The sequence below is a fragment of the uncultured Fibrobacter sp. genome (assembly GCF_947305105.1).
Classification (GTDB): Bacteria; Fibrobacterota; Fibrobacteria; order Fibrobacterales; family Fibrobacteraceae; genus Fibrobacter.
The window spans coordinates 1-57,671 of sequence record NZ_CAMZCS010000017.1; the positions used below are offsets into that span (position 1 = coordinate 1).

At 51.5% G+C, this 57,671-nt stretch carries 37 protein-coding genes (1 of these 37 running past the window's edge); 33 read left to right on the forward strand and 4 right to left on the reverse strand.

Annotated features, from left to right (window positions below):
* The 8 genes from Q0Y46_RS09070 to Q0Y46_RS09105 form a co-directional block, all read left to right on the forward strand.
* Nucleotides 1-1,368 (forward strand): carbohydrate-binding protein (locus Q0Y46_RS09070; protein ID WP_297946795.1); only part of this gene is annotated, 1,368 nt, incomplete at its 5' end.
* A gap of 107 nt (nt 1,369-1,475) precedes the next feature.
* Nucleotides 1,476-2,870 (forward strand): cellulase family glycosylhydrolase, encoded by a 1,395-nt coding sequence (locus tag Q0Y46_RS09075; protein WP_297946797.1) that lies wholly within the window; start codon nt 1,476-1,478, stop codon nt 2,868-2,870.
* A 138-nt stretch (nt 2,871-3,008) separates the two neighbouring features.
* Nucleotides 3,009-5,111, forward strand: a complete 2,103-nt coding sequence (locus tag Q0Y46_RS09080; RefSeq protein ID WP_297946799.1) for a family 43 glycosylhydrolase — start codon at nt 3,009-3,011, stop codon at nt 5,109-5,111.
* 178 nt (nt 5,112-5,289) lie between these two features.
* A complete protein-coding gene (locus Q0Y46_RS09085) occupies nt 5,290-7,917 on the forward strand; it encodes a carbohydrate-binding protein (protein ID WP_297946801.1) in 2,628 nt (875 codons plus the stop codon).
* A 205-nt stretch (nt 7,918-8,122) separates the two neighbouring features.
* Nucleotides 8,123-8,356 (forward strand): hypothetical protein, encoded by a 234-nt coding sequence (locus tag Q0Y46_RS09090; RefSeq protein ID WP_290959521.1) that lies wholly within the window; start codon nt 8,123-8,125, stop codon nt 8,354-8,356.
* On the forward strand, nt 8,356-8,634 hold the full coding sequence (locus Q0Y46_RS09095; protein ID WP_290959523.1) for a type II toxin-antitoxin system YafQ family toxin: 279 nt from the start codon (nt 8,356-8,358) through the stop codon (nt 8,632-8,634). Before Q0Y46_RS09090 ends, Q0Y46_RS09095 begins: the two co-directional genes overlap by 1 nt.
* 126 nt (nt 8,635-8,760) lie before the next feature.
* A complete protein-coding gene (locus Q0Y46_RS09100) occupies nt 8,761-12,291 on the forward strand; it encodes a glycoside hydrolase family 2 TIM barrel-domain containing protein (RefSeq protein WP_297946803.1) in 3,531 nt (1,176 codons plus the stop codon).
* Nucleotides 12,292-12,508: 217 nt separating this feature from the next.
* Nucleotides 12,509-15,490, forward strand: a complete 2,982-nt coding sequence (locus Q0Y46_RS09105; protein ID WP_297946805.1) for a glycoside hydrolase N-terminal domain-containing protein — start codon at nt 12,509-12,511, stop codon at nt 15,488-15,490.
* 164 nt (nt 15,491-15,654) lie between these two features.
* On the opposite strand, the gene Q0Y46_RS09110 is transcribed toward Q0Y46_RS09105, so the two are convergent.
* A complete protein-coding gene (locus Q0Y46_RS09110; protein ID WP_295678485.1) occupies nt 15,655-17,205 on the reverse strand; it encodes a prolyl oligopeptidase family serine peptidase in 1,551 nt (516 codons plus the stop codon).
* Nucleotides 17,206-17,579: 374 nt separating this feature from the next.
* Here Q0Y46_RS09110 and Q0Y46_RS09115 point away from each other — a divergent pair, with 374 nt between their 5' ends.
* Nucleotides 17,580-19,895 (forward strand): family 43 glycosylhydrolase, encoded by a 2,316-nt coding sequence (locus tag Q0Y46_RS09115; protein ID WP_297946807.1) that lies wholly within the window; start codon nt 17,580-17,582, stop codon nt 19,893-19,895.
* Between the two features lie 183 nt (nt 19,896-20,078).
* Nucleotides 20,079-21,926, forward strand: coding sequence for an endo-1,4-beta-xylanase (locus Q0Y46_RS09120; protein WP_297946810.1), 1,848 nt, complete (start codon nt 20,079-20,081; stop codon nt 21,924-21,926).
* A gap of 81 nt (nt 21,927-22,007) precedes the next feature.
* Here Q0Y46_RS09120 and Q0Y46_RS09125 read toward each other — a convergent pair whose 3' ends face one another.
* Both Q0Y46_RS09125 and Q0Y46_RS09130 read right to left on the reverse strand, forming a co-directional pair.
* A complete protein-coding gene (locus Q0Y46_RS09125) occupies nt 22,008-22,364 on the reverse strand; it encodes an Hpt domain-containing protein (RefSeq protein WP_297946812.1) in 357 nt (118 codons plus the stop codon).
* A 24-nt stretch (nt 22,365-22,388) separates the two neighbouring features.
* Nucleotides 22,389-24,446: an ATP-binding protein gene (locus Q0Y46_RS09130; protein WP_297946814.1), complete on the reverse strand. Its 2,058-nt coding sequence runs from the start codon at nt 24,444-24,446 to the stop codon at nt 22,389-22,391.
* A gap of 167 nt (nt 24,447-24,613) precedes the next feature.
* Here Q0Y46_RS09130 and Q0Y46_RS09135 point away from each other — a divergent pair, with 167 nt between their 5' ends.
* The 3 genes from Q0Y46_RS09135 to Q0Y46_RS09145 all read left to right on the forward strand — a co-directional run bounded on the left by Q0Y46_RS09135 (nt 24,614) and on the right by Q0Y46_RS09145 (nt 29,511).
* The gene (locus tag Q0Y46_RS09135) at nt 24,614-25,783 is read left to right on the forward strand and encodes an acyltransferase family protein (RefSeq protein WP_295678493.1); all 1,170 of its coding nucleotides are present in this window, start codon (nt 24,614-24,616) and stop codon (nt 25,781-25,783) included.
* 251 nt (nt 25,784-26,034) lie between these two features.
* A complete protein-coding gene (locus Q0Y46_RS09140) occupies nt 26,035-28,311 on the forward strand; it encodes a glycosyl hydrolase family 8 (RefSeq protein ID WP_297946816.1) in 2,277 nt (758 codons plus the stop codon).
* Between the two features lie 105 nt (nt 28,312-28,416).
* Nucleotides 28,417-29,511 carry a VWA domain-containing protein gene (locus tag Q0Y46_RS09145; protein ID WP_295678497.1) on the forward strand — a complete coding sequence of 365 codons (1,095 nt, stop codon included), beginning with the start codon at nt 28,417-28,419 and terminating at the stop codon, nt 29,509-29,511.
* On the opposite strand, the gene Q0Y46_RS09150 is transcribed toward Q0Y46_RS09145, so the two are convergent.
* Nucleotides 29,512-30,663 carry a diguanylate cyclase gene (locus Q0Y46_RS09150; protein WP_295678499.1) on the reverse strand — a complete coding sequence of 384 codons (1,152 nt, stop codon included), beginning with the start codon at nt 30,661-30,663 and terminating at the stop codon, nt 29,512-29,514.
* A gap of 324 nt (nt 30,664-30,987) precedes the next feature.
* Between Q0Y46_RS09150 and Q0Y46_RS09155 the strand changes: the two genes are divergently transcribed.
* The 20 genes from Q0Y46_RS09155 to Q0Y46_RS09250 all read left to right on the forward strand — a co-directional run.
* Nucleotides 30,988-32,016, forward strand: a complete 1,029-nt coding sequence (locus tag Q0Y46_RS09155) for a VWA domain-containing protein (protein WP_297946819.1) — start codon at nt 30,988-30,990, stop codon at nt 32,014-32,016.
* A gap of 262 nt (nt 32,017-32,278) precedes the next feature.
* Nucleotides 32,279-33,793 (forward strand): pitrilysin family protein, encoded by a 1,515-nt coding sequence (locus Q0Y46_RS09160; RefSeq protein ID WP_297946821.1) that lies wholly within the window; start codon nt 32,279-32,281, stop codon nt 33,791-33,793.
* 3 nt (nt 33,794-33,796) lie between these two features.
* On the forward strand, nt 33,797-34,882 hold the full coding sequence (locus Q0Y46_RS09165; RefSeq protein ID WP_297946823.1) for a hypothetical protein: 1,086 nt from the start codon (nt 33,797-33,799) through the stop codon (nt 34,880-34,882).
* A gap of 2 nt (nt 34,883-34,884) precedes the next feature.
* A complete protein-coding gene (locus Q0Y46_RS09170; protein WP_295678504.1) occupies nt 34,885-35,532 on the forward strand; it encodes an RNA methyltransferase in 648 nt (215 codons plus the stop codon).
* A gap of 83 nt (nt 35,533-35,615) precedes the next feature.
* The gene (locus tag Q0Y46_RS09175; protein ID WP_295678506.1) at nt 35,616-36,536 is read left to right on the forward strand and encodes an MlaD family protein; all 921 of its coding nucleotides are present in this window, start codon (nt 35,616-35,618) and stop codon (nt 36,534-36,536) included.
* A gap of 8 nt (nt 36,537-36,544) precedes the next feature.
* Nucleotides 36,545-36,817, forward strand: a complete 273-nt coding sequence (locus Q0Y46_RS09180; RefSeq protein ID WP_295678508.1) for an HPr family phosphocarrier protein — start codon at nt 36,545-36,547, stop codon at nt 36,815-36,817.
* Complete coding sequence (gene ptsP / locus Q0Y46_RS09185) at nt 36,789-38,633, forward strand: phosphoenolpyruvate--protein phosphotransferase (RefSeq protein ID WP_295678509.1); 1,845 nt, start codon at nt 36,789-36,791, stop codon at nt 38,631-38,633. Before Q0Y46_RS09180 ends, ptsP begins: the two co-directional genes overlap by 29 nt.
* A gap of 54 nt (nt 38,634-38,687) precedes the next feature.
* Complete coding sequence (locus tag Q0Y46_RS09190; RefSeq protein WP_297946826.1) at nt 38,688-41,012, forward strand: lytic transglycosylase domain-containing protein; 2,325 nt, start codon at nt 38,688-38,690, stop codon at nt 41,010-41,012.
* A 59-nt stretch (nt 41,013-41,071) separates the two neighbouring features.
* Nucleotides 41,072-41,908, forward strand: a complete 837-nt coding sequence (locus Q0Y46_RS09195) for an EamA family transporter (protein WP_295678512.1) — start codon at nt 41,072-41,074, stop codon at nt 41,906-41,908.
* 45 nt (nt 41,909-41,953) lie between these two features.
* Nucleotides 41,954-44,737 (forward strand): CotH kinase family protein, encoded by a 2,784-nt coding sequence (locus Q0Y46_RS09200; RefSeq protein ID WP_297946828.1) that lies wholly within the window; start codon nt 41,954-41,956, stop codon nt 44,735-44,737.
* Between the two features lie 150 nt (nt 44,738-44,887).
* Nucleotides 44,888-47,917, forward strand: a complete 3,030-nt coding sequence (locus Q0Y46_RS09205) for a CotH kinase family protein (RefSeq protein ID WP_297946831.1) — start codon at nt 44,888-44,890, stop codon at nt 47,915-47,917.
* Nucleotides 47,918-47,994: 77 nt separating this feature from the next.
* Entirely contained in the window at nt 47,995-49,365 is a 1,371-nt protein-coding gene (locus Q0Y46_RS09210) for a nucleotide sugar dehydrogenase (protein WP_295678517.1), read from the forward strand.
* A 3-nt stretch (nt 49,366-49,368) separates the two neighbouring features.
* Nucleotides 49,369-50,430, forward strand: coding sequence for a glycosyltransferase family 4 protein (locus Q0Y46_RS09215; protein WP_295678518.1), 1,062 nt, complete (start codon nt 49,369-49,371; stop codon nt 50,428-50,430).
* Nucleotides 50,405-51,454, forward strand: a complete 1,050-nt coding sequence (locus Q0Y46_RS09220) for a glycosyltransferase (RefSeq protein ID WP_297946834.1) — start codon at nt 50,405-50,407, stop codon at nt 51,452-51,454. Before Q0Y46_RS09215 ends, Q0Y46_RS09220 begins: the two co-directional genes overlap by 26 nt.
* A 94-nt stretch (nt 51,455-51,548) precedes the next feature.
* Entirely contained in the window at nt 51,549-52,610 is a 1,062-nt protein-coding gene (locus Q0Y46_RS09225) for a glycosyltransferase (RefSeq protein ID WP_295678521.1), read from the forward strand.
* Entirely contained in the window at nt 52,598-53,719 is a 1,122-nt protein-coding gene (locus tag Q0Y46_RS09230) for a CapA family protein (protein ID WP_297946837.1), read from the forward strand. The genes Q0Y46_RS09225 and Q0Y46_RS09230 overlap by 13 nt, the downstream gene beginning before the upstream one ends.
* Nucleotides 53,716-54,621: an ATP-grasp fold amidoligase family protein gene (locus Q0Y46_RS09235; protein ID WP_297946839.1), complete on the forward strand. Its 906-nt coding sequence runs from the start codon at nt 53,716-53,718 to the stop codon at nt 54,619-54,621. Before Q0Y46_RS09230 ends, Q0Y46_RS09235 begins: the two co-directional genes overlap by 4 nt.
* 168 nt (nt 54,622-54,789) lie before the next feature.
* Nucleotides 54,790-55,782, forward strand: coding sequence for a glycosyltransferase (locus Q0Y46_RS09240; RefSeq protein ID WP_295678526.1), 993 nt, complete (start codon nt 54,790-54,792; stop codon nt 55,780-55,782).
* Nucleotides 55,783-57,057, forward strand: coding sequence for an O-antigen ligase family protein (locus Q0Y46_RS09245; protein ID WP_297946842.1), 1,275 nt, complete (start codon nt 55,783-55,785; stop codon nt 57,055-57,057).
* Nucleotides 57,057-57,671 carry the 5' portion of a Coenzyme F420 hydrogenase/dehydrogenase, beta subunit C-terminal domain gene (locus Q0Y46_RS09250; protein ID WP_297946844.1) on the forward strand. The gene runs 585 nt beyond the window's last position, so 615 of the gene's 1,200 nt are visible here — the first part of the coding sequence; it begins with the start codon at nt 57,057-57,059; its stop codon lies off the right edge, out of view. Before Q0Y46_RS09245 ends, Q0Y46_RS09250 begins: the two co-directional genes overlap by 1 nt.

A 57,671-nucleotide genomic window follows, 5' to 3' on the forward strand; every position in this document is an offset into this window, starting at 1 on the left:
ATTTGCATGTGGGAATACAAGGATTGGATGCCTAAAATCGCGAACCTCTGGCGCACCACTTTTGATATTGGTCCCGAATGGATTTCCACATCCTGGTACCGCGGCGTTTACGAAATTATCGATGCCAATAACAAGTACTGGCAAATTGCAAAGCCCGGCCACTGGAACGACCCGGACATGCTCGAGGTAGGCAACAGGGGCCTCTCTTACGAAGAACAACGCTCCCAGATGACGATGTGGTCCATCATGGCTGCCCCCATCATGATCAGTTCCGACGTGCGCAGTATGAGCAATGAGACCAAGGAACTCTACCTGAACAAGGACATGATTGCCATTAACCAGGATTCCCTGGGCGTTCAGGGCCATCGCATTTCTGACAAGAACGGCAAGCAGGTATGGACAAAGCCATTGAAGAATGGCGACATCGCCGTGGCGCTCCTCAACAATAACAACTCTACCCAGACCGTTGAATGCGATTTTAAGGACATCGGCGTAGACGGTGAAGTGGAAGTTCGCGATGCTTGGAAAAAGAAGGACTTGGGTCCGGTTTCCCACGTTTCTATCGAACTCCCGGCTCACGGTTCTGCACTGCTCCGCTTGGTTCTCAAGCCGGTTCCGCGCGCACCGTTCAAGGGTGAAGCTCTCGCTATTCCGGGCAAGATTGAAATGGAAGATTTCGACGTGAACGGCGTGGGTCAGGGTAACACCACCTACAATGAAACCGATGCCGAAAACCGTGGCGACAGTGACTACCGCAAGGAAACGGGCGTTGACCTTTACAAGAAGGCTACGGGCGTCATTGTGGGTTACAACCAGGCTGGCGAATGGCTCGAATACACCGTGAAGGTCGCCTCTACCGGCACTTATGTCATGAATGCCGCGGTTGCTTCTGCCAACAATACCTCGAGTTTCCAGCTCTCCGTGGACGGCAAGAACATCACCGAAGAAATTGCTGTGCCTGCCGCTACTACGGGCGAAGACAACTACGACGAATACAACGTGGTCACGGCCGACGTGGAACTGACCGAGGGCGAACATATCCTGCGCTTTACGGTAACCGGCGACTGGATGGACATCGACTACATCAACTTCATTGATAAGGAAAAGGGCGAAGAGGCTTCGACACCTGAGCCCGGAACGGAAACGGAACCCGAACCCGGACTCCGTCTCGGTAAGGTGAATTTTGTACGTAGTTCTGCCGAATCGCTCAAGGTGTTCAGTATGACGGGCAAGTTCCTGGGCCGTTTGGAAATGCAGGGTGTGCAATCGGCTCGCGAAATGTCCGAGAGTTTGCGCCGTGCAGGATTTGCTCAGGGTGTGTACCTTGTACGTAGCGGCAACGTTGCCCACCGCGTCCAGGTGAAATAAAAACGAATATTCCCTATTGATAACTTATCAATAGAACTCCCTTCGCGGGGGTTCTTTTTTTTGTGTGCCGTAGGTATTTTTGTATTGGTGTAAAAAAAGAGGATGTTATGAAGGGTTCAAAATTCATTGCGGCCACGATTGTCGCATTTTCTTGCATCGCTTTTTCGGCGGTGAGTTCCTTTGCAATCACGAGCCAGTTTCGTGGCGTCAACTGGGCCGACAAACGCGATAACTTCGTCTCCGATGTGTTGGTACTTTCGGGGCTGAGCCAGTCGTACGACTACGAGTCGGCTTCTGTGGTGGCGGAACGCGTCATCGGGCAGTTCCAGGAAGTGCTGGGCACGAACAGCGTGAGAATCCCGGTGAACGAGCCGACGGTGCTTAGGCACCTTGCCGCCTATTCGGGCGTTCTGGACGTAGCGCTGAAGCGTGGCCGCCTGTTGATGGCTTACTGGGGCCCTGCGCAGCCGGCTCCTCCTAAAGACATGAACGACTGGTGGAAAATGTGGGCGACGCTTGTCGAGAAGTACGGCAAGCACCCGAATGCTTATTTTGAAATTTTCAACGAACCGCACATGTACAGCAAGGAGGAACTTCGCGAAATATATGCGACGTGGCTCGAAAAGTTCCCGGACGTGCCGCGCGACCATATTTTGCTCGACGGCTCGGGCCTTGCCTGGAACGTGCCCGACATTGCCGACGACCCGCGCTTCGAGGGCTGCCTGTTCGCGGTTCACGAATACACCTTCTGGAATATGAGTATCACCACCGAAGAAGGCTGGAAAGGAAGCTTCAAGGGGAAGGTGGGCAAGTATGTCGACCGTACGGTCTGTACGGAATGGGGCGGCGCGATGGGCCCCGGCGAAAAGAATGGCGTGCATTACGACTACATGGATTACAACCAGCCGCCGAACAACTATTTCACGGCCTACATCCGCGGCATGAGCGACCAGCTGCATGATTGGGAAATGGGCAGTTTCTACTGGCCGGGTCTCCGTGACGGTGACTGGTACAGCATGACCAAGCGCGTCGGCGAAGGGGCAAATATCAAGCTCGAAGTTGTGAACCAGTCGGGCGTGGACCGCATGCAGCGTGCCTGGGCGGACACCGTGGCGGTTGAACAACCCAAGGATACCACCGTTACCGATACGACATCGACGGGTACGGTTGTTGCGGATACGAGTGTGAAGGATACGGCTTCTCATGCCGCCGACTCGATTGCTCCGGTTTCGCCTAAGGATTCTACGGTCGCTCCTGTCGCTTCCACGGATTCGTCTGCGGAGGCGGATAGCTCGGCGGCTCTCCATGGGAATGTCCGGTGGCAGCGCATGTCTCCGGAGCCTCTCCAGGTGTTCAGCATGACGGGACGCTTCCTCGGCCGCGTGGCCTTGCGCGTCGGTGCCGGTGTGGATGTTTCGGCGTTGCTTAAGAATGCCGGCTACGCTGGTGGTGTCTATTTGGTGCGAGGTGGTGGCTTGAATGCTCAAATTCGCGTAAAATGATGGATTTCTGCGTATTCTAATTATTGATAACTTGTCCATGCGAAATGCCTTTTGAATGAAAAAAAGCCCCCTTTTTGGGGGTATTTTTACAGGGTGGGTTATGAAAACCGCCGCTTAAATGGCGAAAGGGATGTTACAATGAGTTTTGTAAAATGTGCAAAATGGGCTGTTGCCCTTGTTGGATTTGGCCTCTGTTCGCAGGCAATGGCTGAAAACCCGATTATCCAGACATATTATTCTCCAGACCCGGCTCCTGTCGTCTTTGGCGACACGGTCTGCGTGTATACCGGTAACGACGAAGGGGGCCACTTCTTCACGATGCACGGCTGGCGCGTTTCTTGCACCACCGATATGGTGAACTGGACCGACAAGGGGACGCTTATCCTCTCCAACGAAAGCTTTGGTGGCAATGCCAAGAAGAACGGTGACTGGGCCGCTCAAGTCGTGCGCCGCAACGGTAAGTATTACTACTACGTGACCGTGGAATCGACCCGCGGTGGCCGCGCTATCAACGTCGCTGTGGCCGACAAGCCCGAAGGTCCGTTCAAGGATGCCCGCAACGGTCAGCACCTCGCCGGCCCGAACTGGGACTACATCGATCCGACCGTATGGATTGACGATGACGGCCAGGCATGGCTCTACTGGGGTAACCCGAAGCTCTATTACGCCAAGCTCAAGGAAAACATGATTGAGTTCGACGGCGAAATCAAGGTGTTCGACATGAGCCGCGGCTTCTCTCCGAATGGCAACTCCGTGTACACCGAAGGCCCGTGGATCCACAAGCGCGACGGTAAGTACTACATGCTCTACGCATCGCATGGCACTGGCAACGGCGGCGAGAGAATCTCGTATTCCACGAGCGACTCCCCGACGGGTCCGTGGACTTGGGGCGGCCTCATCATGGAACCGGGTAACGGTGCTGCGTTCACCAACCACTGCGGTATCATCGACTTCAAGGGCCGTAGCTTCTTCTTCTACCACAACCAGAAAAATGTGAGCGGTGGCGGTTACAGCCGTTCAACTGCGATTGAAGAATTTACCTGGAATGCCGACGGCACGATTCCGACCATCAAGCCGACCGATAATGGCGTGGTCAAGCCCATCAAGAACCTCGACCCGTTCGAGCGTGTGGAAGCCGAGACCAAGTCTTGGGTGGGCGGCATCAGCGTTGATAAACCGCGTGACCCCGAAGGTGGAAACTACACCATCATCAACCATGTGGCATCGGAAAATGGTGCAGTTTACCTCACCAATATGGGTAGCAATTTCTATACGAAGGTCCGTTCTGTGGACATGGGCGATGGTGCCGACAGTATCACCATTTGCACAAAGGGTGATGCAGGCAAACTCGAACTCCATGCGGGTTCCGAAAAGGGTGCGCTCCTTGCCTCTATCGATGTCCCGTCCAGTTCCAAGTGGGAAGAACATACTTTTGCCTTGACAGATGCGGCTGGTGTCGATGACTTGTTCTTTGTCGTGAAACAGGGCGGTTTTGATTTTGACTACTGGTACATGGTCAGCAACGCTTCTGCTGTTCCGCAGACTCCTTACAATGATGTCGCTGCCGCGGTGCCGGGCAAGATTGAAGCCGAGAACTACGACGTGGGCGGCCACAACAAGGCCTTCTACGACAACGACCGCGAAAATCAGGGTGGAGCTTACCGCGAAGACGAAGTCGACATTGTGGCGATTGACGATTCCAAGTGTGGCGAGGCAGCCTGCACAGGCTTTGCCATTGGCTACACCAACGAAGGCGAATGGGTAGAGTACACCATCAATGTCGCTGCCGATGCGACGTACAAAATTACCGCAAATGTGGCGACCGCATCGGATGCTTCTGCGATGCAGTTGCTCGTAGACGACAAGGCAATCACGGAATCAGTGGCTATCGAAAAAATAGACTCGGTGTGGACAACATACAAGATCGTCGATGTCGGCTCTGTGGAACTCAAGAAGGGCGAACATGTGCTCAAGTTGCTCATTACGGGCGGTTATCTGAATGTGGACTGGTTGCAATTTACCGACCCGAATGCAGAACCGGCTCTTGCCATTAAAACTCCGGTTGTGAATGCTGCAAAGTCGCAGCGCTACGAGGTTTTCTCCGTGTCTGGCAAGCGCTTGGGCCGTGTGAATGTTACCGGCGGGACCATTGCGGAATCCTTGAAGATGGCGGGCTACAGGCCTGGAATCTACATGGTGCGTAACGCTTCCGGCGTGCATGTGGTGAACACGGCCAAGTAAAAAAGAATTCCTATATACACATCCCAAAAGTCAGGCGTTCCGGATAATCGGAGCGTCTGATTTCTTATTTTACGCTTTCCTCTTTTGGATAAAGTGTCCACGATAACTTGAGCCTGTTCGGTGAAAAAACACATTGTTAAAGGTATCTTATAGAAGGGTCCAAAAAGAGGATGAAACAATGTGTAGAATGTTTGGTTTTGTTGCTTTTGCAACGTTTTGCTTAGTGGGTAGTTTGGGCTTTGCTCAGGAACAGGCGACTTTCTATGTTGCACCCAGTGGCAGTGATGCCAATCCGGGAACGGAAGCGGCACCCTTCAAGACAATAACCAAGGCGCAGAAGGCCGTTCGCGAAATCAACGGCACCATGACGGGCGATATCGTCGTGTACTTGCGCGAGGGAACCTACCAGCTGAACAGCACGGTGAACTTTGACGAACGCGACGGCGGCAAGGACGGCCATTACGTGCGCTACAAGGCCTACAATGGCGAAAATCCGCTAATCACGGGCGGCATGCCAATTACTGGCTGGGCCATCCATGATGAGGCGAATGGTATCTGGAAGGCCGAAGGCGTCGAAGGCAATTTCCGCCAGTTGTACGTGAATGGCAAGAAGGCCGTTCGCGCTTGCTTCCCCAACGCAATTGCAGCAAATGACAAGGGCGCAGGCTCTTTTGATCACGATTTTGTACGCCTTACGAAGGTGGACTCTTCGGGCCGCGCCTTTGATGTTTCTGCGGACTACGTCAAGAATATCAAGAACATCGAGGATGTTGAAATCCATCTGATGATCGCCTGGGCCGAAAGCATCTTGCGATTGGAAAAAGTTCAGGTGAACGGCGGTACTGCAAAACTCATCCCCAAGGATCCTGAACGTACCAAGTTGTTCCATCGCGCATACCCGATGCTCGGTACGGCCTTCACGAGCAATCCGCCCAAGCAGCAGGTTTTCTATCTGGAAAACTCCTACGATTTGCTTGATGCTGCGGGTGAATGGTACCTGGATGAAAAGGAACATGTGCTTTACTACAAGCCCCGTTCCGGAGAAAGCATGGCTACGGCCAATGTGGTTGCTCCCCGTTTCAATACTTTGTTCAACGTTTTAGGTAAGGATACCAAGAACAAGGTGGGCTATATGAGTTTCGAAGGCCTAAACTTTGCTCATTCCAACTATACCCGCCCCAGCGAAGAAGGTTTCCTGGATTTGCAGGCGGCAAACTTCAATGTGGATGTCCTTCCGGATCCTGGTCGCGGGAATTGGGAAAGGTTGAACAGCAACAAGTTCTTGCTGTGGCGTCCGGATGCCGGCTTCCGTGTCGAAAATGCTCACCATTTCCTGGTCAAGAACTGCACCTTTACGCAAATGGCAGCGACCGGTCTTGACTTTGTATCGGGCACGAACGACGACGTAATCGAAGGCAACGTGTTCTACGAAATTGGCGCTGCAGGCATTATGCTTGGCAAGTTCTATCAGGACTCCACGACCGAAATTCATATCGCCTACAATCCGAGCGACAAGGAAGAAATCAGTACACGCGACACCATTCGCAATAACCTCGTGACCAACGTGACAAACGAACACCAGGGTGCTGTGGGTATCGGTGCAGGTTACCCGCGCTATGTGGTGATTGAAAATAACGAAATTTCCTACACTTACTATTCAGGAATTTCCCTTGGGTTTGGCTGGACCAAAGACCAAACGGCCATGACCAACAACCATGTCAACAAGAACAATATTCACCACATTTCTCGCCTGCTTTGCGATTCCGGACCGATTTACACTTTGAGCAACCAGGGCACTGGTAGCGAAATCAAGGAAAACTACCTCCACGATTATAGTGCCTCCAAGTGGTCCGATTACTGGGTCTTGCCAATTTACCTCGATGAAGGCTCCAGCGGCTTTACGGTCGAAAATAACTCGTACAAGAATTCTCCGAGTGGTGTCGGCCAAAACCAGCCGGGACAATTTACTCAAAGGAACAATGGCGGTTATATTGAGTCTGTTGCTGCCGCTGCGGGCCTTCAGGGTGAATTCAAGAATCTTGCAGACAAGATTTCGAACATCCCGCTGGCTGATTTCTCAAATCCGATTCCGCAGGCTCCGTTCAAGAACGCCTTCGTGTTCCCGGCTTTGGTGCAGGCAGAAGATTACGACGAAGGCGGCCAAGGTGTTTCTTACAGCGACAAGGATATTGCCAACCAGGGAAATGCCTACCGTGAAGATGGCGTGGATGTTGTCGGGCTGGAATGCACCGATTCCGCTGCGACCCAAGGCTGCAAGGGCTATGCCGTTGGCTATACGCAGGCTGGCGAATGGATGGAATACTCCGTGAACGTGCCCGCCGACGCCAAGTACTTTGTCAAGGCGAATGTGGCTACGGCCTCCGAAACGTCTAGCTTCATGTTGCTGGTGGACAATAATGCTGTTACAGATACCGTTGCGGTCCCGAAAACCGATTCGACTTGGGACGTGTATAAGGAAATCGATGTGGGCACTGTTGAACTCAAGCAGGGCGAGCATGTGATCCGGCTGCTTATTACGGGTGACTACCTGAACATTGACTGGATCCAGTTCGCGGATTCGGCAAACCAGACTTTGCCGCCAACGCAATGGGTTGAAAAGGTGCGGCTTGAGGTGAGCCCGGAAACTGCTTACGACGTATTTGGACTTACAGGCAAATATTTAGGCCGCGTGGAATTGCGCGGAGAATCCGTCCGCAATGCGCTCGTACGCGAAGGCTTTGCCCAGGGTATTTACCTTGTTCGTGGATCTAGACATGCCAAAGCCTTGCGCGTGCAGGTGAGATAAAAAAATAGACAGTAAACAGTAGGTAGTAGGAAGGAATCTCCTACTGCCTGTTTTTGTTTACTTTTGCCGCATTATGTCTCTGCAAAAAACGGCAAAATATAGCCTCTAAAATAGCTTGAATATGCCATCTTGAGAAATTCCGGAGTTGGCTTTTTGATTTAAAAAGAGTATATTTATAAAAGAATGTCCTTTGAATGGGGTTTTTATGTCCTTGGAACTTCTAGAAAGAAAACTACGAACACTGCCTGAAGACAGCTTTGATGAGGTCGATGAGTTTTTCGATTTCATTTTGTTCCGTTCTGAACGGGAATGTTCGCAGAATGATTTTAACGAGGATACAAAAGCCGCTCTTCGCGAAGTTGAAGAAATGAAGGCTGACCCGTCGAAAGGCAAGTCTTATACAGATGTCGATACGATGATGCGGGAGTTGCTCGCATAATGTATTCTGTAAAGCCGACTAATCAGTTTAAGCGAGATCTTAAACTAGTTCAAAAACGTGGATACGACATACAGAAAATGACAGATGTCATCAAAAAACTTGCTGCGGGTGAAACTTTGCCAGAAGCGAATCGTGACCATGCTCTATCTGGAAATTTCAAGGGATGTCGGGAATGTCATATTGAGCCCGATTGGCTGTTGATTTATGAAATAGAGAAAGATAACTTGATACTGTATTTGACTAGGACAGGGACTCATTCAGACTTGTTTAAAAAATGATAGGAAAAGAACAGTTAGAGAAGCCTTTTCCCTTTTGACAAAAAATCCACACTAGTTGCATAATCGTTGTAAAAATCCTCCTTAAATGGGGTATTTTTCTAGAGGGTGTAAAACAAAGAGGATGTTATGAATGGTTTTTCGCTTTCGACTTTTATGTCGTGTGCGGCATTCTGTGCCGTGATGGTTTCAACTGCAAATTCCCAGCCTAATGACGAATGGAACGGCAAGCCGCGTATTTTCGGCGTGAATACACTTACGCCGCACGTGACCTCGATGCCGTACTCTACTGTAGAAGAGGCTATCAAGGGGGATCGCCACGCTTCGGAATGGTACCAGACGCTTTCGGGTACGTGGAAATTCTTCCATGTCGAAAAGCCTAGCCAGCGCAATAACGACTTCTACAAGGACAATTACGATGTGTCGGGATGGGACAATCTTCCGGTGCCGTCTTCCTGGCAGCTGCACGGCTATGACCACCCGATTTATACCAACGTTGTTTATCCGTGGGCGCAGAACAACAGGGTCTCCGCTCCGGGCGCTCCGACCGAGTTCAACCCGGTGGGCCATTACCGCCGCACCTTCACTGTTCCCGAAAAGTGGGATGGCAAGCGTATCCGCGTCCACTTTGAAGGAGTGGAATCTGCCTACTATGTATGGGTGAACGGCAATTACGTGGGCTATAGCGAAGACACTTTTACGGGGCACGAATTCGATATCAACAAGTACCTGCGCAAGGGTGAGAACAACATTTCTGTGCAGGTGTTCCGCTGGTGCGACGGTAGTTGGCTCGAAGACCAGGACTTCATTCGTCTTTCGGGCATCATGCGCGACGTGTACATTTATGCGGTGCCGCCTGTGCATATCCAGGATTTCCAGATTGACGCGACACTCACCAACAACTACCAGGATGGTTTGCTGAAGACGACGGCGTGGATTTACAACTCCTCCGGAACCGAGTCCGACGAATTTACCGTGGAACTTTCCCTCTACGACGCATCCGGTGCCGAGGTGATCTCCCCCAGTTCACAGAAGGTGTCGGGCATTGGCCCGAACGGAGCCGAAAAGAGCGTACACTTTGAACTCCCGCTCAGCAAGCCGAACCGTTGGTCTGCGGAAACGCCGTACCTTTATTCTGCGGTGCTCGCCATCAAGGACAAGTCCGGCAAGATTATCCAAGTCGAAAGTAACAAGATCGGTTTCCGCAAGGTGGAAATCAAGAAGGACAACGGGGCACCGCGCTTGTTCGTGAACGGCATGCCCGTGAAGTTCCACGGCGTGAACCGCCACGAACTCGATCCGGATAACGGCCGTGCGGTGACTTACGAACGCATGGAAAAAGACATCATCTTGATGAAACGCTTCAACATCAATGCGCTCCGCATGTCGCATTACCCGAACAATCCGATGATGTTTGACCTTTGCGACAAGTACGGTATTTACGTGATTGACGAGGCGAACGTGGAAAGCCACGGCGCTAACGGTGACCTGCCCAAGAGTAGCGATGATTGGCGCGCTCCGGTGGTGGACCGCCTGAACAGCATGGTGCAGCGCGACAAGAACCATCCCTGCATTATTCTGTGGTCGCTGGGTAACGAGGCGGGTAACGGAAACGTGTTCGCTTCTGAACGCCAGCGTGCCCACGAGATTGACTCCACACGCTACGTGCATTACGAAGGCGACAACAACAATGCCGATGTGATGAGCCAGATGTACTGGGGTTACGATTACATCAACGGTTACAACGATGGAAACAAGCCCGTGATGCTTTGCGAATACGAACACGCCATGGGCAACTCCGTGGGTGATTTGCAGGAATACATGGACGCTTTTTACAGGAATCCGCGCGCCTTTGGCGGCTTTATCTGGGACTTTATCGACCAGGGCTTGCACCACAAGGGCACTCCGTACTGGGAATTTGGCGGCATGTGGGGCGACTGGCAGAACGACGACAACTTCTGCGCGAACGGTCTCGTGTTCCCCGATCGCAAGATTCAGCCCGAAATGTGGGAAGTCAAGTATCAGTACAGCCAGATTCGCGTGAGGAACGTGGACGCTTCGCAGGGCAAGCTCAGCGTCGAAAGCCGTTACCTCTTCTTGAACCTGGGTGATTTCCTCGATGGTTACTGGCAAATCAAGGAAGACGGCAAGGTCATCAAAGAAGGGAAAATTGACGTTTCCCAGCTGAATATCGCTCCGAACCAGAAAAAGGACATTTCTATCAAGATGCCGGAAGTCGAATTCAAGAACGGCTCGGAATACCATCTCGACATAGACTTCCGCCTGAAGAAGAACCAGCTTTGGGCAAAGACTGGTTTCAGCATCGCTCATGAGCAGTTTGCGATTAACGTGGGCCAGGCCAAGTCGGCTCAAATTGACATCAGCTCTTTGCCCGGCCACCGCGTGACCCGCGGCACCGACGAATTCACTGTTGAAGGCGACGATTTCAAGATCCGCATCGACCAGAAGAGCGCAACGATTGCAAGCTACGTGCTTGATGGCGATACGATTATCCGGGACGGCGGTATCCCGAACTTCTGGCGTGCCCCGACCGACAACGACAAGGGTTTCAACATGGAACGCGGTCACGGCGAATGGCGCCATGCGGGGGCGAAGCGCTCCGTGAGAGGTGCCGAGGTGAAGGAAGTCTCCGCCCAGGAAACCCAGGTGACATTCCAGTTGGCATTCCCGGATGTGGGTTCTTCGCGCATGAGCCTGACTTACACCATCTACGGTAGCGGCGATGTTATCGTGGAATACAAGTTTACCCCCGACGGCAGCAAGAGCTACATCCCGAATGTCGGTACACTCTTTACGGTGCCGGGCGGCTACGAAAGAGTGCGTTACTTTGGACGTGGCCCGGACGAAAACTACATCGGACGTAACCGCGGAAGCTTCATGGGCATGTACGGTACCTATGCCGACTCCATGACCGTGATGTACATGGAAATTGGCGAAACGGGCCAGCGCACCGACGTGAAGTGGGCCGCCCTCACCAACGACGAGGGCAAGGGCCTGTTGATTGTGGGTTCCCCGCGCATGGAATTCAGCGCCCAGCATTATTCTCCGGAACAACTCACCGACGTGAAGCTCCCGTGGGAACTCAAGCGCAACAAGGATATCGTCCTCCGCGTGGATCTGCACCAGATGGGCCTCGGCGGCATCAACAGCTGGGGTGCGGAACCGCTCGATGCTTACCGCCTGTTCTCGAAGAACGAGTATAGCCACAAGTTCCGCCTCGCTCCGATTCGCAAAAAACTGAACGATCCGAGTGCATATGCGAATCTCGGTTTCAAGAATCTGGAAACGAGCCTTGTTGATGCGCAGTATCCAACGGACATCTACACGAATGATGCGAAGGAAGATCCGACTGAAAAGGTCGTGGATACCGAGCAGACGGGCTCCGATCCCGATACGACAGGTACTGAACCGGATACGACGACAAAGACTCCGGATGTTGCGACGCACAATGTGCAATGGCAAGCCGAATCCAGGGATTATATCGTCTTCAATATGCAGGGCCAGCTGGTGTCCAAGTTCACGACTCGCGGTGTCGAGGATTTGCATGCGAAGACTGTCGGTGCGGTCCAGCGTTCCGGTGTCTACCTGGTCAAGGCGAAGAAGGGCGGGCAGACGTATAGGATTTCTGTAAGAAAGTAGAACCTCCTACACACCATACCCGAGGGCATCTGCGGAAAATATTCGCAGGTGCCCTTTTTTACAAATTAACTGAATTTTTGCGCCACCCTGTTGGGTCTACCGATTATCGCTTATTGATAATTCGTCCAAAAAGAATTGTTTCGCCGCATTCTAGATGGCGGAATAATAAGATATCTTAGGGATATCCGAAAAAGGGTTCCTTAAATGAGGAGGATGTATGGGTTTTGTCAAGCGCTTTGCCGCCGAATTTTTCTGTTTGTCTAGCTTTGTGCTTGGGACCGTTGTTCCGGTACAGGCTGAAAATCCCCTGACACTTTGGTACAATACCGATGCTGGTACTGAGTTTACGAATGCGCTTCCCATTGGCAATGGCTACATGGGCGGCCTTATCTATGGTGGCGTCACGAAGGACTATATTGGCCTGAACGAAAGTACGGTTTGGTCCGGCGGCCCCGGCGACAACAACAAGCAGGGTGCTGCAAACTACTTGAAAGATGCGCGTGATGCGCTGTTCCGCGGCGATTACCGTGCGGCGGAATCCATCGTGAACGACCGCATGATTGGCCCGGGTCCGGCGAGTTTCCAGCCGGTGGGCGACCTCGTGATTACCACGTCTCATAACGGGGCGGGGGACTACCGCCGCGAACTCGACCTCCGTACGGCTATCGCGAAGACGACGTATTCGGTGGGCGGCGTGAAGCATACGCGCGAGTATTTCGCGAGCTATCCGGACCATGTCATCGTGGTGCATCTCTCGGCCGACAAGGACGGCTCCGTGAATTTCGGCGCGACTATGACGACTCCGCACCGCAGCAACAGCATGTCTTCGGAAGGCAATACGCTCATTTACGACGTGACTGTCAATTCCATCAAGTTCCAGAACCGCTTGAACGTGTTTGCCGACGGTGGCAAGGTATCGGTGTCGGGCGGCAACATTTCCGTGGAAGGCGCGAACAGCGCAACGCTTGTGCTCACGACCGCAACGAACTTCAAGGCGTTCAACGATGTTTCCGGCAATCCGGGCTCCATCGCCGCAGACATCATGAGCAAGGTCAAGGGCAAATCCTACGACGAACTCAAGGCTACGCATTTGGCCGATTACCAGGCAATTTTCAACCGCGTGAGCCTTAATCTGGGTGAACCCGACAAGAGCGCGGGTGACATCACCAGCACCCGCGTGAAAAACTTCAACTCGACAAACGACCCCTCCCTTGTTGAACTCCATTACCAGTATGGCCGTTACTTGCTCATCGCAAGTTCCCGCAAGGGCGGGCAACCGGCCAATTTGCAGGGCATCTGGAACAAGGACACGAACCCGATTTGGGGCAGCAAGTACACTACGAACATCAACCTCGAAATGAACTATTGGCCGGTTGAAACGGCCAACCTCGGCGAATGCGTGTGGCCGCTCATCGACAAGATCAAGAGCATGGTGCCGCAGGGCGAAAAGACCGCCAAGGTGCATTGGGGCGTGGACGAAGGCTGGGTGGAACACCACAATACCGACCTCTGGAACCGTACCGCCCCGATTGACGGTGCCTGGGGCCTTTGGCCGAGCGGTGCCGGCTGGCTCAGCACGCACCTCTGGGAACATTTCCTCTTTAACCCGACCGACAAGGCGTACCTGCAGGATGTCTACTCGACCATGAAGGGGGCTGCGCTCTTCTTTGTGAACAGCCTCGTGGAAGAACCGGAAACGGGCAACAAGTACCTGGTCACGGCCCCGAGCGATTCCCCGGAAAACGACCACGGCGGCTACAACGTGTGCTTTGGCCCGACGATGGACAACCAGATTATCCGCGACGTGCTGAACTATACGATTGAAGCGTCCAAGATTTTGGGCGTCGACGAGGATGTGCGTACCAAGATGGAAGCGACAGTCAAGAGACTCCCGCCCACCAAGACGGGCAAGTACGGGCAGATTACGGAATGGCTCCAGGACTGGGACGATCCGAACAACAAGAACCGTCACATTTCGCACCTGTACGGCCTTTTCCCGAGCGCGCAGATTACCCCGGAAGAAACTCCCGACTTGATCAAGGGTGCCGCCGTCACGCTGGAGCAGCGAGGCGACGATGCGACCGGCTGGTCTCTCGCCTGGAAAATCAACTTCTGGGCCCGCATGCACGATGGCGACCATGCCTACAAGATGATCCGCATGCTCCTTACCCCGAGCAAGACGTACAACAACCTGTTTGACGCGCATCCGCCGTTCCAGATTGATGGTAACTTCGGTGCGGTCTCCGGCGTGAACGAGATGCTTTTGCAGAGCCACAACAACAGGCTTAACTTGCTCCCGGCACTCCCCTCGCAGTGGAAGGACGGCTCTGTCAAGGGTATCCGCGCCCGTGGCGGTTTCGAAATCGATTCGATGGCTTGGAAGGGCGGCAAGCTGGCCTACATTTCTATCAAGTCGCTTGTAGGGCAGACCCTCAATGTCGTGAATGGCTCGAATACGTTCTCTACATCGACAGTCCCCGGCGCAGTCTATGAATTCGATGGCAACCTGAAACTCACCAACCAGCCGTATGAACCGGTCAAAATCCCCGGCAAGATTCAGGCCGAAAGCTATATCGCCATGGACGGCGTGCAGATTGAACCCGACGAAGAAGGCGAGCCCAACTTGGGCTGGATTAACGATGGCGACTGGTCCAGCTATCTGGTGAATGTGCCTACCGCTGGAACGTACAAGGTCCGTGCCCGTGTCGCATCCGGAGCCGAAGAAAAGTCCACGGTCGTGATTGCTGATTCTGCGGGGAAAGCGCTAGGTTCGTTGACCGTTGACCCTGCCAAGACGACTGGATGGAACGACTGGTACGAAAGCGAAACGGAAATTGAGCTCCCGGTGGGCGAGCAGACGCTTGTGTTGCAGTATTCCGGTGGGGAATCGTACCTCTTGAACATCGACTGGTTTGAGCTGGAAGCGACTTCTTCGACTACGGTGATTCAGGAACGTGTGCCGACAACGCTGTCCGTGCACGAAGTGAAAATGTCCCGTGCAACACTCGCGCTGATGGTGAATGTCCCTGGGAACAATGCCTACACGGCGATGCTCTACGATGCTAACGGGCATCTCGTTTCGAGGAAGGCGGGCAGCGGTACAGGTGCTGTGCAATTCACCTCGCTGAAGTCGGGTGTTTATGTGGCGGTGGTCCGCTGCGGTTCTGCAACCAAGACCTTGAAAATGAATCTCCTGTAGAGCGCATTTGAAAAAGTACTCCACACCCAACGCGTAAAAACGCGGCGCCCCGGGGAGACCCGGGGCGTTTCTGTCGTTTGCCTTGTGGCTCCTTAATACATCGCTACCATATAAAAAGGCGCCCCGGAGACGGGCGCCTGAGGAGAGAATATGAAGAATAAATATTACTTCACGAAGCTGGCGGGCAATGTGAACTGCTTGAGGAACGGCCAGCCGATGCTTGCGTCACCGTAGTCGTGACCACCGCCCTGCTTGGTGCAGAGCACGACCTTCGTGCCGTCCTTGCAGTTGGAGTACTCGTCACAACCGTTGGAGTTCTTGGTCGGGGAGCCCTGGCATTCGTTCTTTTCGGCCCAGAACCTGAAGGTGCCTTCGGCGCCGAGGAAGTTCAGACCGTCGTTGAATCCGCTATCGCCACCCTGATATCTGCAGACCGGGTCGTTTGTGCCGCGGAAGTTGATGACGGAGATAGGACGAGACATCTTGCAAGCGGCGCTGTTGGTCTTGTTCAAGTCCATAGCTGCCGGAGCAACTGCTGCAAAGACATCGGACATCATGCAAGCCACGTGGTTACTCATACCGCCACCCATCGAGAAACCGGTTGCGTAGATGCGCTGCGGGTCGATGCAGGCGATTTCTTTGAGCTTATCAATCATTGCGTAAGAGAACTTGACGTCGTCGTCGTTGGAGCAGCAGGGGCCGACGTTCCAGCCGTTACCCATTCCACCCGGTTTGCCAGTGCCGTCCGGGTAAAGCGTGATTACGCCTTCGGGGTCAGTCTTGGCCTTGTACGGAGAGCTGCCAAATTCGCCATTACCAGAACCGCCAATCGGATGGTAGTCAATAACGAGCGGTACGGGCTTGTCGCCCTTGTAGGCATTCGGAATGTGCATGATGAAAGTACGCTTCTTGCCATCGACGGTCACGTCCATGTTTTGCTTGTCTCCGACCTTTGCTGTCTTGCCGGAGCAGTCAACAGTCACTGTCGTGGGGCCATCGCTGGATGCGGGAGCTACGCTAGAAGAGCTCTGCTGGCTGGGGCCCGGATTGCTGCTCGATGTGATGGAGGAACTGCTGGCGGCTTTTTCCGAGGAACTGCTGCCATTAGTTCCGCTGGAGCTGCTTACTGCGGTAGCGGCCTTCATGACAATCCTGACACCGGCTTCGTTTTCGGCTTGCATCTGGTAGTTGAGGCTTTGGAAGCCAGCTTTTGCGAACATGAGCATGGGCAGCAAATCGCCTTCCTTAAGCAAAGCGCCCTTGGCAGTGAGCATGTAGGTGCTGTTCGAGCCATTGGTCGTGATGCGGAGGAACGATGTACGCTGTCCCGTGACCTTGTTCAGGTCGAGAGTCAGGGAACCATAAATTTCGCGGAATTCTTTGTCGTAGACGACTTTGCCGAGGGCGTCCATCACGGCAACCTTCAGGGTCTGCGCCTTGAGGCCTTCCATCGTCAAAACTTTGCCCGTATAGTGCACGGAAACCTGGCGAGAGAGATCCTGCGTCAGAGCGGAAGCACCGTCGCTGGAAAGGGCGAAGTTGCCTAAGGCATCACTCTGCGTTCCAAAGCCGCCAAAATTGAAAGTGTTGATGTCTACTTGGGGAATCCCTTCGCCTGCTTCTGTCACCACCGTGCCAGAAATGGACCATGCGAAGGTCATTGTGCTCAGCAATGCAACCCCACTTGCAATTGCCTTGACGTGTGAACCGATCATGTGTACTCCTTTTTGGTTCGTTCTAATTTAACCACCGATCATGTGGATGACCGTTGAGCATACTCCTAGCTTAATATAGGAGTATGGGAGGAAACACTGTATTTTCCAGAATAAATCAAAAGAATAAGTGTTGTGAATATTGAGAAAAAAGGGAGGAAATTGTAAAAAGTCAACACTTTTTGTATGGGAATGTTTACAAAAAGTGCCGAAAAACGTTCAAATGTCAATAAATTACGGACGAGATTTGTCTTGATAAAAAATCCATAAAAACGGTTTTGGAACAAATAATAAGTCCTGTTTTCAAGGGTATTTTATAGTCGTGGTTTTGTTGTGCAGCGCCCTCCCGCGAAGGGTGGTGTTGCCAAGGAGTAAGTATGGGAACGTTTAAGCGCCTTTCTAGGCTTGTTGTGGCCGTTTTGGCTGTTTTTGCCGTTTTTGATACCGCAAATGCGGATACGGTCAATAACCCGATTCTCTATGTCGATAGCCCGGACCCCTCCATTGTCCGCGTAGACGACGCCTATTACATGGTGACGACGACCATGCATTTTGCGCCGGGCGTGCCTGTTTTCAAGAGTACCGACCTTGCGCAGTGGCGCACGGTGGGGTATGCCTACCAGACACTCATCAACAACAATAATATGAACCTGAACGGCCAGGACGCCTACGGCAAGGGCTCCTGGGCTTCGAGCATCCGCTACCGTGACGGCTTTTTCTATGTATTGACACCGTCATACACCAGCAATAAGACGCACCTCTACAAAACGGCAGATGTGGAAAATGGCCCCTGGACCGAGGTGCAGTTGCCCTTCTATCACGACCCGTCCTTGTTCTTCGATGACGACGGCACCGCATGGGTGTTCTACGGCAGCGGAGACCAGATCAGCTACGTGCAGCTCAACGACGATGCCTCGGGCGTCAAGCAGGGCGGCAAGAGCGGCAAGCTCGGTGGCGTGAGTATCAACCGGGTGACAGGTTCCAGCAACTATTACGTGCAGCAAGAAGGCTCGCACATGGAAAAGATTAACGGGGAGTATTACCTGTTTACGATTTCTTGGCCTGCCGGCGCCTGCCGTACGGAAGTTGTCTATCGTTCCAAGAGCCTCTTGGACGGTTTTTCCGGCCGCATTTTCTTGCAGGATAACGGTGTCGCCCAGGGTGGCATTTTCGACACTCCGGATGGCAAGTGGTATGCGCTTTTGTTCCGTGATTCTGGCCCCGTGGGCCGCATGTCGCACCTTGTTCCGATGGTCTGGAAAGATGGCTGGCCGGAACCCGAAGGAGGCAACAAGAAGGCCCCTGCGACACTTGAATTGCCTAATTCCCCGTTGCCGGGCTATGGCATGGTCACAAGTGATGATTTCGATTCTGACGTGCTTCCGCTCGAATGGCAGTGGAACCACAATCCCGACGACAAGAACTGGAGCTTGACGGCGAATCCCGGGTATTTCCGCATTACCACGAGCCGCACCGATTCTAGAATTGTGACCGCGAAGAATACGCTCACCCAGCGTACGTTCGGCCCCAAGTGCTCCGGCAGGACGCTCGTGGATGGCTCGGGCATGAAGGACGGCGATATTGCGGGCCTTGTCGCCCTGCAAGACGACAAGGGTTTTGTCGCGCTAGCCAAGAGCGGCGATAGCTACAAGGTCGTGATGTACAGCGGAAGCGAAAAGGGCGAAGCCGAAAAGGCGAGTGAACCGCTTTCCGATTCCAAGGTTTATCTGCGTGTTGATTTTGACTTGCCGATTGATCGCGGTACGGCCTCGTTCTACTACAGCACCGATGGTTCGGAATGGAAAAAGATTGGGGACAACGTAAGCCTCAGTTATTCGCTCCACATGTTCGTAGGCTACCGCTTTGGCCTGTTCAATTACGCGACCAAGACGGCGGGCGGCTATGCCGACTTTGACTGGTTCAAGATTGGTACCGACTACAAGGACGAAATCTACCTAGATGCCATTGAGCAGGATACCACTCCTCCGGCTCCGTACAAGGGAGTTCGCGCCGCAATTCCGGGCAAGATCGAAGCCGAGAACTATGATGAGGGCAAGGCGAACCGCGCCTACCGCGATAGTGACAGCGAAAACGAGGGCGGGGTCTACCGCGAAGATGGCGTGGACATTGTGCAGCTGGATTCTGCTGATGCTTCCAAGGGCTATGCGATCGGCTATACTGCCGACGGCGAATGGCTCCGCTATTCTGTCGACGTGAAGACTGCCGGTGATTACACCGTCTATGTGAGCATGGCGACCAATGCCGACGATGTGGGCGTCCAGCTGTTCGTCGATGATGTTGCGGTCACGGATACGCTTGTTGCAACCAAAGGCGAAGACTGGTCTTCCTACGCGACTGTATCGGCGAACATTGCCGGGTTGACGGCGGGCGAGCATGTGCTCAAGGTGCTGATTGTCGGCAACTACGTGAATATTGACTACATCAATTTCGTCAGTGGCAAGGATGCTCCGGAAACTGATTCGACGACGGGTATGTACAAGGCTCTTCGTCACGAAATTGTGGGCCCGCGTACTTATGGAATTTACGATTTGGGAGGCCGTTTTGTAGGCAAGGTGATCATGGATCGCACCGCTGCCGCGACAACGCTCCGGGCGAAGGGTTTGAGGCCTGCCGTCTATATTGTCCGCGAGGTTCGTGGTCGTGAATCGTTTATGGTCAATGTCGCGAAATAAGCCTTGTTTTTTTAGTCAAAAAAAAACTGTTTTCCATCGCCAAAATGTCAACGTCATCATTGACAAAATGGCAATGGCGCATGGACTATTTATCCATAGATTTTAAGCCTCGGAAAAGGCTCTATGGATGGTGTCGGGATAGATTATAAATAGTATGGAATTAACCAAAACAAGGATGTGGATATGCTTAGCTTTAAATCTATAATTACCTCAGCCGTGCTTCTTGCATCAGCGTATTCGTTCGCTGGCCCTGGGTTGGCTGACGGTGCCGCCAAGTTTGTCGGTAACATTACGACACGTGGCCAGGTGCGTTCCGACTTTGGAACCTACTGGAACCAGATTACCGCCGAAAACGAATGTAAGTGGCAGTCTATCGAAGGCACTCGTGGCAATCGCAACTTCAGTGGCTGTAAGGCTGCCTATAACTGGGCCAAGCAGAATGGTGGCCACTTCAAGTTCCACGCTCTCGTGTGGGGCTCGCAGTACCCGAACTGGCTTGGCAACCTCAGCGCCGACGACACCAAAAAGGCTATTACGGACTGGTTTGACGCTGTCAAGAAGGAATTCCCCGACCTCGAAATGATTGACGTGGTGAACGAAGCCATCCGTACCGGAAACAACCAGTACCACTCCGGCTATCCCAACACCAAGATTATCCAGGCCCTCGGTGGCGACAACAACGGTGACTATACCTTCGTGACCACGGCATTCAAGATGGCTCGTGAACGTTGGCCGGATGCAATCCTTATTTACAATGATTACAATACCGTTCAGTGGCAAAAGAACGAAGGTATTCAACTTATCCAGACCATCAAGAAAAATGGCGCTCCTGTCGATGCCTATGGCCTCCAGGCCCACGACATGATGACCCAGGGCGGCGGCGCCGGTGGTACCGGTGGCGGCGGCGGATGCTTGAGCCTCAATACCTTGAAGAGCGTCCTTGATGAAATCTGGCAGAAAACGCAAACGCCGATGTTCATTTCCGAATATGATATCGGTACGGAAAATGACCAGACCCAGAAGCAGTGCTATCAGGAACAGATTTCCTTGTTCATGGAAAATGAGCATATTGCCGGTATCACTATTTGGGGTTATATCTATGGAGCAACGTGGACTACGAACGGAAACTCCGGTATCATCAAGGATGGAAAAGACCGTCCGGCCATGACATGGCTCAAGGATTACCTCTCCAAGAACAAGGGTGTAAATACCACGGGGCTCGTGGGTGGCGAACCTGTTGAGCCGGAACCGCAACTCCCGTTCAAGGGTGCCGCCTTCGCTATTCCGGGCAAGATCGAGGCCGAAGACTTCGACGTTCCGGGCAAGGGCAAGAACGATGACGGTACGAGCAACGAATCCTATAGCGACGATTCCGAAAATCATGGCGATTCCGATTACCGCTCGGATACCGGTGTTGACCTCTACAAGAAGGCTACCGGCGTCGTGGTGGGCTACAACAGCGAAGGCGACTGGCTTGAATACACGATCAACGTGGCCGAAGCCGGCGAATATACCTTCTTTGCTGCCGTTGCTGCCGCGGGTTCTACCTCCAGCTTCCAGATGTCTCTTGACGGCAATCCCCTTACTGAAAAAATCAGTGTTCCTGCCGCCTCGTCTGGCGAGAATAACTACGAAGACTACAACAAGGTCTCTGCCAACGTGACTCTCCCGGCTGGCCAGCATGTCCTCCGCATGGACGTGACGGGCTCCTGGTTCGACGTGGACTACTTCACCTTTGTGAAGGGTGCCAATGCGACCGACCCGGAACCGATTGCAACCAATCCTACCAATCCTACCGACCCTGGCGACCCGCTGGCTATCGTGGCTGACCCCAAGTTGGACGAAAGCAATACTTTGCAGCACTACTATGTGTTCGATATGCAGGGTATGCGCTTGGGCATCATTAGCGGATATGGTTTCAAGGCGACCGCGGAATTGCTCAAGTCTTCTAGCGATATCAAGACTTCGGGTGTTTACTTCCTGCGTAACCGTGCGACAGGCAAGATGCAGGCTGTGCGAGTGGTCCGCTAATAACGCGTAGATTCTCTCATAAAACCAAATCCTAATCCATGCACCATCGGTCCCGGTTTCTCCAACGCTGGGATCGATTTTTTATGCTTTCAGGAGGGTACGGATATTCTCGATGACGCTGCTGTACAGGTCCAGTACGTTGCTGAACAGCGTCACCGACGATTCGGTGAACGCCCCGGGGCGGAGGTCTTCGGTCAAGGCGCTGCTTGCTTCGTAGAGCTTCTGGAATCCGAGATTGGCGGCCACGCCCTTGAGCGTGTGCGCTGCACGGAACGCCTTTTCGGCATCCTTCTCTCCGAAGGCCTTTTCGAGGTCGTTGAAACTCGGATCTTGCAAGAACAGCCCGAGGTACTTGGTGATGCGTTCTTCCTTGTGGAGGCGGTTCAAGACATTTTCCAGGGATTCGTCAACGCTAGTGTAGAATTCTTGTAGGGTCATGGGATACCTCTTGGTTTGAACGTCCTAGGCCTTGATAAAGAATTGGGCCAAGTAGTCGGAAAGTTTTTGCGGGTCGACCGGTTTGGCGACATGCCCGTTCATTCCGACCTGGAAGGCCTTTTGGCGGTCTTCTTCGAAGGCGTTCGCGGTCATGGCGACAATCGGGACCTGAGAATAGCCGGAATTGCCCAGTTTGCGGATTTCACAGGCGGCTTCGTAGCCGTCCATGACGGGCATCTGTATATCCATCAGCACAAGGTCGTAGAGGCCGGGCTTGTTGCTCTTGATTCTTTGGAGAGCGTCGGCGCCGTTTTCGGCTTCGTCCACGATGAATCCGAGTTCCTTCAGGTGGTCTAGCGCAATTTCGCGGTTCAGTTCGTTGTCCTCGACGAGCAGGACCCTTTTCCCTTCGAACAAGCCGCTCTGGATTTCCTTGGGCTTGGCGTTGCTGTCCTTCTTGTAGGTGTAGAATTTTTCCTGGATATTGAAGGTGAGGTGGCAGGTCACGGTCGTGCCCTTGCCCTGCTCGCTTTCGATTTCCATTGTTCCGCCCATCATCTCGACGAGGTTCTTGGTGATAGAAAGCCCGAGCCCGGTCCCGTTCACCCCGCTTGCGGTGGAGCTTTGTTCACGGGAGAAGGCGTCGAAAACATGCGCCAGGAATTCCTTGCTCATGCCGATGCCGTTGTCTTCGATGATGAAGTCGAAGCAGGCGAGGCCCTGGAAACTCGGGGTCTGCCTTACGGTGAACAAAATCCGGCTGTTGTGCGGGGAATACTTGATGGCGTTGCTCAAGATGTTCAGGAGGACGCGCTCCAGGTGCATGGCGTCGGCGTAGACGTTTTCGTTCTGGATGTTTTTCAGCGAAAGTTCCAAAGTGGTTTCGCTCTTGGCCGCAGATTCCTGCATGATGGAGGTGAACTTGGTGATGAACTCCGGCAGGTTGATTGGGTCGTTCTTCAGGTTGATTTTGCCGCTTTCGATATGCGCCATGTCGAGCACGTCGTTGATGAGGCTCAGCAGGTGATCCCCGGCGAGGGCGACCTTTTCGAGATAATCGATGGCTTGGACTTTGTTGTCGATGTACTTGCGGGCTAAGGAGGCAAACCCGAGGATGGCGTTCATCGGGGTGCGGATATCGTGGCTCATGTTGAACAGGAAACGGCTCTTCGCGGCGTTCGCTGCCTCGGCCTTGGCGGTTGCTTCTTGCAGTTCCGTTTTCTGGCGGTTCTGCTGTTCGCGTAATTCAAGTTCGGCTTTCCGTTCCTCGTCCACATTGCTTAAGCCTAGGATGACGCAGTTCCCGGTGTGGCTGTCCTTGTCGCGGGTGAGCTTTGCGCGGTAGAACTGCTCGTTTCCGTCGATGTTCGCCTTGAACTCGATAAAGAGGGCTGGCTCGCGTTCGAGGTAATTGAGGATGTAGTCCCTCTGCAGGCGTGCGTATACCTTCATGCGGTCGCTCTTGGTCACGAGACCGTCCACCAGGTTTTCCATCTGCTTGCTGTAGGGGGGCTGGGTCTCGAACTTCTTGAGGCAGTCCTCCATCCGCTTGCTGGTGCGGTAGCAGAAGTAGGTGTCGCGGTCCAGGTCGACGTAGAAGATGCTTTCGAAGTCGCTGGTGATGCCGTTCAGCATGGCATCCATCTGGGCTATCCGGGTATGCTTGCGTTCGCGTTCGGACACGTCCTTTACTACGCAGAGTGTGTAAATATCGCCGTCGTCGCCCTTCATCAGGTAGAACTTCTGTTCGAGGCAGATGGGGGTGGTCCCTTCGGCGGGGACGGTCCAGTAACTGGCTTGGGTAGTCAGTACGTTCTTATTGAACTTTTCGATGAGCTTTTCTCGGCTTGCCGTTTCCAGGAACTCCCTGGACTTGGTGAGCACGTTTTCTTTTGCCCAAAGGTTGAGCAGCTCCGTGTAGTGGACCTCTCCGTGAGGCCTCCCTTTCCGCATCGGGACGGGACGGCCCCTGACAAATCTATAGAAATCGCCAATTACGACATCCTTGGTCAGGTTGCATTCGAAATAGCCGTAAGCTTTGTAGGTCAGCGCGTCGAGTAGATTTTGCTCAATTTTAATCATAATAAAGGAATATACACTATTAATAAGAAAAATAGAATGGAAAAAAAAGAATGGCATGCCCCTCCGTGAAAAACATCACGAAAATAGGCACGAACAGGAAATCTATGAGCAGAAATGAGCGTCGGCCAAGGATGGGGAGGGCTATATATTGCTAAATTTCGGCTATAATGCCGAAACCTGCGAATTATTTCCCGGCCATCGACGGGCTGCGCCTGCTGGCGAGCCTCAATATCGTGATGCTCCACCTGGGCAGTTCCAATGCCCTTGCCTACATGGCCGACTGCACGTGGCTCATGCCCATTTTCAATGCACCCGCTTTTGCCGCAGGCATTTTCTACGTGCTGGCGGGCTTCCTTTTCGCAAGCAAGTTCAGCGACCCCGAGCGCCGGATTCCGGTCATCCCGTTCATGTTCAGCCGCATTGCCAAGCTCTACCGGCTCCACTTCTTCATGACGCTTCTGATGTTTGTCGTGCTGGTGTTCAAGTTGAGCGGGTACACGCACTTGCCCTCTTTTGGCGAACTGGGAGATTGCGCATCGAAGGGCCTTGCCGCCATGACCCATCCTTGGCGCAGCCTGCTCATGCACATTTCGCTCACGTGGTCCATCGTCCCCGATTTGGGCATGAAGTTGAACGAACCTTCGTGGTCGTTGACGAGTTTCTTTGTCTGCTATGCCATCACGCCGTGGTTCAGCCGCTGGCTGTTCCGGCAGAATAACCGTACGCTCTGGGTGCTTTTCGGTGCGGTCTTTATCCCGGGGATTGTGTGGGCCGTGGTCTTCGGCTTGACCGATAATCTTTGGTTCGATGGCTATGCCGCCAAGTACAGGTTCTTCCACATGTTCGCTCCAGTCCGCATTTTCGAGTACTTGTTCGGCATGGTGATTTACCGCCTCTACAACGAGGGGTTCTTTGATTTCCTCAAGCGCGACTATGTGAGCGGTGTGGCGCAGGTGCTCTTGCTTGCGGCCCTTTACGGGAGCTTGTTCTTGTTGAACCCGAACTTGAATGCCGGTTTCAATTACGCTTTCCACCACAGTCTCCCGGTGTTCATTTACGGGCTTCTCGTACTTTCTCTGTTGAGTGGAAAGGGCTTCCTCGCATTGTTCTTCTGTATCCCGCTTGTTCGTAAAATCGGTCGTGCGTCTTTCTACCCGTACTTGATTCACCTGCCGATTATCACGATTGCCTGGGGTATCTGCAACTTGAACCGTCCCAAGAATACATTGCTCCTGTTGCTGTTCATTTATACGGTGAGCACACTTTATATGGAGTTCAAGGTGTGGCGTCGCAAGAAGGCGAAGGCCTCAAAATCGGCTTCGGGAACGGCCCGCTAAGTACATCAGATTTCCTGTTGTAAAAATTTCTAAACGTTGCGTGCGGAACGTTGTGACGAAGTGCACAAACTTTGTGTAAAAACACGTGTTTTTCTTCACTGTTCTCAATTGAAACCGATTTATTACACTTGGAAATCTTTTAAAAATGCTATTTGATTTTATATTTATAATGTCTGCCTTTAAATTGGATTGGTGTTTGTGTATTTAGAGGTGGTGCTGGGAGTTATCCATTTTTTTCAGAAGGTAACAGAATGAAAAAAGCATTTACAGTTTTGACAACGGCGGTAGCCCTCGCTGCGGTCTCCTCTATGGCCGCTCCGAAGTACCCCTTCCCCCAAAACATGAAGCATCCTCACGGCAACGTCATTGAGTATGCCGATGCTTCCATGATCAAGGAACACTTCAACAAGTGGAAGCAGGCCTGGTACGATGCAGGCAAGGGTTGGATTTATTCTCCGGAAGGCACTGGCTCTACGGTGTCCGAAGCTATAGCTTACGGTATGTTGATTGCCGTGTATATGGACGACGGCACCAATGGTGCCAAGGACATGTTCGACAAGCTCTATGGAACATGGAAGAGTAATTCTGTAGGCTCTAATGGCGGCATGAACTGGCGCGTTGGTGAGGGTCAGCAGGGTGGTACGGCTTCCGATGCCGACTTTGACGCAGCCCTTGCCCTCGTGATGGCCGCCAAGCAGTGGCAGAGTGACTCCTACCTGAACGACGCCAAGTCGCTTATCAGCTGGATTGCATCGAGCGATATCAATGGCAGCCAGATCAAGCCGGGTAACCAGTGGAACGATGCGTTCAACCCGAGCTATGCGACTACGGCCAACTTCCAGATTTTCCAGGATGTTGCCGGTGGTTCTTGGACGGGCGTGATTTCTCAGGCATACAATGATTTGAACGCTTGCCAGAACTCCTCTACGGGCCTTGTTCCGGACTGGTGCGACTGGAGCAGCCATCAGCCGGTAAAGACTTCTGCTTCTGTGCAGCAGTCCGAAAATGCCGGTTTCTTTGACGATGCTGCCCGTACTCCGTGGCGCATGGCCTGGGCTTACTATTGGTTTGGCGATACCAAGGCCAAGGCTTTCAACGCCAAGATTACCAGCTGGCTCTATAGTGTCGCTCCTGTGGCGAGTGAAATTAACTCCGGTTATTATGTAAACGGAAAGGCTGAAACGTCCGTCAAGCGTAACTTCGCCTCTTCCACCTTCTCCGGTGGTCTTGGCCTTGCCGCTGCTTGCGATGAAACTGAAATCGGTCAGAAGTATCTCGGTACCGTCTATAGCTACCTCGCTTCCAAGACGGCTTGTGCTAAGGCCCAGAACTGCGGCGAAGGCGACAATCCGGGTGAAAAGTACTACATGTCTACCCTGAACCTCCTTTACCTCCTCCTCATGACCGGTAACATGCCGAACTTTAACGACATGTCCAAGTTTACCGCCTTCACTCCGGACCCGAGCAAGGCTCCGTCCCTGAGCGATGTCAATGGTAAGCAGATGGAAATGAAGGACACCACCGTGGGTGTTTCCGGTTTCTGGCACTGGGGTGCTTACCATGACAAGTATAAGAATTCCGGTACGGTGATGAAACCGGATTCCGGTACGTCTCCGCTGGTTCTCCGTGGTGGCAAGATTTATGCCGAAGCTTCCATGCAGATTGGTCCTGAACCGGATTGGACTGCGGAAAAGAAGCAAGTTTGTGATACTGATCCGGATAGGTGCGAACTTCTGTACCCGTCTGCCGGTATCGCCATGTCCTTCCTCCCCGACAGCAAGCAGGGCGTTGACCTCAAGGCTCTCAATGTAGCGAAACTCCGTATCGATATTAAGACCTCCGGTCCTATCCGCATGGCTATCCTCAACGGCAAGTCCGTGGAAGCCGGTTCCGAACCGGGCATCTATGTCAAGAACTCTGCTGACTACCAGGTTATTGAATATGATCTGACTCCGTACGACTATGGTTTCAAGGGTCTAGATGGTGAAGCAATCGACATCCTTGACTGGGTTGATCAGAACACGGCTCCGGAAGGTTCTCAGATTATCAAGGACGTCAGGGGCCTCAAGTTCGAAGTCAAGCAGAGGGAAGGCGGCATTGGTGACGTTTCCATCAGGGCTATTGAATTCCTCGATGCGAGCGGCAACGTGATTGATCCGGTCTTGATCACCAAGATGCCGGGTGTCCGTAGCGAAATCGCTGAAGCTCCGGCTTCTTCCGATTCTCCGGCTGGTTCCAGCTCGTCTGGTTTGACCGACCCGAATTCCTCCGGTGCTGTCACGTCCGGTTCTTCGGGCGTTGCTCTCCCGGCATTCTATGCTCCGGCTAGGTTCAATGCTTCTGTCAATGGCCTCCAGATCCAGATCAGCAACGCTGCTGTTGGCTCTAACTTCGCTGTGTTCTCCATGCAGGGCAAGGTCATCCAGACTGGCATGATCAAGAACGGCAGCCAGCTCGTTACGGTCAAGAACAAGGGTGCCTACGTGATTCGCGTCGGCAACGAAGTTCGCTCCGTCATCGTGAAGTAATCCATAAAGGATTTTTAGAAAAAGGTCGTGGGTCCGCCCGCGGCCTTTTTTGTATATTCTACTCTGTTTCGGGGAAATCCCCTTGATAATGGAATTGGAATCGAAATGGATATCGGTGCACTGCATTTTCAGAATCCCGAAGCCTTTTGGCTGCTCGTTTTTGTCCCTGTCCTTGTCGCGCTTTATGTTTACCGCAATCGGCGCCGCAAGAGCACTATCAAGTTTCCTGCGCTTTCTATCGCACGTAGGGCTGTCCCCAGCCGCCGCGTCCGTTTGAGGCATGTTGTACCGGCCTTGCGCCTTTTGGCCCTCTGCTGCTTCGTTTTTGCGCTTGCACGCCCGCAGAACGCGATGGAAGTGGAATACACCTCTACCGACGGCGTCGATATCATGCTTGCCTTGGACGTGTCGGGCTCCATGGGCACGCTCGACATGCTGACTCGTGCCGAACAGGCAAAACTCGGGGTGATGAACGCCGAACGCCTGCTCAAGAGTGGCGATTTTTGGAAGTATAGCCGCTTGGGGTATGCCAAGGAAGTCATAGCCGAGTTCATCCAGAAGCGTCACAGCGACCGTATCGGCCTTTCCGTATTTGCGGGGCGCTCTTTTACCCAGTGCCCCCTGACATTGGATTACGGCTCCCTGCTCGAGATTCTTTCGGCGGTGAACGATTCAACCGCTACGGGTAACGGAACAGCCATTGGCGATGGCCTCATGAACTCGCTTGCCCGCATCAAGAAGTCTACTGCGAAGTCCCGTGTCGTCGTGCTGTTGACGGATGGCAAGGACAACGCGAGCCTTGTTTCTCCGTTGCATGCTGCCGATGTGGCCAAGGCGCTCGGCGTGAAGGTCTACACGGTCGGCGTGGGCAAAAAGAAGGGCAAGATTCTCGGGTTCCAACAGAACCCCTGGACGGGCGAGATTTCGTGGGCCGAAAGGGAAATTACCCCCGAAGAGGGCATCGACGAAGAGGTGCTCAAGGGCATTGCGCAGAAGACGGGTGGCCGCTTCTATCGCGCCGAAAATCGTGAAGAACTCGAGAATATCTATTCCGAAATCGATGAACTCGAAAAGACAGAAATAGAAACTGTCGCTTATGCACGGTATTCGGAAAAATTCTACCCGTGGCTCTTGGTGGGTGCGTTGCTTATCTTGCTCGAGCTTTTGCTTGCCAATACGCGCTTTGTCAGGATTCCCTGATTAGGGCTCGAATCCAGTCCTCGAGTATAGCGAGGTCGTCGGTTTGAAGCAGTTGTTCTTGGCGTCGTCCAGGAATTCGATGACGTTGTTCACTCCCGGCTTGCCGAATTCGGAATAGTTGATGCTGAAAGTTATCGGCCAAGGGACAAGCCTTTGCAGCTTAGCGGAGTTGCTGGTGGAAATGAGCATGTTGCAGAAGGCTTCCACGTCGTTCCAGGTCTTTTTTTCAAGGACAATGGCGAAAGAGTGTTTTTGGTAATGGGCCAAGAACATGTTGTCGCTGGGCATTCGCTCCCGCAAAAAATTGGCGAATGCTATAACAATTTCTTCTACCTTTTTCCGGCCGAATTTGCGGCGGACATGGCGCATGTTGTCCAGCGTGATTGTCAATAAGAACAGTCGCTGTTCTGAGGTGAGGTCTGCTGTCTTGTCTCGGAGGAAGTTGTTGAGTCTGCGCTCGTTGTTGAGGCCTGTCTGCTGGTCCATGGTGATGAGCATGCTCTGCTGGGAAATATGGATGTGCAGGAGCACCAGGGTCACGACAGGCGTTACGATGGGGATTTCGAGTTTTTGTAGGATTATCTGGATAATGATGGCGACTACAGGAATGAGCATGATCCAGCAAAGATATTGCTGTTGCCTCCAGCCTGTTTTTGTGTTGTTCTTGTGTGCCGATCTAAAGGAAATGAAACTCGCCATCACTATGTAGAAAATGCTGATGGAATTCGTTATGGTCCACAGTTCGGTGACGCTGAGTTCCTTGTGCCCAGGCTGCAGTTGGTAGATGCGCGTGATGCAGTATAGGACGCCCATGACGAGCGGGATGGTGATGGGAATGGCGTATTTACGGAAATGGTAGGCGCTCCCGAAAATCTTGTAATGGACGAACAGGTTCCAGAGATAGGGAATGAATTGCGTTAGCGCCGCAGTGAGCACGACGATGAGGTACTTGACATCCGGATTCGAGAACCTGTCGGGGAACTGGAGCTTGCCGCCGATGTCCAGGATGGTTTCCGCGATCATCAGGATGAGAATCTTCTTGAACGTGCGTTCTTCGGGGAACTGCAAAAGCGAAATACGATACTGGTACAAGACCAGCAGCAGGATGGCTGTACAGCAGATGCCGATTTCTATTAGCGCAACATTGTGCATTTCAAATCCATAACCCCAAAAAACTGAAAACCCATTAGGGAGATAGCAATATTATAAGAAAAAAGAACGGAAGTGGCCCAAAAAATATTGAAAAATAAATGAAAAGAAATTTTTTTCGGATTGGTATATTAACGCTATGTCTACAATATATTCACAAAAATGTAAACAGAAATGAGCATATCTGTTTCCTGCCGCAAAAAAAACAATAGCGGTTGGAGTCTTTTCTCTCAATTGAATTCGAGCGATGGGCGTATAACGCAGTTTTTTGTATATTCAGGGTGTTTTTGGAGATGGCCCGTAACGGGCTCTCCATAGGAGACTTGAATGCGATTTGCCGAACCTGATTTTCTGTGGTGCCTGTTTACGTTGCCGCTGTTTGCCTTGCTGTTCGTCTACGCGTATCACCGTCGCAAGAAACTTGCCGCACGTTTTGTTTCGCTCTCCATGCTCCCCAAGCTTTCGACCTCGGTGTCCCCTTGGCGGCGCTTGACCAAGATTTTGCTGCTTTTGCTTGCGCTTGCGTTCCTGTTCGTTGCGCTTGCCCGCCCGCAGTGGGGCCACAAGATGGAACATATCGAGCGTCGTGGCCTCGACCTCGTGCTTTTGCAGGACATTTCCCTTTCGATGTTGGCGGAGGATATCAAGCCGAACCGCCTTGTGCGTTCGCGTCACGAAATTGCCGCCTTCCTGGAATCGCTTTCGGGTGACCGCGTGGGCCTAGTCGCGTTCAGTGGCGAGGCGCAGGTGATGGTGCCGCTCACGCTTGATTACGGTACCGTGCAGATGATGTTGCAAGAACTGAATCCGGGTTGGCTGATGCCGGGTACGAACTTGGAATCGGCTATCCGCAAGGGGATGCAGTTGTTCAAGAATTCCGGCGGTGCCGGGAAGTATTCCGTGATGATTTTGATGAGCGACGGCGAAGAACTTGAAGCCGAAGCCGTGAACGCGGCGAAGGAAGCCGCCGAACTCGGTATCAGGATTTATACGGTGGGTATAGGCTCCCGCGAAGGCGTGCCCATACCGGTAAAGACCAAGAACGGCGAGGTCGCCTACAAGAAGGACGTGCAGGGCAACATTGTCACTACGCGCCTCGAAGAAGGGACTTTGCAAGAAATTGCCAACGTGACGGGTGGCCTGTATTTCTATGCGAACCCGAGCGAGTTCCAGTTGCAGAAGGTGCTGACGGAAATCGCATCGCTCGAGAAAAAGGAGCAGGCGACGGATCGTCTGGAAAACTACCAGGACCGCTACCAGATATTCTTGGGTCTTGCGGCGCTCTTGTTCCTTGTCGAGGCGCTTGTTTCCGAACGTGGCCGCCGTCGCCGCCAGCTTGCTGGCCGCTTCAGCTAATTTGACCGAAGGAATAAAAGAAGACCCAGTGCTGGCGGGCACTGGGCTCCTTGGGAAGATAGATAAAAGCCTCCCGGGTGGGTTTGACTCTTGAGAGTCGGGCGGCCCGAGCGAACTCGGCAACCGATGATGTATCCACCAGGAAGGCTCATTAATGAATATATGTTGTTTTTTGAGGGGTGGTCGATAAAAATGTCAAATCGATACTCCAATTTGGATTGTATGGTTTCCGTCGCCTGTTCATTTGCTATTTTCTAGTCAAATGCGTAAGTTTGTATCGTTTTCTGCCATTACCGCACTGGCCCTGGTTGCGTGTTCCGGGGCTCCAGCTCCCGAGACGTCGGCTGGGGAGGTGACTCCGCGTGTTGCCGCTCAGGATTCCGCTGTGGCGCCTGCTCCTGCAACTCCTGCCGCTTCCGCTGTACCGGCTAGCTACAAGGATATCGCTTTCCCCGAGTTCCGCTATGTCGCTCCGTACCCGAAAGATTTCAGGGTGCAGCTTTCCGACAGCATTACGGGTTACGTCGTGTCGGACCGGACACTCCCGCTTGTGAATTTTACCGTGTTCTTTGATGAACCGCACGAATCCCTCGCTCTCAAGGACGAAGCTGCTAGTTCTATGGTCGGTGCCATGTTCCGCCGTGGCGGTGCCGTAGGGCTTCCGGCCCATGCGCTGGACGATTCTCTTGAATTCGTGAGTGCGGGCATTTCGACTTCGACGGGAACATTTACGTCGTCGTTCGATATCGACTGCCTTTCGAAGGATTTCCCTGCGATGCTCGCTCTGGTGAAGAAGATTGTAAAGGAACCCGCGTTCGACAAGGATCAACTCGAAATCGTGAAGGCGAACTTCGTGACCAGTTACGATCGCCGTTACGATACTCCGGGGAAGGTCTTGCAGGCGTTGCAGATGAAGGTGAACTACGCTCCTTCGCCCAGGCTCTGGGATGCAAACGCACAGGAATACTCCAAGGTCTCTGTCGCCGATGTGAAACGCCTTTCTAAGGGACTGTTCTCGTCCCGTCGCATCATCTTTGCGCTGTCGGGCGATGTGGACCGCGATTCTGCGGTGACCATGCTCAAGGAATTTTTCGCCGACCTCCCGACGGCTCCGGTTGCCGTGAAGGTTCCGCCGAAACCGCTCGAGTTCTTGCGCAAGCCAGGTGTTTACGTGGTGGACCGCGACATTACCCAGGCGAACATCGTGATGAACCAGCCGTTCGTGCGTAGGCCCCATCCCGATTACTATCCTGCTGCCGTCGCAAGCTTTATCCTTGGCGGGGGGAGTTTCTCGAGCCGCTTGATGAACCGTGTGCGCAGCGACGAAGGCCTTGCCTATAGCGTCTATAGTGCAGTCGGCAACGAGTACCGCGACACGGCGCTCACGACGATTGCCTTGCAGACCAAGGTGGAGTCGGTTGATTTTGCCATCAAGCTCGTATTCGAAGAAGTGGAAAAATTGGCGAAGGATGGCCCGACCGCCGAAGAACTCGCCCAGGCGAAAAAGTCCTTGGTCGAGAGCCTGCCAAGTTTGTTCGATTCTCCGGAAGCGACGGCTGTCATCTTTGCGAAGGGAGAGCTCCTGGGCAAGACCTACGACCATTACTTGGAATACGTGAAGGAAATCAATGCGGTAACAGCCGAACAGGTGAAGGCGATGATTGCCAAGTATTTCAGCCGCGACAAGATGACGATTTCCATTGTCGGCCCGGTGGCGAAGTTCGATGCGCTGAAACCCTTCACGGTCCTTTCTCTGGACAGTCTTGAGTTTAGGTAGCGGATGGCTTGCTCAACTGCAATAGGTCTGGTAAAGCGTTGCCTTTGTGCCCTTGCCTTGTTGCAGGCGGTGTGTTTTGCCGGTGCTCCGGCTGAACCGGCAAAGGATGCTTCTATCCACATGGCTCCTATTGCCGAGAACCGTTTGCGTGCGGTAATCAAGTCTCGTCTCAATAACGACGACGACTACCGGTCGCTCTGTTCTGGCGTCAAGATTTGCCTGGACATGGATTATCCGACGTGCAAGCCCGAAGACCAGGCCCCATGGCCGAAGGTGAAGTACGATGCGGAATTCTGCGCTCCGTATATTGAAATAACCAAGCGTGGGTTCAAGGCGGATCCGGGTGTCCCGATGTCCATCGAAGTTTATGCCCGTCTCGGTCGCCAGTACCGTGTGATTTACGAGAACAAGGGGACGCTGCCGCTCGGTGCCGATGTCATCAGTTATTTGTTCGACAACATGCCTTTTACTGCGGACCTGATTAACGCTTATCTGGATTCCCATTACGAACTGCGTTACACGAGCCCGAATCGCAGGTTCTTCTCGGGGAGTAACGGCCGGAGCCTTTCGGGCGATTTCTACTGGGCCTTGCAAGATAGTGCGGGCTATAAGTTGGGCATGCGCAACCTGTTCTTTGGCTACGGTCATGCGAAAATCTTGAAATGGTCCTTGCACGGGACTGCGGTTGCCTACCTCGACATGGACGAGGTCAACCGGAACGAACTTAAGTACAAGCTAACGGCTATCGTGTTCCCGGCGAATACCGTGTTGAACTCGATTATGCAGATGAAGGTATTCAAGAGCGTTGTTGACGAAAAAATCGACCACATCGTCAACGATATCAAGAAGGCCTCGAAATCCTACTTCTCCGGCAACAAGGAGCCGATGCTCAATAGTGCTGTGCTCAAGTCCGATATGAATGTCCAGTACATTATCGATTTCGAGAATGTCGTGAACGGGGGCCACTGGCGCCTGGGTGATTTTGAGAAGCTCCAGAAGGAAAGGGCCGAACGGGACAAGAACAGTGTCCCCATTATCATGAACGAAAAGTCGGCCCCGCTTTTCATCGAAAAAAAGAAAGGAAAATAGAGATGAGTGAATTGGAATCGTTGCTTGCCCGTGTGACGGAACGCCGTCGTGACTTGCTGACGGAGGTCGTCAATCGCCGTACAAGGCATTTCTGCATGGTTCTCGAGGACTTGTTCGACCCGCACAATATTTCGGCGGTCATCCGCACGGCAGAAGTGTTCGGGCTCCAGGACGTGCATATCATCGAAGAGGACAACGCCTACAGCGTGAACAAGTCTATCCTCAAGGGCAGCTACAAGTGGATGAGCCTTTACCTGTACAAGAAGCGCATGCTGTGCATGGAAAAGCTCCGCGCGAAGGGCTACAAGATTGCCGTCGCGAGCACGAACACGACGAACTCCGTGCTGGACCTCGACTTGAGCCAGCCTACCGCCTTCTATCTCGGGAGCGAGTTCCACGGGAACCATCCCGATACGCTCGCCCATGCCGATTACGAGTTCAAGTTGCCGCAGTACGGCATTACCGAGTCCATGAACGTCTCGGTTGCCGGTGGCGTGCTCATGACTTACCTCGACGTGTACATGCAGAGGGAAGGCCGCGAAAAGTTCGCCCTGCCTGCCGCCGAACGGGACCAGTTGCTTTTGGATTGGCTGGATCGCCACGTGAACGGTATCGAAAACAACAGTCCTATTGTCCGTGTAGATGGATAATGGCCCGTTTTATATGTGAAAAGGGCATTTTTGCACTTATGCAAATAAAATTTGAAATGGAATTACTAGATTAGGTACAGAAAATGAAGAAGAATTCTGTACTATACTTTTCTGTAGGCCTCGTCGTTCTCCTAGCCGTGGTTGTGCTGGTGTTCGGCATTTTCTTCTTGAACGAGAAGGACCCGCGGGAAAAATTCAATACGTTCCATTTGAAGTTTACGCAGGTGAGCACCCTTGTCCTGGATGACCCTGTCAAGATTAATGGCGTCAAACTCGGCAAGGTCGAAAATATCGAACTTTCCGGCCACCGCGTCGTGGTGACCATCCGCCTGCGCGACGATGTGAGAATCCCGAAGGATTCCGAAATCCGCGTCCAGAATATCGGTATCATGGGCGAACGCCAGATTGGCATTATTCTCGGTGACGAGGAAAAGTATTTTACTCCGGGCGATACGATCGACGGCCAGTTCGATGCCGGCATTGCCGAAGCGCTTGGTCTGGCTGGCGAAGTTTGCGACAGCACCAAGGTCTTGCTCGAATCGGTGAAGGCCGCGCTGAACGGGACTATCTCCAATCCGGAATTCCAGGACCGTTTCAAGACCTTGCTCGACAAGGCTGAAAATCTCGAGGACCGCCTGATGGGCCTCGTGCAGAACACGGATCCGCAGCTCAAGAGGACTTTGGCTGGGCTTAACGAAGCGACGGGCAAGGTGAACCAATTGGTCGACGGCGTGAAACAGCCTATCGACAGCCTCTTTGCCAATACGGACAAGGTGGTGGGCAATGCCAACAACCTCATCGGTGAGCTGGAAGGCGTCACCAAGCACCTGGACGAACTGGTTGGCCAGGTGCAGGCGAAGACGCAGGCTAAGGACAACACCGTTGGGCTCCTGTTGAACGATAAGACACTGCACGACGAACTGGTCAAGACGGTTCGTTCTGCGGACAGCCTTTTCAGAATCATTCTTCAGGATGGTCTGGATATAAATGTGGACTTCTTCTGAGGAAAACGATGATTGTAAAAACATTGACGGTCACTAACAAACTTGGCGTGCATGCCCGACCTGCGGGCATGATCGTGGATATCACGGGGCAAGCCAAGAGTGATGTTTCCATTGTTTTCGAAGGCTCGAAGGCAAATGCCAAGAGCATTTTGAATGTAATGATGCTTGCGATTCCTGCTGGCTCCGAAGTCAAGTTCGAAGTCGATGGCGAGGATGAAGAAACCATAGTTCAACAATTGGAACAACTCTTTAATGACCACTTCAACGAAGAACCGTGTTGAGCTTGATCCGGCAGTGAAGGTCGGGGATTCTGGGAAGGCCAAGACGAGAATCGTCCAGGTCGGTGTGCCTTCTTCGCCCGGCTTTGCCATGGGGAGAGTCTTCCCCGTAATTAATCGCGAGATTTCCGTTGTCGAAGAAACCCTGCCCGAAAGCAGGATTCCTACCGAGGAGCAACTCTTCCTGAAAGCTGTAAGCAAGACGGCCAAGGAAATCGCACAAATCAAGGAAATATCTGAATCTCGTGCGGGCCTCAAAGACAGCATGATCTTTGCGACGCACTTGATGATTTTGCAGGACCCGCAACTGGTGAACGGGGTCCTCGAGAAAATTCGCGTCGGCCACAAGAATGCCCGCTGGGCGGTTCACGTTGTGCTGGGCGCCTTTATTGACAAGTTCGAGGCGATTGATTCGCCTGCCATGCGCGACAAGGCGACGGACTTGAGGGATTTGTACAACCGCCTGATGGCGGCCATGGAAGATTCCGGACCGGTATTAGAGGACATTGCTGCCGAAGACGGTGTGGTCCTCGTGGCCCACGAAATTTTACCCAGCTTGCTCATGTCGATCAAGCCGGGGCAGGTCAGCGCGATTGTCATGGACACGGGCGGACGCACGAGCCATGTCGCCATTCTTGCCCGTTCGTTGCAGATTCCTGCGGTGTTCGGCTTGCGCAACTTGGCGGGCCTCGTCAAACCCGACGACATGATCATTGTCGATGGTTCGGGTGGCAAGGTCATCGTGAACCCGAATGAAGACGATATCCGCCGGTTCCACGAACGCCAGGAAGTCTACGAACGCCAGCGCAGGGAACTGTACACCATGCGCCAGCTCGAACCGATGACGCGCGATGGCAAGTACATTACGTTGCATGCAAACATCGAGTTGCCGACGGAATCCGACAAAGTCAAGGATTACGGTGCGACGGGGATAGGCCTGTTCCGTTCGGAATTCCTCTATTTCCGCAAGGATGTCCCCTCGGAAGAAGAACAGGAAGATGCTTACCGCCTGATTCTTTCGAACATGGCGCCCAACCCGGTGACTATCAGAACGCTCGATGCTGGTGGCGACAAACTGGTCCCTGGCGTGACCTCGCCGAACGAAGCGAACCCGTTCATGGGGTGGCGTTCCATCCGCGTGTGCCTCGACAAGAAGGACATTTTCCGGTCGCAGCTCAAGGCGATGCTCCGGGCCAGTTCTGCGGGTAACTTGAGAATTTTGCTCCCGATGATTTCTAGCATGAGTGAACTCCACCAGGCTAAGGAATGTATCGAGGAATGCCGCCAGGCGGTGATTGCAGAAGGCACGAAAATCGGCGACATCAAGGTCGGGGTGATGATTGAAGTCCCTGCTGCCGTGATGCTTGTGGAAAAACTCGCCAAGGAAGTCGATTTCTTTAGCCTCGGTACGAACGACCTGATTCAGTTCACCTTGGCCGTAGACCGCACGAACGAACTTATAACGGATATGTTCCAGCCGCACCATCCGGCCGTGCTGAGCATGATTTACCAGACGGTCGTTGCTGCCCACAGGGAGGGGATTCCCGTTGCGGTGTGCGGCGAAATGAGTTCGGACCCGCTGAGCGTACTTTTGCTCGTGGGGCTTGGTGTGGATGAACTTTCGATGACGCCGTGGAGCGTCATGGCAACGAAGAAGATTATCCGCTCCATTAACTTTGAAGATGTCCGCGAAACGGCCTTGACTATCCTGCAATTGGACGATGCCAAGGACGTGAACGAATACTTGTACAAGAAGTATGCGCAGACGATTACGGATTTGGGTATTTCCAGCTTCGTGGGCCAGGTAGAACGCCTGTAACGTAGTTGGGCTTGCGGTTGCAATGTTGTTGCAACTCGCAAATAGAGAGAAAATATGAGATTTGGTTATTTTGTATGTGTTTTGTTGATGGCGTCGCTTGCTTTGGGCTCCGACACAGTGACTGTTGCACCGGCAATGTCTTCGACCGCCGTGCTCGATTCAACGGCGACAGTCATTCCTCCGAGCCCCTATGCGGATTTGGAACAAATTCCTTCGGCTCATTTTCAGAATGTAGTCATTCGTGCTGAACGGGCGCGGAATAATTCGTTGGATTCAACGCTCCCTAAAAAAGTCCGTGACTTTGCGAAGGCGGCCTACTATTATTACAAAGAAGATTGGGACAGCGCCTATGCGGCATACGATACCTTGCGTGCTGCCGATCCGCAGTTGACGGGTGAGGTCATTTTGCGCATGGCGCGTTCCAAGTACCGTCAAGGCGACTACCGCGGGATGTGGAACACTTTGAAGTTAGGCAAGGGGCTTGAAAAAGATGAAAAGTGGATGCGGGTTTCTTCGCGCCTGCGCATCGAGGCCGCCATGGCCGATTCGACCCTCAGCGACCGTGCTCATGCGGATTCCCTCAAGGTCTTTTTGGACAAGTATTCCAAATCGTCGGATGCCCATGTGCTCAAGTACCGCTATGCGCGTTACCTGGAAAAGTTCAAACAACTGAAGGCGGCCAAGCGCCTGTATACACAGTTGCTTACAAGCCCGACCTCGTTCAAAGATTCTGCGTTTGCAGCTATTCGCCGTTTGCGCAAGGTCCGGGGCGTCGAGGAAACATTGCCCGAAAAGGTGGCGTACGCCAGGATGGCCTGTGCCAAGGACGAGGCCAGCGTGTGCCTTTCCTTGCTCGATTCCATCCGCATTCTCGATTCGGCTTTGGTCATCTCGAACCCGGAAATGGTGGTCCCGCCACCCGAAGACACGACGCTCATGCCTCTCCCGCCGAGTACGCTTGCGCGTGATGTCCGCATTGTCTTGTGGGAAAAACGCGCGGTCAGCTTGCGGACTCTTAAGCGGGATGCGGAATCCATTGCGCAGTTCCGTTACCTTTTGGATTCTGTGGAGGCGCGCCCGCTGTGGATGCAGTCCACTTTGCGCCTGTTGCGCAACAACTCTGCGAAAAACGCCGCCGAAATCAAGAGGCTCGATTCCTTGCTGCACGAGGTGAACCAGTTTAGCAAAGAAAACGCAAACAACCTTTGGGTCCGCGGTTTCGAGTACGAGCAGAAGGAACAATTTGACAGTGCCCTGATTTGCTTTAGGCAGTTGACGGATAAACGGTTTAGGAACAACGTGAAGAGGCAGTGGGCCAAGTTCCGCATAGGGTTCATTTACTACAAGCAAGAAATGTGGAACGAAGCTATTGCGGCCTTTACGGAAGCGACCAAGGAACAGTTCCTCTGGAGTGGCAGTGGCGCCCGTATGTTCCTCGGCGATGTGTACATGAAGCTCGGTAAGGATTCGTTGGCTCGGGCTGCGTACCTGGACTGCATCCGGGATTTCCCGCTGGCTTACTATGCCCATCGCAGTCGCATCAAGTTGGAAGAGTACAAGCTCATGGCCGCGAAAGACATTCCGTTCGCTCACGGCATTCCGATGTCGCCGGAGCAGACGCTCGCCTGGATTCGCTCCTCGCAGAAGGGCGTCCGTGCCGATACATCGTACAATCCCGAACGTTACAAACGGATCAAGACGCTGTTCCAGTATGGCTTTGCCGAAGAGGCGTTCGCTGTTTACGACGAGGCCCGCAAAAAGAACTACAAGCGCTTGGATTTCCTTTACGAATACGGCAAGCTCTTTTACGAGATGGGGGAGACGGCTGCCGGTTACCGCCTGGCCCGCCAGTTCCAGAACAATATCGATCGCCGCCGGTTGATGGCTCCTCCGATAGATGTTCTGCATTACCTTTACCCCGTGCCGTACACCGAACAAGTCGTGTACCATTCGGGTACGCGTATCGACCCGTTCTTTGTCTACAGCGTGATGCGCCAGGAATCTATATTCAACTTCGAAATCACGTCGCCTGTGGGGGCTTGCGGACTTTTGCAGATTATGCCGAAGACAGGAAAAATGCTGGCCGATGCCGAACAGATTCCGGACTTCGACCCGAAACTCCTGTACAACGCCTACATGAATATCCGTTTGGGCGTCCGTTACTTGGTGGATTTGAAGGCCGAGTACCAAGACGACTACATGTATGTGCTCGGGAACTACAATGCAGGGCCTAAGCCGACCAAGCGTTGGCAGGCTGCCGGTGAAGGGCTCCCTTGGGATATCCGCGTCGAAGAAATCAGCTATTGGGAAACCCGTGGCTATGTGAAGCGCGTCATGGGCAATTACTGGATTTACCAAGAAATTTACGACAAACTGTAAATAACCCTGTGGCATAAATTCTACATTGGCCCAAACGTAATTATTGTGATTTTCTGAAGATGCTCTTTTTCTTGTTGACTATTGGCCCCGCGTTTTGCTTTGCCTGCGGCAACATTCTCGAGAAATCGGGAATTTCCAAGGTAGGCAAACGGACGGGAGGTGTCGCGAACCCTTGGCAATTCTTTAAGGGTGTCGTGAGCAATGGCTACTGGTGGCTTGGAATTTCTTGTTCGGTAATTGCGACGCTTGGTTACTATGTGGCCATGGCCCGTTACGATTTGAGCCAGGTACAGCCGATGATGGTGCTGAACCCTGTGCTTACGGCCCTCATGGGATTTTGGCTTCTCAAGGAAAAGTTGACCAAGCGCATTATCATTGCCATTTGTTTTGTGGTGGCGGGGCTTACTTACTCGGTCGAGACGATGGGGGAGGCCACCGGTACGCAGAATGTTGCGATGCTCTGGAGCTATGCGGGAATTCTTAGTGTGGCGACTTTGTTTGTACACCTGTGCTATAAAAATCGTGAGATAGTGGATTCCCTGATTATGGGGATGGGCTTTGGGCTTTCGGCGGTGTTCTACAAGAGCATGGCCATGGATTTTGATTTGGATACTCTCGGTATAGACACCATTCTTGGGCTCCTTCTGGATGCTCGCCTGTGGGGCTATGTGGCGACGTACTCTATTGCGTTCCTCTATTCGCAGGTGTCTTTCTCGAGAGGGCGCGCCCTCTTCATTGTTCCGTTCAGCGCTGCGGTCGGTGCTGCCGTGCCGACTCTTGGCGGCGGAATTGTGTTCGCAGAATCCTTCCCGTTAGGGAAAATCGTTTCGGTGTCCCTGGTGCTGGTTGGTGCGGCGCTTTTTGTTGTCCGTAGGCCGAGAAAAATACAAAAATAAATTTGTATTGCAAGCAGAATTCCCAAATAGTTTTATATTGGGAAGGTGAATTTATTTGTTGACCGAGTTGGATGGTGGATTGTAGTCGTTTTTTTGTGCGCTTGCACGGACTACAAAAATGAACTTCTGGAACCGCATGAAGTGGGGCCTGTTGAGGAGTTCTATCTTTCTTCTTCGGCTGCGAAAATCCCGGATTTCCCTGTAAAAGAAAATGCCGCACTCGTAATTAGCGAGGTGGATCCAATCAATATTGATTACAAGGATCACGAAGGTGGCGATGCGGGCTGGGTGGAAATTGTCAACAAATCGTCGCGGAAAATAGACTTGTCCGGGTACTCGTTGACGGATAACTTGAAGAAGAAGCATAAGTGGGATTTTGGCAAGGTTGTCTTGCACCCTTCGGAACGCTTGGTGGTGTTCATGTCTGGGAAGGATTATCCAGATTTTGTTCCGCCGTCTGATTCAGTGAACATGATTGGGAAGGGATGCTCGATATGGACGGATGCGCAGAATGACCCGCCGGGAAAAAGCTTTGCCGAACCTCTGCCTGGAAAAAAGGGAGTTTGTTTTTCGGAAAATGGTCATCGCGTAATTGGAGCGCGTATGCAGCTCCACGAAAATGTGGAACTGGGCTGGTCTTCGATTTCTGTTTTCGTGGGTACGCGTGGCGGTGGGCGAGACCAGGTCATGGACCTTACAGGGCGCAACGAGTTGTTGCTGACGGGTTATGTTCCAAAAGATTGTAGAGTTTCGCTGCGTCTGGCACAACCGGATGTTGACGAAAAGAATGGATACGAGGTGGAACTGACGGGTACAGGCGATTCCAGTACGACTTATTCCTTCAGTATCCCAGAGGGGACGGACTATCCCGATCTTGCCAATATTTACGGAACTCGCTTTAGTCCAGGGCTCCAAGAGACGCGTCTTTTGGATGTGAAGTTTACTTCGTATGTTGTTCGAAATCGGGGCCGAGAACCCCATGCGTCGTTCAAGTTGGACAAGGATGGAGGGGATCTCTATCTCTTGGATTCGATGGGTGAAGTGGAATCCTATGTTTTTTATCCGGAGGCGGTTCTTGGAAAGTCATGGTCGCTGGGCCAATGCTCCGCGAGTGAGGAGTGTTGGGGGTATGCGGTTCCCTCGCCTTACAAGGAGGTGCAAGAAGAAGTATTGCCGCTCCGGTCTCCCGAAATACAGGAACTCCCTCCGTCTGGATTTTATCAGGATGCTTTTGATATTGAGTTTCCGGCCAATCAACTTGTGCGTTGCGAAAAAGGTGGAATGCTGCCTTCGGCAGAAAGCCCGCAGGTCGTTTCGCTTCGGGTGAAATCCAATACGGTGTTGCGCTGTGCGTCGTTTTTCTCTGGGACATTGCCGGGGGATGTTGAAACCCGGACGTACATATTCGAGAATCCTCCGACGGTTCCGGCCGTGTTTATTGCTGCCGATTCAAATTCCTTGTTTAACGCCGATAGTGGCATTTACGTCAAGGGAGACGATGCGTGGAGCGCTATGCCGTATTATGGGGCGAATTACTGGCAGGACAAGGAAATTCCAATATTTATAGAACTGATGGAGCCGGGAAAACAGAAGCCTGCATTTGCAGAGAATGCGGGGTATTCCATTTTTGGCAACTACAGCAGAGCGAGCGCGAAGAAATCCGCTGCGATAACATTTCGCGAGAAGTATGGAAAAAAACGTTTGGAATACAAACTGTTCCCCGAATTCCCGTCGCTCAAAAAATTCAGGTCGTTCTTGTTGCGCAATAACGGTAGTGGGTTTAGCTCGACCTATTTTTTGGACCGCTTGGCAAGCTCTGTGACGGAAGGGCTTGGGATTGATTACCAGCGTGGACGGGCTGCTGTTGTATTTTATAATGGAGTGTATTTTGGCCTCCATAATATTCGCGAACGATCTTCGAAGTATTACTTTGAAACGCATTACGGTTACGATCCCGATCAGATTGATTTGTTGAAGGCGGACAACACGGTCTCTGCAGGAGACGCCTCGGATTTCATTAGTTTGTCTCATTGGCTCAACGAAAATTACTTGGACGATGAGGAAAATTATGAATATTTCGCATCACAGGTGGATGTAGATAATTTCCTGAATTATATGTTGTCTGAAATATTCCTGGACAATAGAGATTGGCCTGCGAATAACGTAAAAAAATGGCGCAGGAGTGATACGGAGTCCCCTTGGAAGTGGTTCCTTTACGATTTGGATTTCGGGTTCGGTAGCGGTTTTAACGATAGCGAAGATAATATTTTTGATTTTGTTACGGCAGAGAATGGCCCGGATTGGCCGAACGGGCCCAAGTCAACATTGCTGCTGCGGCGCTTGCTTGACAACGAAGGTTTTCGTACCGCGTTTATCAATCGCATGACAACGCTCCTTTCTATGAATTTTGAATCCAGCCGCCTGTTGGCGAGGATAGAGGCTTTGAACGACGAGATTGCAGACGAGATTGCACGCGACCAAAAACGTTGGAACTTGAGTGCCCGGCGGATGGACGATGCTATGTCGCAGATGATTTCATTTGCAAAGACGCGCCAAGCTGTAGTGATAGACGAATTGATGGAGCATTTTAATCTCCAGAAAAAATGCAAAGTTGAACTCATTTCCGAAGGGCGTGGAACTATCGCGGTTCACGGGTTGCCTTTGGATCGTTCGGACATGTATATTACATTCTTTAAAGGTGAGCCTGTGACTCTTTCGGCTCAACCACACGAAGGCAGTCGCTTTGTGGGGTGGGATGACGGTAGCGACGACAGTGTAATTGAAATTTTACCTTGCAGAGTGACGCGCATCACAGCCTCATTCCGTTGATGTTAGTTGTACAACAAATAAAAAAGAAATTTTAACATTTTGGGGGGTGTGGGCGGTTAAAATGTCTACTTTAAAGACATGCAGTACAGACAATCTCCACTCTCGACTGTATGGATTAAGGTTTTGTTTTGTTCGGCATGCATTGCCTTAATGTCATGCTCCAATGATTCGAATTCCAACGATTCGAATCCCATCGCCCAGTCTGGTGACCCCCAGGGCGGTGATGGCGTCATTGTCGGTTCGTCCTCTAGCGGCGGAGACGGTGATGTCACCCCCGGCTCGACGGATTCCCAACCGGGTAGTTCCACCTATGTCGACCCTGTCACGGGCGAAGTCGTCGCCGGATCCAGCGGTAGCGGGGTCCCGGCCAGTAGCACGGCCCGCGATTTTTCGGCAAAGGACTCTCACGAGGGCCTCCTTCCCGGCGAGGATTCGACGCAGGTTCCCTTGACGGAGCCTCCTCCCTATGTAGGGAATTTCCCGGTGGTCTTCAGTGAAGTTTCACCATCGAACGCAAGTCTTAAGGACGAAGATGGTAACGACCCGGGTTGGCTCGAGTTGTACAATACTTCGGATTCCCCGGTGGATTTGAGCGGCATCGCGCTCAGTAACGACCTCAAGTTCCCGCGTCGCTGGTCGTTCGGCAAAGCGGTCATTCCGGCCAAGTCCTACATGGTCGTATTCATGTCGGGCAAGAACTACTCCGACTATACGCCTCCTTCCGATTCCATCAATCTGATTTCCACGAACTGCCAAGCGAACGAAAGCGTTGTCAGCGGTATGGGCGGATTTGACTTTGGCGGATTCAACATGGGTGGCATGGGTATGGGTGGTGACCAAGGCGGCATGGGCATGGGTATGGGCGGTACCACGGGTACAAGCGCTCCGGCCGTCAGCAATTTGCCGGGCCAGTCCGCTCTGTGCTTTAACCAGAATGGTGTCAATATGTTTGGCGCTGTCTTGAGTGTGCCTGCCGGTGCTTCGAACGCTTCGTTTGTCGTCAATTCCAGCACGACTAACTTGAGCAAGGTGAACCAGCTGGTGCTCAAAGGCTTTGTCACGAAGGGTCACAAAATCCGTTTGAACCTGAACGACAACAACGGTTCTATCGGTAGTTGGAGCGGCAAGAACCTCAAAGGTACAGGTGACTCCTCTACTGTATATAGTATCCGTCTTGGCGACAAGGCCATGGGCCTCAACCTCGCAAATGTATCCGGTACGACGTTCTTCTCGGAATCGCAGGCCGTCGAAAATACCGAAATCAAGATTTTCTCCTACATTGGCCGTAACCGTGGCCATGAACCCCATACTACGTTCAAGGTGGACAAGGATGGCGGTGCGCTTTACCTCGTGAACAAGGAAGGCGGAATTTTGGACTCTGTCCGGTACAACGCCGTTCCTGTCACTGCGACATGGGGCAAGAATGCTGCTGGCCAGTGGGGTATTGCCGACCCGAGCCCGTATGGTGCCACGATTGGCGAAGTGAGCGCAACTCAGGCTGCTTCCGGCGAATCGTCCGTGCCTCCGTCCGGGTTCTATTCTTCGCCTGTGACGGTCACGCTCCCGCAGGGTAGCCGTTGTGCTACGGGTGGTGCTGAACCGACAATCAACAGCAGCCCGGTGACGCAGTCTCTGAATATTTCTGCCACGACGGTGCTCCGTTGCGTGACGTATGTCGATGGGGCCTACCGGAGTGAAATGCTTAACCGCACTTATGTGTTCGAAACGCAGCCTTCGCTCCCCGTTCTCTTTGTCACGACAGATCCGCTGTCCATGTTCAGCCCGGATTCGGGTTTGTACATGACCGGTGATGGTGCCCAGATGATGGACCCGCACAAGGGTGCGAATTACTGGAGCAACAGGGAACTCCCCGTGTATGTGGAACTGTTTGAACCCGGTGTCAAGCAACCTGGATTTGGAATCATGGGCGACTTCAAGATTTCGGGCCAGTACAGCCGTGCCAAGGAAAAGAAGTCGTTCTCTGTCACCTTCCGCGAACAGTACGGCGACAAGCGCCTTAAATACACTCTGTTCCCCGACCACCCCGAACTGACCAAGTTCAAGGCGTTCTCGGTGCGTAACTTCGGCAACAACTGCGGAAATGACTACGTTCGTGACCGCGTGGGAACGCAGATTACGGAAGGCCTGGATGTTGATTACCAGCGTGGCCGCTACGTGATTGTCTATTACAATGGCGCATACTACGGCATCCACGATATGCGCGAACGTAACAACGAGTACTATTACGAGACCAAGTATGGCTATGACGGCAACGACATCGACTTGCTCGACGCCAATGACGAGGCGACGGCCGGTTCCAGCGCCGATTACGTGGCCATGATGGATTGGCTCCAGTCCAATAGCTTGAAGGATGATGCGAACTTTACCAAGATCGCGAACCAGATTGATATAGACAACTATATCAACTATATGCAGACTGAAATGTTCATAAACAACCGCGACTGGCCGCACAACAACATGAAGAAGTGGCGCGTGGCAAGCCAGAAGACCAAATGGAAATGGTTTATTTACGATACCGACTTCGGGTTTGGAACAAACTATTCCATGAGCAATACGAATATCTTCAGCTATGTCACTAGTGCAAACGGTACGCAGATGGCTGCGGGCTTCGGCATGGGTGGCGCCGCTGGTGGTAACGGCACGGCCAAGGAAACACTGCTGCTCCGCAGGCTTCTTGAAAATGCGACGTTTGCGCGTGCGTTCGTGAACAGGTTTGTCGTGTTGCTGGCCTCTTATTTCACTTCGGAACGCATTCTGCAGATGGTTAATGACTTGCAGAGCCAAGTCCAGTCCGAAATGGCGCGTGACCAGGAATTCTGGGGTTATAATGCCTCCTCTATGGAACAGGATCTGGCTACGATCAAGAGCTTCGCTTCGTCTCAGCAGGGCAAGATTACGTCGGAGATGGAAACGTTCTTCTCGCTGAGCAATCCGGTTCAGATGACGATTGGCACGTCCGGTTCTGGTGAAGTCCTCGTGGATGGCCTCCCGATAGGCAAGTCCTCACTCACGGCAAACTTCTACAGCAACGTTCCGGTAACGCTTATTGCTAGGGCAACTAACGGTAGTGTGTTCTCTAGTTGGAGCGATGGCGTGAAGGATGCAAAGCGTGTTGTCTCTCCGGGCGAAGTGACTAACATTACGGCTCAATTCAAGTAATTTTTTTCATTGAAAAATGGGCATTCCGTTAAAACGGGATGCTCTTTTTTTATGCCATTTTCTATTTTTTCAGTACTATGTCTTACAATACCAAGATTCTTTGCATTGGCGCGGGCTATGTCGGTGGCCCCACTATGACTGTTATTGCCGACAAGTGCCCCGACGTGAAGGTTACCGTAGTCGATATCAACCAGGCCCGTATTGACGCCTGGAACAGCGACAATCTCCCGATTTTTGAACCCGGCCTCGACGATGTTGTGAAGCGTGCCCGTGGTCGCAACCTCTTCTTTAGCACCGACATTCCGGCTGCCATCAAGGAAGCGGATATCATTTTCGTCTCCGTGAATACCCCGACCAAGACGTTCGGTCACGGTGCCGGCAAGGCTTCTGACCTGCAGTACTGGGAAAAGACGGCGCGCAACATTCTTGAAATTGCCGACGAAGGCAAGATTATTGTGGAAAAGTCCACCCTTCCGGTGCGTACGGCCGCTGCGATGGAACGCATCCTGAACAGCAACGACAAGGGCCTGCACTTCGAAGTGCTCAGCAACCCCGAGTTCCTTGCCGAAGGTACCGCCATTAACGACTTGTTTGAACCGGACCGCGTGCTCATCGGCTCCCATCAGACAGAATCGGGCCTCGCTGCCTGCCAGAAGCTGGTTGACGTCTATGCCCACTGGGTGCCGCGTGACCGCATCCTTACGACGAACCTCTGGAGTTCCGAACTCACGAAGCTTACCGCGAACGCCTTCTTGGCTCAGCGCATCAGCTCCATCAACTCCATCAGCGCCCTTTGCGAAAAGACTGGCGCCGACGTGGACGAAGTCGCCTACGTGATGGGCAAGGACCGCCGCATTGGCCCGAAGTTCCTCAAGGCCTCTATCGGCTTTGGCGGTAGCTGCTTCAAGAAAGACATTCTGAACCTCGTGTACCTGTGCGGTTACTATGGACTCCCCGAAGTCGCTGCTTATTGGGAATCGGTTGTGAAGATCAACGAGTGGCAGACCCACCGCGTGGTGGACCGCATGCTCGAGACAATGTTCAACACGATTGCAAGCAAGAAGATTGCCGTGTTCGGTTTCGCATTCAAGGCAAACACCGGCGATACCCGCGAAAGCCCTGCGAACCTCGTGGTGCGCGACCTGCTCGCCGAACATGCACAGCCGGTCGTGACCGACCCGAAGGCTATCCCCGATGCGAAGCGCGACCTGAAGGATGTCATTGACCAGGTCCAGTTCGAAGAAGACCCGTACAAGGCCGCCGAAGGCGCACATGCCGTGGTGGTCTGCACCGAATGGAAGTGCTTTGCCGAACTCGACTGGACCCGCATCTACAAGGGTATGGCCAAGCCTGCCTTTGTGTTCGATGGCCGCAATATCCTCGATGCCGACGCCCTCCGCAAGATCGGTTTCGAAGTGTCCAGCATCGGCAAGGGAAAAGCGGAGTAAGGAATGATTGAGAATGTATGCCAGGTAGGCCCTGCTTTATTTGTGCAGGGGGGAATTAGTTCTGTCCTTTTAAGCTACAAGAAGCTGTTCGGCTTGAAGGATGGCAATTTCCTTGCTACTTACAATGGCTCTTTTTCTCGTTCGATACCTTTGGTGATAAAGACGTGCTTAAGCATCCTCTTTAAGGCGAATAAAAACATTGCGCTCTATGAACTGCATACTGCAAATTACGGCAGTTTTTGGCGCATGTTCTTTGTGAGCTTGGCTATTCGCTTGCGTGGAAAGAAATATGCTCCGCATATTCACGGTAGTGTATTTGACCAATTTTGTACAAATGCATCTTTTTTCGGGAAAAAAGCCATTCGCTCCTATTTTAGGCATGCGTCCAAGATAATCATCCTGTCTTCCGAAATGGAAGCCTTCTTGCGCTCGTTTGATCCCAAATTGAATAATTTTGCTACGGTCCCGAATCCTGGCGAGAACATCGCTTCCCAGGCCGTTGACCTGTCGCAGCATTCGGAACCCGTCAAGGTCGTCTTTTCGGGACGCTTTGGCGATCGCAAGGGCGTCCTGGACTTGGTCAAGGCCTTTGATGCCGCCGTTTTCGAGGTCCCTGTTGAACTGTATCTCTTTGGCGATGGCGAAGTAGAACGTGTCAAGGCTGCTGTGGCGCAAAGCAAGAAAAAGGATTTGATCCATGTTTCTGGATGGCTGCAGCATGATGAGTATATCAAGCGCCTGCCGGAATTTGACCTTCTCGTTTTACCGTCTTACGCAGAACGTTTCAGCATGAGCCTTGTTGAAGCTTTGGGCATGGGCTTGCCCGTTATCTCGACTTTTGTGGGCGGAACGGCCGAAGTTGTCGAGGATGGCGTGTGTGGCCTGTTGTGCAATCCAGGCGATATCCAGGCCATTGCAAGAGCTCTCGAAAAAATTGTCAATAATAAAGAATTGCGGATGCAGATGGGGCTTGCCGGATGGAACCGTGCCAGGTCCAATTTTAGTCCAGATGTTGTTTTGGATAAGCTGGAACGAGTTTATGAAAATTCTGCATATTGTCTATAGCATGACTCTTGGCGGCATCGAAACGATGTTGGTGAATATTGCAAATTCACAATCTCGTTATGCGGATGTGTATGTGCTAGTCATTAACGATGTGTATGATCAGGAACTTATGGGCATGTTTTGCCCACAAGTGAATGTTGTGTATAATCAGAGGCCAGCTGGGAGTAAATCTCCGTTACATTTGATCCGATTGAACCGTCATATCATGAAGATTCATCCGGATGTGATTCACTTGCATAGTCCAAAGTCGTGGCGCTTTTTATTCCATCCTTTTATTCGATGCCCGATATTTGTCACGATCCATGATGTTTATAACGAACAGGATCCTTTTAAATGTATTCATAAGTTCAAGACGGTCTTTGCAATTTCAGAGAGTGTTCGACAGAGTGTTTTGGAGCATTACGGTAAAGAAAGCATTGTCGTGGAAAATGGCATCTCGGTGGATTCGTTTAAAAAACGTTCTCCCGACGATAGAAAGGTTCGAAAATTTGTCCAGGTGAGTCGCCTAGAAGCGCATAAAAAAGGGCAGCTCCTTTTGATGGAAGCTTTGGATCTATTTCATGAGGCGCATCCGGAATGCGAATTTACTTTGGATTTTATTGGGGATGGTTCGTCAAGAGAATTACTCGAGAAAACGGCTTCAGAGCTGAAGTGGCACGATAAGATTCGTTTTTTAGGTTCGCAGAGCCAGAAGTATCTTTTTGAAAATTTGTGCAATTACGATTTGGTGATACAACCCTCGTTGTTTGAAGGTTTTGGGCTCACCATTGCCGAGGCCATGGCTGCACAGGTGCCTGTCTTGATTGCGGATAATGCCGGCCCTATGAGTATTATAGAATCCGGTAAGTATGGTACGTTCTTTAAATGTGGGGACGTAAACGATTGTGCACGAAAAATCGAGTCCTTTGTTTTAGGAAATTTCCCAAAAGAAACAGTCGAAAAAGCATTTGAGCATGTTCGCAAAAATTACAATGTTGCTAATACTGCAAGGGCGTATTTTGAACATTATTCCAAGGCTCTTTAATTATGTGTAAGCGAGGATTTATTTCAATGAATGCCTCGGCTTGATGCGGAATTATAGAGGAACCTGAAAATCGAAAGGATGCGAGATTGCTGATATGAAAAAGAAAGAAGCAATAATTATTGGGTGGATAAATTCAGGCAAGCTCGCGGATTGTGGTGAAACCATGAAAAACCAGTTGTTGATTCAAAAACTGGAATCGTTTGGTGTTCGCTGCCATCAAGTCGATTTCAAGAACTGGCGCAAACATCCTTGGGTTTTCTTGCAATTGGCATTGCTTATGCTTTTTCATCGTCGTTATGTGCTTGTTTTTTCGACAAGTACAGTGAATGTATATTCAATGATGAAATTGATGAAAAAATTAAGATGGAAGCAGCCTTCTATCCATTGGGTTATTGGCGGGAATTTGGGGAACCAGGTCAATAATGGAATGTATGCGGCGAACGTAATCGATTATATTGATTTGACGATTGTTGAAAGCCCGATAATGAAGGAACAGTTGGCGCAAAGTGGAGTGAAAAAAGTCAAGGTCCTTCCGAACTTTAAGCCGATTCCGTATTATCCCAATATAGACAACCGATTGGCGACTTTGAACAACCGTCCTTTGAAGTTTGTTTTCCTTAGCAGGATTATGTGCGAGAAAGGCTGCGATTATATATTGGAAAGTGCCAAGATCCTTAATGATGAGGGGCTGGAAAACAAGTACTCGATAGATTTCTACGGAAAGGTCGCCGATTCCTTTGAGAAAGTTTTTACGCAAAAAGTTTCGAAGCTCCCTAATGTACAGTATAGCGGTTTTTTGAATTTGCGCGACAATGCTGGCTATGATAAACTTGCGGAATACGATGTCATGTTATTCCCGACTTATTGGAATGGCGAAGGCTTTGCCGGTATTTTCATTGATGCCTTTATATGTGGCTTGCCGCTTATTGCTACAGATTGGGCTCATAACAGGCAGTTTATGCAGGATGGCGAAACAGCAATGTTTATTCCTGTTCACGATGTTGTTGCCCTTAAAGAGTGCATGAAAAAATGTATAGAGCAAAAGTATAATCTGGCTGAGATGGCAAGAAATTGCCAGAAAAATGCGGCATTGTATGATATTGACAATGTTTTGACATCGCAAACGATGAAAGAGATGGGCCTATGGCAAGAATAGTTTTGTTCGGAGATTTCAAGGTCAATCAGGTGAAACACCTGAATCTGAGCAGTGAGTTGACTTTGTTGCTCAATTCTAGCGATGTCAACATGGCTAATTTCGAAGCGCCAATAAAAACGAATGGCGCTCCCTTGAAAAAAAGTGGCCCCAATATTTGCCAGCACATCGAGTCGCCAAACTGGCTGATTGACCGGGGCTTCAATGTCGTGTCTATGGCCAATAACCATACAATGGATTTTGGCGAACAGGGAATGGTCGCCACACAAAAGGCTTTCGAAAAAATCGTCACGGTTGGTTGTGGGCCTTGGGATGAGGCTTATTGCCTTAAAACAATTGACACAAAGGATGGCAAAAAGGTTGGCTTTATCGCATGCACGCAATGTGAGTTTGGAACGCTAACCGAAAAAGGCGGCTGTGGATGTGCATGGGCCATGAGCCCGGCTATCAATAAGTTGATTGTTGACAGCCGCGACAAAGTGGATGCGTTGATTATTATGCCCCACGGTGGCGTTGAGTATATGGACATGCCTCTTCCTGAATGGAGGGAAGTTTACAAGCAATGGATTGATTTGGGCGCAGATGCTGTAATTGCAAGCCACCCGCATGTTCCGCAAGGCTGGGAAATCTACAAGAACAAGCCGATATGCTATAGTCTAGGGAATTTCTGTTTCGAAGCGCTAAAGGAAAATAATGTTCCAAAGCATTGGTATGAGAGCTTGTGTTGCGTTTTGGAAGTTTCGGGCTCTCATGATATTGAAATGCAAATTCGTCCGATCAAGTTCGATGGCAAGGACCTGTATATTAGTGATAACGATTCTCAGGAGTTCGCTGAGCATTTGAAATGGATGAATGACACGTTGTCTGATGACGAAGCGTACAAGAAGGAAGTGAACAAAAGCGTAAAAAAACTTCTGCCTCATTATATGGGAATGTTCTCCAGAGGTGGGCTAGTGACCGGTGCCTTGCAGAAGAATTTTATTAAAGGCTTTTTGGAAGGCTTGATGGGTCGAGGATTTTTCAATAAGGTCCATGCTCTTAATAATATTCAATGCGAGAGTCATCGTTGGGCTATTCTCCGCGCCTTAAGGCTAAAGGAAAATATAAAATGAAATCTTTGATAAATTTCATTGTCACGATTCTTACTCACTTGCATGTGCTGACTCCGCTTAGAACTTCTAAATTGAAATTCTTGGTCAAGTGCCATAAATGGCCGAATTTCAAGCATCCGAAGGATGTTAATGAGAAAATCAATTGGATGAAATTCTACGGTGATACATCCATGTGGCCGATATATGCAGACAAGTATAGGGTCCGTGAATTTGTGAAAGAATGTGGGCTGGGCAATACGCTTATTCCTCTGATTGGCAAATGGGATTCTGTAGATGAAATCGATTGGGATGCCCTACCGAATCAATTTGTGATGAAGTGTAACAATGGAAGTGGCGATGTTGTTGTGTGTACGGATAAAAGTAAACTAGATATCGAAACGACCAAGAAACATTTTGAGAAACTGCTCAAGAAAAAGTTGAGCGTATTGTCTGGCGAACTTCACTATGCAAAAATTAAGCCCTGCATTATTGCGGAGCAAATGTTGGATGTTTCCACGCAGCCTTGTAATTCTACGTCCCTGATTGATTACAAGGTTTGGGTCTTTGATGGCAAGCCGTTGTTTACGTGGTGTACATGGAACCGTCAGCAGTACCATGCAAATGTGGCTGTTTACGACATGGATTGGAATTTTCATCCAGAATGGTCGGTGTGGACGAGCCACTATGTAATGCCGAAGGATCGTGTCCCAAAACCAGCTTGCTTTGACAAGTTGATGGATGCGGTCAGTCGGTTGGGAAGGGGAATACCCGTAGCCCGTATAGATATGTATGTGTGTGGCGAAAAAATCTATTTTGGCGAAATTACAATGACTTCGCAGGCCGGATTTATGGATTTCTATACGCAGGAATTCCTGGATAAAATGGGCCAGCTGACTGTTTTGCCGATAGATTGCGAAAAATAGCTATAACTGATTTGTGCTTGAAAAAAGGGTGTTGCCGTTGCCCTTGTCTGCTGGGGAGCGGTTGAATAAATGCCCCTGTTAGAGTATATTTGTATGCACGTTAGACAACACTCCGAAGTCGCATTGACGATGGAATTCCACCAGGCATAGTTCTAAGGTCTCTTGATTATGTGTGAACAGACTTTGATATCGATTATTGTTCCGATCTATAAGGTAGAACGCTACTTGGAGAAGTGTGTCAATAGTATTTTGGCCCAGACGTATTCGAATCTGGAAATCATTTTGGTGGATGACGGCTCTCCGGATAATTGCCCTCAGTTGTGCGACCAGTTTGCGAAAAAGGACTCTAGAATTGTTGTCGTTCATAAAGAAAATGGCGGCCTTTCGTCTGCCCGGAATGCTGGAATCGATATTGCCAAAGGTGAATATATTGGTTTTGTCGATAGCGATGACTGGTGTGAGCCGGATATGTTCGAATGTCTTCACGATGCTTTGGCGAAATCGGGCTGCTCCATCGCTATTTGCGGTGTTGAACATGACGATGAAAACGGCAAAGCGTTAGGGTCGCGTTGCTTGAATCCAGGTTCGTTGACGCTTCCGCAAGAGCAGGTTTTGCATTATTTCTTTGACGGCTCGTCTATGCCGTCTTGGGCCTGGAATAAATTGTACAAGAAGTCTTTGTGGGAAAACATACGGTACCCATTAGGAAGGAATTTTGAAGATATTCCAGTGACGCGTGCCTTTATTATGCAAGCGACCGAGGTTGCCTTTGTCCCGAAAGTCCTGTACCATTATTCAACCCGTTCCGATAGTATCAGTGGGACGACAATCAATTCGGATTTTTGGTACCTGATGCAGGAAGTTGAAGAAAACGTTAGGCTTTCTCGTGATGTGTATGGCGGTCGTTACGACAAGGAAGCCAGATCTGTTCTTGCCGGGCATTGTTTCCATTTCATGCGAAAAATCATTGTGGGCAACAATCGGGCGTTCTTTGACAAATTGCCCAGTCTCCTGAAAACGCTGAAGGAGAATGGCGAGTATATTCGCTACGCATTGAATTTAAAACCATGGGATAAGGTTTTTGCGCGAGTTTTGTGTAAGGGCGTAAGCCCCATGATTGTTTTCCGTATCCGAAAAATTTTAGTGGCTGTTTTCAAGTAGATGCAATATTTAATAGCAGTTGTCTTTTTCATGCTCTTGTGCTATGATTATAAGCGCACCGTTTTTTTGTTGGCGCCATTGCACTTGATTTTGTTGATGCTTGTTTTCCCGGGGGTGCCGTTTTCAATGAACGAGGTGGTGGCTGCCATGGTGACGGCCCTTGCTCCGTTTAAGTTGAGGCGAAAAGAACGAGACATGATGAGAACGTATCCGTTCTGGATAGGTTCCGTGGCCATGTTCCTGTCTATTGCCGGGACATCCTACTTCATTGCACCGCATTGGCCTACTGCGATGATGACTTTCAACGCGTATTATATTTATCCGTTAATCCTTTGGGCCTGTATCGAGACAAAAGAAGACTTGCAGTCCTTGCTGAAGGCTGTCATGATATTTGTCGTTGCCATGGGATTGTACAGCTTGTTTGAGATGGTGAGCGGTTCTAATCCCGTGATTCGATATATTATTTCAAGTGGAATGGGCAATGATAGTGTTTTGGATTACGACAAGATGCGCTTCGGTGTTAAGAGGTGCCAAGGATTCTTGTCTACGCCGGCTCCGACTGGACTCATTTATGGGTTGACTCTGGCGACGATTTATTGGGTTACAGACAAATTTTCAATAGACATGAAAAAATTCCTATTGTTGCTGTATCCTCTGAGCGCTATTGGCATGTTTATTACAGGGACTCGTTCGGTGATTGCAGCTTCGTGTGTGGCTCTTCTGGGTGTGGCTGGGCATGAAATGTTGAAAGCTCGATTCATGTTTGTGAAGATTGTCCTCTTGTTGATTGTTTTGGGATTCTGTGCTCCGTTTTTTATAGAAGTTATAAACGCCTTTGTCAATACGGACCAGACTTCTGTTGGTGGCAGCAATACCGATATGCGCTTGGAACAGCTGCTGATTAGCTTGTATTATTGGGCGAATTCCCCGATTTGGGGGAATGGGTCTGGGTTTATCTGGAGTTATGTTCAGGATGTGGACAAGGATATTTATGGAGCCGAGAGTATTTGGTTCCAGTTGCTTGTGGATTATGGTGCTGTAGGAGCAGTCGCCTATATGACTTGTATTATAAATTCTATGGTAAGCCTCTGTAAAAAGCATTTTATCTGGATTTTCTTACCCCTTGGGTTCCTTGTCGGAAAAACGATGTCTACGGTTATAGGCATTGAAATGTCTGTTTTGTTCATTTTCTCTATTATACTCTTGAAGTATGAAATTTTATTCAATGCAAAAGAAAATGAAAAGGAAAACAAACCGTTAGAGGAAGCCCCTTGATGAAACCTATTTTGGACATCTTGGATAAGAATGATTGTTGCGGATGTGGCAGCTGTGCTCAAAGTTGCCCAAAACAATGCATTCGGATGGCTCCGAATCAAGAAGGCTTCTTTTATCCTCAAATAGATCGCGATGCTTGCGTTGAATGTGGATTGTGCCAAAAACATTGCCCTCAAATGCAGGAACCTATTCGTAGACCCTTGCAGAAAGCCTATATTGTCCAATGTGGTGATGTGGATCGGTTGGCCAAGAGCGCCTCTGGAGGAGCCTTTGCGGCGCTTGCTACAGGTGTTTTGGAAAGGAATGGCGCTGTTGTAGGTGCTGCTTTCTCGGATGCTCTTGTTGTGACCCATGTTGTTGTTGAACGCATGGAGGATTTACATAAGCTCCAAGGTTCCAAGTATGTGGCTAGCTTTTTGGGCGACATCTATGGTCAGGTGAAGTCGATTCTTGCAGAAGGTCGGGAAGTTCTTTTTTCTGGGACACCTTGCCAGATTGCGGGCTTAAATGCATTCTTGTCGAAGAAATATGATAATCTCACAACTGTGGATTTGGCATGCCATGGAACCCCCAGCGCGCAATTGTTTGGCGCTTATTTGAAATGGCTTGGCGAA

Bases quoted from the DNA above. Each gene is read 5' to 3' on its own strand.
- Q0Y46_RS09210 (WP_295678517.1), top strand. From the start codon at position 47,995: ATGTCTTACAATACCAAGATTCTTTGCATTGGCGCGGGCTATGTCGGT.
- Q0Y46_RS09105 (WP_297946805.1), top strand. From the start codon at position 12,509: ATGGGTTTTGTCAAGCGCTTTGCCGCCGAATTTTTCTGTTTGTCTAGC.
- Q0Y46_RS09125 (WP_297946812.1), bottom strand. From the start codon at position 22,364: ATGACCCTACAAGAATTCTACACTAGCGTTGACGAATCCCTGGAAAAT.
- Q0Y46_RS09245 (WP_297946842.1), top strand. From the start codon at position 55,783: ATGCAATATTTAATAGCAGTTGTCTTTTTCATGCTCTTGTGCTATGAT.
- Q0Y46_RS09145 (WP_295678497.1), top strand. From the start codon at position 28,417: ATGGATATCGGTGCACTGCATTTTCAGAATCCCGAAGCCTTTTGGCTG.
- Q0Y46_RS09160 (WP_297946821.1), top strand. From the start codon at position 32,279: ATGCGTAAGTTTGTATCGTTTTCTGCCATTACCGCACTGGCCCTGGTT.
- Q0Y46_RS09240 (WP_295678526.1), top strand. From the start codon at position 54,790: ATGTGTGAACAGACTTTGATATCGATTATTGTTCCGATCTATAAGGTA.
- Q0Y46_RS09165 (WP_297946823.1), top strand. From the start codon at position 33,797: ATGGCTTGCTCAACTGCAATAGGTCTGGTAAAGCGTTGCCTTTGTGCC.
- Q0Y46_RS09090 (WP_290959521.1), top strand. From the start codon at position 8,123: ATGTCCTTGGAACTTCTAGAAAGAAAACTACGAACACTGCCTGAAGAC.
- Q0Y46_RS09175 (WP_295678506.1), top strand. From the start codon at position 35,616: ATGAAGAAGAATTCTGTACTATACTTTTCTGTAGGCCTCGTCGTTCTC.
- Q0Y46_RS09140 (WP_297946816.1), top strand. From the start codon at position 26,035: ATGAAAAAAGCATTTACAGTTTTGACAACGGCGGTAGCCCTCGCTGCG.
- Q0Y46_RS09080 (WP_297946799.1), top strand. From the start codon at position 3,009: ATGAGTTTTGTAAAATGTGCAAAATGGGCTGTTGCCCTTGTTGGATTT.
- Q0Y46_RS09205 (WP_297946831.1), top strand. From the start codon at position 44,888: ATGTCATGCTCCAATGATTCGAATTCCAACGATTCGAATCCCATCGCC.
- Q0Y46_RS09235 (WP_297946839.1), top strand. From the start codon at position 53,716: ATGAAATCTTTGATAAATTTCATTGTCACGATTCTTACTCACTTGCAT.
- Q0Y46_RS09135 (WP_295678493.1), top strand. From the start codon at position 24,614: ATGCCGAAACCTGCGAATTATTTCCCGGCCATCGACGGGCTGCGCCTG.
- Q0Y46_RS09230 (WP_297946837.1), top strand. From the start codon at position 52,598: ATGGCAAGAATAGTTTTGTTCGGAGATTTCAAGGTCAATCAGGTGAAA.
- Q0Y46_RS09115 (WP_297946807.1), top strand. From the start codon at position 17,580: ATGGGAACGTTTAAGCGCCTTTCTAGGCTTGTTGTGGCCGTTTTGGCT.
- Q0Y46_RS09220 (WP_297946834.1), top strand. From the start codon at position 50,405: ATGAAAATTCTGCATATTGTCTATAGCATGACTCTTGGCGGCATCGAA.
- Q0Y46_RS09150 (WP_295678499.1), bottom strand. From the start codon at position 30,663: ATGCACAATGTTGCGCTAATAGAAATCGGCATCTGCTGTACAGCCATC.
- Q0Y46_RS09180 (WP_295678508.1), top strand. From the start codon at position 36,545: ATGATTGTAAAAACATTGACGGTCACTAACAAACTTGGCGTGCATGCC.
- ptsP (WP_295678509.1), top strand. From the start codon at position 36,789: ATGACCACTTCAACGAAGAACCGTGTTGAGCTTGATCCGGCAGTGAAG.
- Q0Y46_RS09225 (WP_295678521.1), top strand. From the start codon at position 51,549: ATGAAAAAGAAAGAAGCAATAATTATTGGGTGGATAAATTCAGGCAAG.
- Q0Y46_RS09215 (WP_295678518.1), top strand. From the start codon at position 49,369: ATGATTGAGAATGTATGCCAGGTAGGCCCTGCTTTATTTGTGCAGGGG.
- Q0Y46_RS09085 (WP_297946801.1), top strand. From the start codon at position 5,290: ATGTGTAGAATGTTTGGTTTTGTTGCTTTTGCAACGTTTTGCTTAGTG.
- Q0Y46_RS09100 (WP_297946803.1), top strand. From the start codon at position 8,761: ATGAATGGTTTTTCGCTTTCGACTTTTATGTCGTGTGCGGCATTCTGT.
- Q0Y46_RS09195 (WP_295678512.1), top strand. From the start codon at position 41,072: ATGCTCTTTTTCTTGTTGACTATTGGCCCCGCGTTTTGCTTTGCCTGC.
- Q0Y46_RS09075 (WP_297946797.1), top strand. From the start codon at position 1,476: ATGAAGGGTTCAAAATTCATTGCGGCCACGATTGTCGCATTTTCTTGC.
- Q0Y46_RS09120 (WP_297946810.1), top strand. From the start codon at position 20,079: ATGCTTAGCTTTAAATCTATAATTACCTCAGCCGTGCTTCTTGCATCA.
- Q0Y46_RS09155 (WP_297946819.1), top strand. From the start codon at position 30,988: ATGCGATTTGCCGAACCTGATTTTCTGTGGTGCCTGTTTACGTTGCCG.
- Q0Y46_RS09095 (WP_290959523.1), top strand. From the start codon at position 8,356: ATGTATTCTGTAAAGCCGACTAATCAGTTTAAGCGAGATCTTAAACTA.
- Q0Y46_RS09130 (WP_297946814.1), bottom strand. From the start codon at position 24,446: ATGATTAAAATTGAGCAAAATCTACTCGACGCGCTGACCTACAAAGCT.
- Q0Y46_RS09110 (WP_295678485.1), bottom strand. From the start codon at position 17,205: ATGATCGGTTCACACGTCAAGGCAATTGCAAGTGGGGTTGCATTGCTG.
- Q0Y46_RS09190 (WP_297946826.1), top strand. From the start codon at position 38,688: ATGAGATTTGGTTATTTTGTATGTGTTTTGTTGATGGCGTCGCTTGCT.
- Q0Y46_RS09170 (WP_295678504.1), top strand. From the start codon at position 34,885: ATGAGTGAATTGGAATCGTTGCTTGCCCGTGTGACGGAACGCCGTCGT.